Annotated in this window: 54 protein-coding genes, 1 pseudogene and 1 riboswitch (1 of these 56 cut by a window edge); of the genes and pseudogenes, 34 read left to right on the top strand and 21 right to left on the bottom strand. The window is 74.5% G+C overall.

The features are described from left to right. The 3 genes from IE225_RS28880 to IE225_RS28870 form a co-directional block, all read left to right on the top strand. Positions 1-309, top strand: partial view of a S8 family serine peptidase gene (locus tag IE225_RS28880; protein WP_190060587.1) — the end only. 1230 nt of this gene lie to the left of the window's left edge; 309 of the gene's 1539 nt are visible here — the last part of the coding sequence; its start codon lies off the left edge, out of view; its stop codon occupies positions 307-309. Positions 310-441: 132 nt separating this feature from the next. Beyond that, positions 442-1815: a CoA transferase gene (locus IE225_RS28875; RefSeq protein WP_190060610.1), complete on the top strand. Its 1374-nt coding sequence runs from the start codon at positions 442-444 to the stop codon at positions 1813-1815. A 133-nt stretch (positions 1816-1948) separates the two neighbouring features. After that, positions 1949-2962: a CopD family protein gene (locus tag IE225_RS28870; RefSeq protein WP_229880150.1), complete on the top strand. Its 1014-nt coding sequence runs from the start codon at positions 1949-1951 to the stop codon at positions 2960-2962. Here the strand turns inward: IE225_RS28870 and IE225_RS28865 are convergent. The 3 genes from IE225_RS28865 to IE225_RS28855 form a co-directional block, all read right to left on the bottom strand. Next, complete coding sequence (locus IE225_RS28865; RefSeq protein ID WP_190060585.1) at positions 2862-3707, bottom strand: lysoplasmalogenase; 846 nt, start codon at positions 3705-3707, stop codon at positions 2862-2864. The genes IE225_RS28870 and IE225_RS28865 overlap by 101 nt on opposite strands. Continuing rightward, complete coding sequence (locus tag IE225_RS28860; protein ID WP_190060584.1) at positions 3704-4573, bottom strand: sterol desaturase family protein; 870 nt, start codon at positions 4571-4573, stop codon at positions 3704-3706. Before IE225_RS28860 ends, IE225_RS28865 begins: the two co-directional genes overlap by 4 nt. Positions 4574-4764: 191 nt before the next feature. Beyond that, on the bottom strand, positions 4765-5487 hold the full coding sequence (locus IE225_RS28855) for a VIT1/CCC1 transporter family protein (RefSeq protein ID WP_190060583.1): 723 nt from the start codon (positions 5485-5487) through the stop codon (positions 4765-4767). Positions 5488-5771: 284 nt separating this feature from the next. On the opposite strand from IE225_RS28855, the gene IE225_RS28850 reads away from it, so the two are divergent. From IE225_RS28850 to IE225_RS28830, 5 genes are all read left to right on the top strand, one after another. Beyond that, positions 5772-6758, top strand: coding sequence for a DEDDh family exonuclease (locus IE225_RS28850; protein WP_190060582.1), 987 nt, complete (start codon positions 5772-5774; stop codon positions 6756-6758). Positions 6759-6974: 216 nt separating this feature from the next. Beyond that, entirely contained in the window at positions 6975-7208 is a 234-nt protein-coding gene (locus tag IE225_RS28845) for a metallothionein (protein ID WP_190060581.1), read from the top strand. A 147-nt stretch (positions 7209-7355) separates the two neighbouring features. After that, positions 7356-8183 carry an SURF1 family cytochrome oxidase biogenesis protein gene (locus tag IE225_RS28840; protein ID WP_190060580.1) on the top strand — a complete coding sequence of 276 codons (828 nt, stop codon included), beginning with the start codon at positions 7356-7358 and terminating at the stop codon, positions 8181-8183. 196 nt (positions 8184-8379) lie between these two features. Then, the gene (locus IE225_RS28835) at positions 8380-10164 is read left to right on the top strand and encodes a glycoside hydrolase family 15 protein (protein WP_190060579.1); all 1785 of its coding nucleotides are present in this window, start codon (positions 8380-8382) and stop codon (positions 10162-10164) included. A gap of 4 nt (positions 10165-10168) precedes the next feature. After that, positions 10169-10924 carry an SDR family oxidoreductase gene (locus IE225_RS28830; protein WP_190060578.1) on the top strand — a complete coding sequence of 252 codons (756 nt, stop codon included), beginning with the start codon at positions 10169-10171 and terminating at the stop codon, positions 10922-10924. 175 nt (positions 10925-11099) lie between these two features. Here IE225_RS28830 and amaP read toward each other — a convergent pair whose 3' ends face one another. The 5 genes from amaP to IE225_RS28805 are packed head-to-tail and all read right to left on the bottom strand — an operon-like array spanning position 11100 to position 13507. Then, on the bottom strand, positions 11100-11675 hold the full coding sequence (gene amaP / locus IE225_RS28825; RefSeq protein WP_190060577.1) for an alkaline shock response membrane anchor protein AmaP: 576 nt from the start codon (positions 11673-11675) through the stop codon (positions 11100-11102). 4 nt (positions 11676-11679) lie between these two features. Continuing rightward, positions 11680-12360 carry a DUF6286 domain-containing protein gene (locus tag IE225_RS28820; protein WP_190060576.1) on the bottom strand — a complete coding sequence of 227 codons (681 nt, stop codon included), beginning with the start codon at positions 12358-12360 and terminating at the stop codon, positions 11680-11682. Continuing rightward, positions 12357-12731 (bottom strand): Asp23/Gls24 family envelope stress response protein, encoded by a 375-nt coding sequence (locus IE225_RS28815; RefSeq protein ID WP_190060575.1) that lies wholly within the window; start codon positions 12729-12731, stop codon positions 12357-12359. The genes IE225_RS28820 and IE225_RS28815 overlap by 4 nt, the downstream gene beginning before the upstream one ends. Before the next feature lie 38 nt (positions 12732-12769). Further along, a complete protein-coding gene (locus IE225_RS28810; RefSeq protein WP_190060574.1) occupies positions 12770-12955 on the bottom strand; it encodes a hypothetical protein in 186 nt (61 codons plus the stop codon). 54 nt (positions 12956-13009) lie between these two features. Continuing rightward, complete coding sequence (locus tag IE225_RS28805; protein ID WP_190060573.1) at positions 13010-13507, bottom strand: Asp23/Gls24 family envelope stress response protein; 498 nt, start codon at positions 13505-13507, stop codon at positions 13010-13012. A gap of 87 nt (positions 13508-13594) precedes the next feature. Between IE225_RS28805 and IE225_RS28800 the strand changes: the two genes are divergently transcribed. After that, positions 13595-14506 (top strand): nucleopolyhedrovirus P10 family protein, encoded by a 912-nt coding sequence (locus IE225_RS28800; RefSeq protein ID WP_190060572.1) that lies wholly within the window; start codon positions 13595-13597, stop codon positions 14504-14506. Between the two features lie 217 nt (positions 14507-14723). Here the strand turns inward: IE225_RS28800 and IE225_RS28795 are convergent, their stop codons facing one another. The 3 genes from IE225_RS28795 to IE225_RS28785 all read right to left on the bottom strand — a co-directional run bounded on the left by IE225_RS28795 (position 14724) and on the right by IE225_RS28785 (position 17947). Next, the gene (locus IE225_RS28795) at positions 14724-15542 is read right to left on the bottom strand and encodes an enoyl-CoA hydratase/isomerase family protein (protein ID WP_190060571.1); all 819 of its coding nucleotides are present in this window, start codon (positions 15540-15542) and stop codon (positions 14724-14726) included. A 118-nt stretch (positions 15543-15660) separates the two neighbouring features. Next, positions 15661-15906 (bottom strand): helix-turn-helix domain-containing protein, encoded by a 246-nt coding sequence (locus IE225_RS28790; RefSeq protein WP_190060570.1) that lies wholly within the window; start codon positions 15904-15906, stop codon positions 15661-15663. A 442-nt stretch (positions 15907-16348) separates the two neighbouring features. Further along, positions 16349-17947, bottom strand: a complete 1599-nt coding sequence (locus tag IE225_RS28785; protein ID WP_190060569.1) for an ABC-F family ATP-binding cassette domain-containing protein — start codon at positions 17945-17947, stop codon at positions 16349-16351. A 334-nt stretch (positions 17948-18281) separates the two neighbouring features. Between IE225_RS28785 and IE225_RS28780 the strand changes: the two genes are divergently transcribed. Further along, on the top strand, positions 18282-18695 hold the full coding sequence (locus tag IE225_RS28780; RefSeq protein WP_190060568.1) for a VOC family protein: 414 nt from the start codon (positions 18282-18284) through the stop codon (positions 18693-18695). Between the two features lie 311 nt (positions 18696-19006). Here the strand turns inward: IE225_RS28780 and IE225_RS28775 are convergent, their stop codons facing one another. The 3 genes from IE225_RS28775 to IE225_RS28765 all read right to left on the bottom strand — a co-directional run bounded on the left by IE225_RS28775 (position 19007) and on the right by IE225_RS28765 (position 22666). Next, complete coding sequence (locus IE225_RS28775) at positions 19007-20404, bottom strand: hypothetical protein (RefSeq protein WP_190060567.1); 1398 nt, start codon at positions 20402-20404, stop codon at positions 19007-19009. Positions 20405-20613: 209 nt separating this feature from the next. After that, positions 20614-21738: an alpha/beta hydrolase gene (locus IE225_RS28770; protein ID WP_190060566.1), complete on the bottom strand. Its 1125-nt coding sequence runs from the start codon at positions 21736-21738 to the stop codon at positions 20614-20616. 154 nt (positions 21739-21892) lie between these two features. Continuing rightward, on the bottom strand, positions 21893-22666 hold the full coding sequence (locus IE225_RS28765) for a class II aldolase/adducin family protein (protein WP_190060565.1): 774 nt from the start codon (positions 22664-22666) through the stop codon (positions 21893-21895). 338 nt (positions 22667-23004) lie between these two features. Between IE225_RS28765 and IE225_RS28760 the strand changes: the two genes are divergently transcribed. From IE225_RS28760 to IE225_RS28740, 5 genes are all read left to right on the top strand, one after another. Beyond that, a complete protein-coding gene (locus tag IE225_RS28760) occupies positions 23005-23910 on the top strand; it encodes a lysozyme (protein ID WP_190060564.1) in 906 nt (301 codons plus the stop codon). Between the two features lie 22 nt (positions 23911-23932). Next, positions 23933-25219 (top strand): inorganic phosphate transporter, encoded by a 1287-nt coding sequence (locus IE225_RS28755; RefSeq protein ID WP_190060563.1) that lies wholly within the window; start codon positions 23933-23935, stop codon positions 25217-25219. 110 nt (positions 25220-25329) lie between these two features. Next, entirely contained in the window at positions 25330-25557 is a 228-nt protein-coding gene (locus IE225_RS28750; protein ID WP_190060562.1) for a hypothetical protein, read from the top strand. A 436-nt stretch (positions 25558-25993) separates the two neighbouring features. Beyond that, complete coding sequence (locus IE225_RS28745) at positions 25994-26851, top strand: helix-turn-helix domain-containing protein (RefSeq protein ID WP_190060561.1); 858 nt, start codon at positions 25994-25996, stop codon at positions 26849-26851. 166 nt (positions 26852-27017) lie between these two features. Continuing rightward, entirely contained in the window at positions 27018-27425 is a 408-nt protein-coding gene (locus IE225_RS28740) for a hypothetical protein (protein WP_229880149.1), read from the top strand. 257 nt (positions 27426-27682) lie between these two features. Here IE225_RS28740 and IE225_RS28735 read toward each other — a convergent pair whose 3' ends face one another. Then, positions 27683-27880 (bottom strand): DUF397 domain-containing protein, encoded by a 198-nt coding sequence (locus tag IE225_RS28735; RefSeq protein WP_190060559.1) that lies wholly within the window; start codon positions 27878-27880, stop codon positions 27683-27685. A gap of 220 nt (positions 27881-28100) precedes the next feature. Then, positions 28101-28173: riboswitch (cobalamin riboswitch) on the top strand. 126 nt (positions 28174-28299) lie between these two features. Here IE225_RS28735 and IE225_RS28730 point away from each other — a divergent pair. The 7 genes from IE225_RS28730 to cobI are packed head-to-tail and all read left to right on the top strand — an operon-like array spanning position 28300 to position 39210. Continuing rightward, positions 28300-29328 carry a cobalamin biosynthesis protein gene (locus IE225_RS28730; RefSeq protein ID WP_190060558.1) on the top strand — a complete coding sequence of 343 codons (1029 nt, stop codon included), beginning with the start codon at positions 28300-28302 and terminating at the stop codon, positions 29326-29328. Continuing rightward, entirely contained in the window at positions 29325-30833 is a 1509-nt protein-coding gene (locus IE225_RS28725; protein WP_190060557.1) for a cobyric acid synthase, read from the top strand. The genes IE225_RS28730 and IE225_RS28725 overlap by 4 nt, the downstream gene beginning before the upstream one ends. Then, positions 30830-34483: a cobaltochelatase subunit CobN gene (gene cobN / locus IE225_RS28720; protein WP_190060556.1), complete on the top strand. Its 3654-nt coding sequence runs from the start codon at positions 30830-30832 to the stop codon at positions 34481-34483. The genes IE225_RS28725 and cobN overlap by 4 nt, the downstream gene beginning before the upstream one ends. Continuing rightward, positions 34480-36534 carry a putative cobaltochelatase gene (locus tag IE225_RS28715; RefSeq protein ID WP_190060555.1) on the top strand — a complete coding sequence of 685 codons (2055 nt, stop codon included), beginning with the start codon at positions 34480-34482 and terminating at the stop codon, positions 36532-36534. The genes cobN and IE225_RS28715 overlap by 4 nt, the downstream gene beginning before the upstream one ends. Continuing rightward, positions 36534-37133 carry a cob(I)yrinic acid a,c-diamide adenosyltransferase gene (gene cobO, locus IE225_RS28710; protein ID WP_190060554.1) on the top strand — a complete coding sequence of 200 codons (600 nt, stop codon included), beginning with the start codon at positions 36534-36536 and terminating at the stop codon, positions 37131-37133. The genes IE225_RS28715 and cobO overlap by 1 nt, the downstream gene beginning before the upstream one ends. Further along, positions 37127-38482: a cobyrinic acid a,c-diamide synthase CobB gene (locus tag IE225_RS28705; protein ID WP_190060553.1), complete on the top strand. Its 1356-nt coding sequence runs from the start codon at positions 37127-37129 to the stop codon at positions 38480-38482. The genes cobO and IE225_RS28705 overlap by 7 nt, the downstream gene beginning before the upstream one ends. Further along, positions 38479-39210, top strand: coding sequence for a precorrin-2 C(20)-methyltransferase (gene cobI, locus IE225_RS28700; RefSeq protein WP_190060552.1), 732 nt, complete (start codon positions 38479-38481; stop codon positions 39208-39210). Before IE225_RS28705 ends, cobI begins: the two co-directional genes overlap by 4 nt. Before the next feature lie 17 nt (positions 39211-39227). Here the strand turns inward: cobI and IE225_RS28695 are convergent, their stop codons facing one another. Beyond that, complete coding sequence (locus IE225_RS28695; protein WP_190060551.1) at positions 39228-39956, bottom strand: ZIP family metal transporter; 729 nt, start codon at positions 39954-39956, stop codon at positions 39228-39230. A 364-nt stretch (positions 39957-40320) separates the two neighbouring features. Here IE225_RS28695 and cobM point away from each other — a divergent pair, with 364 nt between their 5' ends. The 6 genes from cobM to cobC are packed head-to-tail and all read left to right on the top strand — an operon-like array spanning position 40321 to position 46848. Then, positions 40321-41142 (top strand): precorrin-4 C(11)-methyltransferase, encoded by an 822-nt coding sequence (gene cobM / locus IE225_RS28690; protein ID WP_190060550.1) that lies wholly within the window; start codon positions 40321-40323, stop codon positions 41140-41142. Beyond that, positions 41139-42539, top strand: a complete 1401-nt coding sequence (gene cbiE, locus IE225_RS28685) for a precorrin-6y C5,15-methyltransferase (decarboxylating) subunit CbiE (RefSeq protein ID WP_190060549.1) — start codon at positions 41139-41141, stop codon at positions 42537-42539. Before cobM ends, cbiE begins: the two co-directional genes overlap by 4 nt. Then, a complete protein-coding gene (gene cobJ, locus IE225_RS28680) occupies positions 42536-44206 on the top strand; it encodes a precorrin-3B C(17)-methyltransferase (protein ID WP_190060548.1) in 1671 nt (556 codons plus the stop codon). The genes cbiE and cobJ overlap by 4 nt, the downstream gene beginning before the upstream one ends. Beyond that, positions 44203-44793: a precorrin-8X methylmutase gene (locus IE225_RS28675; protein WP_190060547.1), complete on the top strand. Its 591-nt coding sequence runs from the start codon at positions 44203-44205 to the stop codon at positions 44791-44793. Before cobJ ends, IE225_RS28675 begins: the two co-directional genes overlap by 4 nt. Next, positions 44790-45743, top strand: a complete 954-nt coding sequence (locus IE225_RS28670; RefSeq protein ID WP_190060546.1) for a sirohydrochlorin chelatase — start codon at positions 44790-44792, stop codon at positions 45741-45743. The genes IE225_RS28675 and IE225_RS28670 overlap by 4 nt, the downstream gene beginning before the upstream one ends. Beyond that, positions 45733-46848, top strand: a complete 1116-nt coding sequence (gene cobC / locus IE225_RS28665; protein WP_190060545.1) for an Rv2231c family histidinol phosphate aminotransferase CobC — start codon at positions 45733-45735, stop codon at positions 46846-46848. Before IE225_RS28670 ends, cobC begins: the two co-directional genes overlap by 11 nt. A gap of 216 nt (positions 46849-47064) precedes the next feature. Here cobC and IE225_RS28660 read toward each other — a convergent pair whose 3' ends face one another. The 5 genes and pseudogenes from IE225_RS28660 to IE225_RS28640 form a co-directional block, all read right to left on the bottom strand. Then, positions 47065-48156, bottom strand: coding sequence for an amidohydrolase family protein (locus tag IE225_RS28660; protein ID WP_190060544.1), 1092 nt, complete (start codon positions 48154-48156; stop codon positions 47065-47067). 135 nt (positions 48157-48291) lie between these two features. Then, positions 48292-48384 (bottom strand): annotated as a pseudogene (locus IE225_RS28655) (LysE family translocator); the annotation flags it as partial. Positions 48385-48624: 240 nt separating this feature from the next. Continuing rightward, complete coding sequence (locus IE225_RS28650) at positions 48625-49443, bottom strand: amino acid ABC transporter ATP-binding protein (protein ID WP_190060543.1); 819 nt, start codon at positions 49441-49443, stop codon at positions 48625-48627. After that, a complete protein-coding gene (locus IE225_RS28645) occupies positions 49440-50294 on the bottom strand; it encodes an amino acid ABC transporter permease (protein ID WP_190060542.1) in 855 nt (284 codons plus the stop codon). The genes IE225_RS28650 and IE225_RS28645 overlap by 4 nt, the downstream gene beginning before the upstream one ends. Next, positions 50291-51145: an ABC transporter substrate-binding protein gene (locus IE225_RS28640; protein ID WP_190060541.1), complete on the bottom strand. Its 855-nt coding sequence runs from the start codon at positions 51143-51145 to the stop codon at positions 50291-50293. The genes IE225_RS28645 and IE225_RS28640 overlap by 4 nt, the downstream gene beginning before the upstream one ends. A gap of 271 nt (positions 51146-51416) precedes the next feature. Between IE225_RS28640 and IE225_RS28635 the strand changes: the two genes are divergently transcribed. From IE225_RS28635 to thpD, 6 genes are all read left to right on the top strand, one after another. Next, positions 51417-52523: a pyridoxal-phosphate-dependent aminotransferase family protein gene (locus IE225_RS28635; protein WP_190060609.1), complete on the top strand. Its 1107-nt coding sequence runs from the start codon at positions 51417-51419 to the stop codon at positions 52521-52523. An 81-nt stretch (positions 52524-52604) separates the two neighbouring features. Next, entirely contained in the window at positions 52605-53135 is a 531-nt protein-coding gene (locus IE225_RS28630) for a DinB family protein (RefSeq protein WP_190060540.1), read from the top strand. A gap of 373 nt (positions 53136-53508) precedes the next feature. Beyond that, entirely contained in the window at positions 53509-54048 is a 540-nt protein-coding gene (ectA, locus tag IE225_RS28625) for a diaminobutyrate acetyltransferase (RefSeq protein ID WP_190060539.1), read from the top strand. 294 nt (positions 54049-54342) lie between these two features. Further along, on the top strand, positions 54343-55614 hold the full coding sequence (gene ectB, locus IE225_RS28620; protein WP_190060538.1) for a diaminobutyrate--2-oxoglutarate transaminase: 1272 nt from the start codon (positions 54343-54345) through the stop codon (positions 55612-55614). A gap of 32 nt (positions 55615-55646) precedes the next feature. After that, positions 55647-56051 (top strand): ectoine synthase, encoded by a 405-nt coding sequence (locus IE225_RS28615; RefSeq protein WP_190060537.1) that lies wholly within the window; start codon positions 55647-55649, stop codon positions 56049-56051. Positions 56052-56058: 7 nt separating this feature from the next. Then, complete coding sequence (gene thpD, locus IE225_RS28610; RefSeq protein ID WP_190060536.1) at positions 56059-57000, top strand: ectoine hydroxylase; 942 nt, start codon at positions 56059-56061, stop codon at positions 56998-57000. The last annotated feature ends 43 nt before the right edge of the window (positions 57001-57043 follow it).

Here is a 57043-nt window from a genome sequence, read left to right as displayed (position 1 = left end):
CAGGCCCCGGCGACCAGCGGCCTGATCCTGGGCCCGCTGCCCGGCGGCAGATGGGGCTACATGGCCGGCACGTCGATGGCCACGCCGCACGTGGCCGGCGTCGCGGCCCTGATCAAGTCGGCCCACCCGCACGCCTCCGCCGCCCTGGTCAAGGCCCTGCTGTACGCGGAGGCCGACCGCACGCCCTGCACCGACCCGTACGACATCGACCACGACGGCAAGGTCGACGCGGTGTGCGAGGGCACGAAGAACCGCAACGGCTTCTACGGCCGGGGCGTCGCGGACGCGCTGGACGCGGTGACCAGGTAGCGGGCGGCGCGTCACGGCGCGCGCACCGGGCCGGGCCGGACAGGAGGTGGGGCAGCACCTGTCCGGCCCGGCTTGTATGACCCGGCTTTCATATTGATTGAATCAATACCGCATAGTGCAGTCATGACAGGCATGACGGGAATCAAGTTCGCCTGGTCGGAACTGGGCGGCGACCCCGCCCTTGTGGAGCGGGTCCTCACCGTCCCCCGCGAGGGCGCTCTCGCGGCGCGGCTCCCGGTGCGGGAGCTGGCCCGGGCCTGCGTGGCGGTGTGCGCGCTGGCCGCGGCGGAGCGGGGAGCGCGGCGGGCCGGGCTCGCCGCGGTGCCGCGGGTGCGGGTGGACGACGGCGCGGTGGCGGCCGCGTTCACCAGTGAGCGGCACCTGCGGGTGGACGGGCGGGCGCCGGCCGTGTTCGCGCCGCTGTCGCGGTTCTGGCGGACGGCCGACGGCTGGGTGCGCACGCACGCCAACTACCCGCACCACCGCGCCCGGCTGCTGTCCGCGCTGGGCGTGCCGGACGATCCGGCCCGGGTCGGGGCGGTACTGGCCGGGCGCCGCGCCCACGAGGTGGAGGAGACCGTCCACGCGGCCGGCGGCCTCGCGGCGGCGCTGCGCACCCCCGAGGAGTGGGCGGCGCACCCGCAGCACGCCGCCCTGGCGGCGCGCCCGCTGGTCGAACGGGACCGGACGGACACCGCGCCCGCGCGCCCGCCGGCGCCCCTGGACGGCTCCCCCCTGCTGCCCGCCGCCGGGCTGCGCGTCCTGGACCTGACCCGGGTCCTCGCCGGGCCGGTCGCCACCCGCACCCTCGCCCTGCTCGGCGCGGACGTGCTGCGGGTGGACGCGCCGCACCTGCCCGAACTGGCCGACCAGCACGCGGACACCGGCTTCGGGAAGCGCTCCACGGTGCTGGACCTGACCCGCGCGGCCGACCGACGCACCTTCGAGGAACTGCTCGCCGCGGCGGACGTCGTGGTCACCGGATACCGGCCCGGCGCCCTGGACCGGTTCGGCCTCGCGGCGCCGGAGCTGGCCGCCCGGCGGCCCGGCCTGGTGGTGGGGCAGCTGTCGGCGTGGGGCGCGTACGGGCCGTGGGGCGGGCGGCGCGGCTTCGACAGCCTGGTGCAGGCGGCCACCGGCATCGCCGTGCTCGAGGGCTCGGCCGGGCAGCCGGGCACGCTGCCCGCGCAGGCCCTGGACCACGGCACCGGCTACCTGCTGGCGGCCGCGGTGCTGCGGGCGCTGACGGAGCAGGCCGAGGAGGGCGGCGGCAGGATCGTACGGCTCGCGCTGGCGCGTACGGCGGGCTGGCTGACCGGCGGCCTCACCCGGACGGAGGAGAAGGCGGCACAGGCCTGCGAGGGGCCCCGGCCGTGGCTCGCGGAGCGGGACAGCCGGCTCGGGCGGCTGCGGTACGCGCTGCCGCCGGTCGCCTTCACGGGCGGCCCCGCCGACTGGGCGCGCCCTCCGGTGCCGTGGGGCACGGACGCCGCCCGCTGGACGTGAGCGGGCCGGGCGAACCGGCAGGGCCCTCCCCGGCGTGCACGGAAGGGGAAGGCCCACGTCTATGCACACGGACAGTGCACGATCCGTTCCGCTGCGTTTGCCTCACCGCGCCCCGCCTGGTGACGATCGGGAGGTGACGCTGATACGACCGACCTCCGAGGCGGCCCGCCCTCGCGGACTCGTCCGCGGCACCGGCGCCGGCCGCGCCGCCGCAGTCCTCGTCCTGACCCTGCTGGCCGCCCTGATCCCGCTCCTGGGCCCGTCCGCCGCGCTGCACGGCACCGGTGAGGCCGCGGCGCCCGGCACGGCGGGTATCGGGCTGCTGCGCACGGTGCTGTTCGCCGCGCTCGCCGTCCTGGCGGGCGAGTTACTGGTGCACCGGCTGGCCCGCCGGCTGCCCGGCGCGCCCGCGCCCGCGCCGATGCCGCGCGGCTGGTCCGCGTACGCCGCCGTCGCCGGCCTGGCCGCGGCGCTCGGGCTCGCCCTGGTGGTGGCGACCGGCAACCTCGTGCCCCACCACCTCTCCCAGATCGACCTGGGCGGCCTGTACCGGACCCGGGACGGCGCGCTGGCCCTGCTGGAGGTCAACGCCTTCCTCGTGGCCGCCCTGTGCGCCGCCTCCCGCCGCCCCGCGACGCAGGCGTGGCCGCTGGCCGCGGTGGTCGCCGCCGAGGCGCTGCGCGCGCACCCCACCACCGAGCACAGCCCGCTGGTCGGCTCGGCCTTGACGGTGGTGCACCTGACCTGCGCGTCCCTGTGGACGGGCGCGCTGCTGCACACGCTGCGCACCTGCGCACGGTGGCGCGGCGGCCCGGCCGCGGCCGCTCTGCTCGGCCGCTACGCGCGCGTGGCCGCCGTCCTGCTCGCCGGGGTGACCGCGACCGGGGTGTGCAGCTCGCTGCGCCGCATGCCCCCGCACTCCGTCCTCGAGCAGCTCACCGGCACCGCCTACGGCCGCGTCCTGCTGGCCAAGGTGGTCCTGGTGGCCGGTGTCGCCCTGCTCGCCCTGTGGGCGCGCACCCGGCTGCACCGGGCCGCCGACCCGCTCACCGCGTGCCTTCCCGCGCGCGTGGAGGTCGTCGCGCTGGGCGCGGTGGTCGCGGTGTCCGGGCTGCTGACGGCGCTGCCGCTGCCCCTCCCCTGGTGAACCCGTCACGTCCGGCGGCCTCCGCCACCTCAGGGACCTCACGGGCCTCATGGACCTCATGGACCTCACGGGCCTCGCCCACCTCCTCGTGGCGGGCCGCCGGCGGCGCCGTACCGCCCCTCAGCGCGCCCGTCACCAGCAGGAACTGCGCGGCGACGTAGGTGAGCATGATCCAGAAGTCGGGGCGGGGCGGCCGGGGCCAGTCCGCGAGGCCCGCCGCGATGAGCGTGTCGGAGAGCACGAACAGCGCCCCGCCGGCGCCCGCCACCGCGCCGAGGCGGACGGCGGCACCGTAGGCCATGGTGGTGAGCAGGACGCCGTACGCGGCGACCGGGACGCGCAGGCCGACGGGCAGGTCCGGCCACAGCAGGGTGACGGCCGCGGCGAGCGCGGCGGCGTAGGCGGGCGCGAGCAGCCGGCGGCCGCGCGGATGCGGGGCGCCGGCCGCGGTCCCGTGGGCCCGGAACAGCAGCAGGTAGCAGACGTGCCCGGCGGCGAAGCAGGCCATGCCGGCGAGGAAGCCGGGCGTGCCGTCGGTCAGCAGGAGCACGTCGCCGCCCCAGCCGCACAGCAGCGCGGCCAGCAGCGGGCGCGGCGCCCGGAAGCCGGCCGCGGCGGCGGCCAGCAGGGGCATCAGCAGCGGTTTGACCACCGCGTGCCCGGTGCCGGCGCCGGCCGCGAGGCAGGCCAGGTCGGCGGCGCCGGCGAGGCCGTAGGCGGTCAGGAGCAGACGGGGCGTCCTCACGCGGTCGCGGTCTCCCGGGCCGTCTCCTCATCCGCGGGGGCCGGCTGCCACCCCGGCCCGCGCAGGAGGTGCCCCACGCGCTGGCGCCAGCCGGCCGCCGCCCTCAGGTCGCGGGCGAGGGCGACGTACTCGTGCGTGGCGACCCGCAGCGGGTTGTAGGTGGCGATGTTCTTCGTCAGCCCGTACACGGGCCGCTCGGTCTCCGGGACGAACGTGCCGAACAGCCGGTCCCACACGATGAGGATGCCACCGAAGTTGCGGTCCAGGTAGCCGCCCTGGGAGGCGTGGTGGACGCGGTGGTGGGACGGCGTGTTGAAGACGAACTCGAACCAGCGGGGCATCCGGTCGATGCGCTCGGTGTGGATCCAGAACTGGTACACGAGGTTCGCCGAGGAGCAGAAGGCGAGCGCGGCCGGGTGCACGCCGGCGGCGACCAGCGGCAGGTAGAACGGCCACACGGTCAGCGACGTCCACGGCTGGCGCAGCGCCGTCGTGAGGTTGAACCTCCTGCTGGAGTGGTGCACCACGTGACAGGCCCACAGGATGCGGACCACGTGGTGCCCGCGGTGCGACCAGTAGTAGCAGAAGTCCTGCGCGAGCAGCATCAGCGGCACCGTCCAGCCCAGGACGGGCACGCGCAGCGGCGTCAGCTCGTACACCGCCGAGTAGATCGCGACGATCGGGATCTTCCACAGGAAGTCGAAGACGAGGCTGCCGAGCCCCATCGTCACGCTGGTCGCCGTGTCCTTCGCCTCGTACCCGGCGGCGTCCTCGTCGGGGTGCAGGCGGTAGCTCACCATCTCCACGACGGTGAGCAACACGAAGGCGGGGATCGACCACAGCACGACATCGGGCAGGTTCGGCATGCACCGCACGGTAGAGCCGCCCGTCCGGTCGCCGCCAGAGGTTGTTACTCACAAGTATTTCCGACGGTGAGCGCTTGCTTCTTGGCAATCTCCACCAAAGCGCCCGCGGAACGGACGTTCCTTGCCCGGACCGGGTCCGAGCCGTGCCCGGACCCCGCCCGGGCCCCGCTTGGGCCCCGCCTGGGCCTCGGCTAGACTCCGGCCGCGCCCAGCAGGGTCCCCGCCGCGTACGTCACCCCCATCGCCAGCGCCCCGCCCAGCACGTTGCGCACGACCGCCGGCCGCGCCCTCGCCGCCCCCAGGCGGGCGCTGCTCCAGCCGGTGAGGCAGAGCGCGGCGAGGACGGAGACGACGGTGACGCCCAGCCGCCAGCGGGCCGGGGGCAGGACGATGGCGAGCAGGGGCAGCAGGGCGCCGACCGTGAAGGACAGGAAGCTGGCCCAGGCGGCGTGCCAGGCGTTGGTGAGCTCGTCGGGGTCGATGCCGAGTTCCACGCGCGCGTGCGCCCGCAGCGCGTCGCGCTCGGTGAGCTGCTCGGCGGCCTCCCGGGCCACCTCCTCCGACATGCCCCGCTCCCGCAGCATCCGCGTCAGCTCGGCCAGCTCCTCCTCCGGCTGCTCGCGCAACTCCCGCTTCTCCTGGGCGAGGGCGGCCTTCTCCGCGTCGCGCTGCGTGGACACCGACACGTACTCGCCGGCCGCCATCGACATGGAGCCGGCGAGCAGCCCGGCCAGACCGGCGGTGAGCAGGGTCGCGCGGTCCTGGGTGGCGCCGGCCACGCCGACGACGAGTCCCGCGGTGGAGACGATGCCGTCGTTGGCGCCCAGCACCGCCGCCCGCAGCCAGTTGAGCCGTTGACCGAGCGCGCCGCCGTGCGCCTCGTCGTGCGTGGGTTGTGTCGTGGGTTCCGTCACACGGGCAGGATCCCACCCCCGGCGTCCCCGGGCGCACCGGTCCCGCGGCGGGTCCGCGTCCGCGGCCCTCCCGCGTCAACAGGGCCGTCCGGCGGCGTCGTTGAGGGCGGTCCCGCACCCTTGCCCTGCCGAGGACCGTCCGGCGGTGCCGCCGAGGACCGTCCCGCGGACTCCGGGCACGCGGGACGGCACGGCCGGCGGGCCTTGCCGGGGAGCACCGGAAAGGACGGCGGCCGGCGCCTTCGGGGCCGAAGTGTCAGTCCCGGCCCGTATCCTCATGGACCATGCTCGAAGACCGAACGACCGCAGCGTCCACGCCTCCCGCGTGGCCGGCCGCGTACCCGGAGGGGTACGCGGTCGTCGACGTCGAGACGACGGGCCTGTCCCGGAGCGACCGCATCGTCTCGGCGGCCGTCTACCGGCTGGACGCCCGCGGCGAGGTCGAGGACCACTGGTACACGCTGGTCAACCCGGAGTGCGACCCGGGCCCCGTGTGGATCCACGGTCTGACGAGCGACGTACTGCGCGAGGCGCCCCTGTTCCGGGACGTGGCCGAGGAGTTCGCGGCCCGTCTCGACGGCCGGGTGCTCGTCGCGCACAACGCCGTCTTCGACTGGCAGATGATCGCCCGGGAGTACGCGCGCGTGGAGCGCGAGGCCCCGGTGCGGCAGCGGCTGTGCACCATCGCCCTCGCCAAGGAGCTGAGGCTGCCGCTGCCCAACCACAAACTGGAGACGCTGGCCGCGCACTTCGGCGTCGTGCAGCGGCGGGCGCACCACGCGCTGGACGACGCGCGGGTGCTGGCGGAGGCGTTCCGGCCGAGCCTGTGGGCCGCGGCCGCGAGCGGCGTCCGGCTGCCGCTGCACGAGTGCCGGCCGCTGACGGAGTGGGTCGACCGCTCCGCCCCGCGCGCCGGCCGGCAGGCGGGTTACGGCGGCTACCGCGCAGGCGGCTGGCGCCCCTCCCGCAAGCGGCCCGCGTGCCCCTACCCCAATCCCGGCCGCTACGAGGAGGGCAAGCGGCTCAAGCAGGGCATGCGGGTGGCGTTCTCCGGTGACACGTCGGTCGAGCGCGAGCTGCTCGAGGACCGTGCCGTGGAGGCCGGGCTGCACGTCGCGACCAGCGTCTCCCGGCTGACCAGCCTGCTGGTGACGAACGATCCGGACTCCGGCACGTCCAAGACGGTCCGCGCCCGGCAGTACGGCACGCCGATCGTCGACGAGGCGGCGTTCGGGCAGCTGCTGCAGGACGTGGAACCGGCGGACGGCTGACGGGCCCCGGCGACGGGAACGGCCGGGCGGGCCCCGGCGGCGAGAACGGCGGCGCGCGGGCCCGGCGACGGGAGCGACCGAGTGGACCCTGACGGCGGGAACGGCCGGGCGGTCGAGGGCCGGACGTGCCGGGACACCGCGTCAGACGGGTGATTGCGCCGCGACTCGCCCGGAGGCCGCTCGCCCCGGCGGCGGGGACGGCTCACCCTGTGGCGCATGGCGAGATGCGAAGTTTGCGGCAATGACTACGGAATGACCTTCGAGGTCCACGCCCAGGGCGCGGTGCACGTCTTCGACTGCTTCGCGTGCGCGATCCACCGCATGGCCCCCATCTGCGAGCACTGCCGTGTCCAGATCATCGGCCAGGGCGTCGAGGTCGAGGGCCACTGGTACTGCGGTGCCCACTGCGCGCGGGCGGAGGGGGAGGTGGGGATCGTCGACCGGGTGTGACGTGACGGGGCGACCGGTCCGCCGTCGCCCCCGTACCGCGGCACCGCGCGCCGTCGGCCCCCGCCACCGCGGGGCTGGCAGCTCCCTGACGGCCCGGCGGAAGGACCCTCCCGCCGGGGAGGCGCGGGCGCGCGGTACGGTCGAGTCGTGTACCGCTTCCTGTTGACCCGCCAGTGGGTGATCCTCACCCTCGTGGCCCTCCTGCTCGTCCCGACGATGATCAGGCTGGGTTTCTGGCAGCTGCACCGGCACGACCACCGGCAGGCGCTGAACCGGGTGATCAACGCCTCGCTGGCGGCCAAGCCCGTGCCCGCCGAGTCGCTCACCTCGGTCGGCGGAACGGTGGCGCACGACGACATCTACCGCCGGGTGACGGCGAAGGGGCACTTCGACACGGCGCACGAACTGGTGGTGCGCCGGCGCACGAACGCCGACGGCCAGGTCGGCTACCACGTCCTGACCCCGTTCGTGCTGGACGACGGCAAGACCCTCCTGGTCAACCGGGGCTGGGTCCCCTCCCCCGCCTCGCAGACCGCCTTCCCGAAGATCCCGGCCCCCGCGCGCGGCGAGGTCACGATCACCGGGCGGCTGATGCAGGACCAGACCACCGCCGCGAGCGGCATCAAGAACGTCAAGGGCCTGCCGGACCGGCAGATCATGCTGATCAACAGCAGGCAGGTCGGCGCGCTCCTGCGGGCCGAGGGCGCGCCCCACGCCAAACAGGTCCTCGGCGGCTACGTCGAACTGGTCTCCCCCGCTCCCCGGGGCGGCAGCCCGGAGCCGATCCCGTCGCCCAAGGAGGACAGGAGCTGGATCGGGGTCGGCGACATCAACCTGCCGTACGCGATCCAGTGGTGGGTGTTCGCGGCGGCCGTTCCGCTCGGCTGGTGGCTGCTGGTCCGCCGGGAGGCCCGCGAGCGGGCGCAGGCGGCGGCGAGGAAGACGACCGACGAGGCGGAACCGGCCTCGGTCTAGGCGACCCCACGGACCCCACGGACCCCGCGGACCCCATGGACCCCGCGGATGCCACGGACGCCGCGGAGTTCCCGGCACCCGGCCCGATCGCCCGCCCGATCCCCCGGCCTCCGGTCCCCGGGAACGGCCCGATCACCCCTCGATCCCCCCGGGAACGGCCCGATTGCCTCCTCCTTCCCCGGGAATCCGGTCATCCGTGCACCCGCGGATCGAGGACTACGCGCTCATCGGCGACGAACAGACCGCCGCCCTGGTCGGCCGGGACGGCTCCGTCGACTGGCTCTGCCTGCCCCGCTTCGACTCCGGCGCCTGCTTCGCGCGGCTGCTGGGCACCGAGGAACACGGCCACTGGCGCATCGCCCCGGTGGGCGCCGGCCCGTGCACCCGGCGCGCGTACCGGCCGGACACCCTCGTCCTCGACACCGAGTGGGACACCCCCGAGGGGTCCGTCCGCGTCACCGACCTGATGCCGCAGCGCGACCGCGCCCCGGACCTGGTCCGCGTCGTCGAGGGCCTCGCCGGGCGGGTGACGGTGCGCAGCACGCTGCGGCTGCGTTTCGACTACGGCTCGATCGTGCCGTGGGTGCGCCGGGTCGACGGCCACCGGGTCGCCGTGGCGGGCCCGGACTCGGCGTGGCTGCGCAGCGAGCCGGAGGTGCCCACCTGGGGCGAGGACCGCGCCACCTGCTCGGAGTTCACGGTGGCCGCGGGCGAGAAGGTGGCGTTCGTCCTGACCTGGCACCCCTCGCACGAACCGCGCCCGCCGCTGATCGACCCGTACGAGGCGCTGGAGAACAGCGTGGCGGACTGGCGGGCCTGGGCCGCGCGCTGCACGTACGACGGCCCGTACCGGGACGCCGTCGTGCGCTCCCTGATCACGCTGAAGGCGCTGACGTACAAGCCGACCGGCGGCATCGTCGCCGCCGCCACGACCTCGCTGCCGGAGGAGACGGGCGGGGTGCGCAACTGGGACTACCGCTACTGCTGGCTGCGCGACTCCACCCTCACCCTCGGCGCGCTGCTGTCGGCGGGCTACCACGACGAGGCCGAGGCGTGGCGCGACTGGCTGCTGCGCGCGGTCGCCGGCGACCCGGCGAAGCTGCAGATCATGTACGGCGTGGCGGGTGAGCGGCGGCTGCCGGAGCTGGAGCTGCCCTGGCTGCCCGGCTTCGCCGGCTCGGCGCCGGTACGCATCGGCAACGGCGCCGTCGAGCAGCTCCAGCTCGACGTGTACGGCGAGGTCATGGACACCCTGGCGCTGGCCCGCCGCTCGGGGCTGGCGCCCCGGCCGGACGTCTGGGCGCTGCAGCGCGCGCTGATGGAGTTCCTGCGCACCGCGTGGCGGCGGCCGGACGAGGGGCTGTGGGAGGTACGCGGCGGGGCGCGCCACTTCGTGCACTCCAAGGTGATGGTGTGGGTGGCCGCGGACCGGGCGGTGCGCACCCTGGAGGAGCACCCGGAGCTGGACGGGGACCTGGAGGGCTGGCGGGCGCTGCGCGACGCGGTGCACCGGGAGGTGTGCGAGAAGGGCTACGACCCCGAGCGCAACACCTTCACCCAGTTCTACGGCTCGCGGGAGCTGGACGCCGCGCTGCTGCTGATCCCGCGCGTCGGCTTCCTGCCGCCGGACGACCCGCGGGTCGTCGGCACCATCGACGCGGTGCGCGGCGAACTCGGCGAGGACGGCTTCCTGCGCCGCTACAGCACCGACGGCACGGTGGTCGACGGGCTGCCGGGCAGCGAGGGCGCGTTCGTCGTGTGCTCGTTCTGGCTCGCGGACGCGCTGCACCTGACCGGCCGGACCAAGGAGGCGCGGGAGCTGTTCGAACGGCTGGTGGGCCTGGCCAACGACGTGGGGCTGCTGTCGGAGGAGTACGACCCGGTGACCGGGCGGCAGCTCGGCAACTTTCCGCAGGCGTTCAGCCACATCGGGCTGGTGAGCACCGCCCTCGCTCTCTTCGGTGACGAGCGGGCAGGATAGGGCCATGGATCTTGCACTGAGGGACCGGGTGTACGTCGTCACCGGGGCCACGCGCGGCCTGGGCAACGCGGTCGCGCGCGAGCTCGTCGCCGAGGGCGCGAAGGTGGTGCTGAGCGGGCGGGACGAGAAGACCGTCGCCGAGGCCGCCGCCGCGCTGGGCCCGAACGCCACCGGGGTGGCCGTGGACAACGCCGAGGCCGACGCCCCCGAGCGGCTGATCGCCACCGCGCGGGAGCGGTTCGGCGGCTTCCACGGCGTCCTCGTCAGCGTGGGCGGGCCGCCGCCCGGCTTCGTCGCCGACAACACCGACGAGCAGTGGCGGGCGGCCTTCGAGACGGTGTTCCTGGGCGCCGTACGGCTGGCCCGGGCGGCCGCCGCGGCGCTGGAGGAGGGCGGCGTCATCGGCTTCGTCCTGTCCGGCTCGGTGTACGAGCCCATCCCCGGCCTGACCGTCTCCAACGGCCTGCGGCCCGGGCTCGCCGGCTTCGCCAAGTCCCTCGCCGACGAACTCGGCCCGCGCGGCATCCGCGTCCTCGGGCTGCTGCCCGGCCGCATCGACACCGACCGGGTGCGCGAGCTCGACGCCCTGTCCGCCGACCCGGAGGCCACCCGCGCGGCCGCCGAGTCCCGCATCCCGCTGCGCCGCTACGGCACCCCGGAGGAGTTCGGCCGCGTCGCCGCGTTCGCCCTGTCCCCGGCGGCGTCGTACCTGACGGGTGTGATGCTGCCGGTGGACGGCGGGGCACGCCGGGGGTTCTAGGACACACCGGTTTTAGGGGGCACGCCGGTTTTTGGGCGCCGGGGTTCCGGGGGCGCCAGAGTTTCGGGGGCGCCGGGGTTCCGGGGGCGCGCCGGGGATTCTGCGCCCCCGGCCGTGACGTCCGGACCCCGCCCTCTCCGCCTTCTCCGTCCTCTCCGTTCGGTCCGTCCGGGCGTCAGCTCACCCGCTCCGCGCGGTGTCCGGCGGCCCTCATCCGCACCTCCGTCGGCAGGGCGGCGAGGCGTGCCGAGTCGCGGGCGTGGGCGAGGGGGCCGGTGGTCAGGTCGTGCAGGACGGTGGCGGGGTCGGCGTCGTCCGCGAGGAGGAGCCGTACGCGGGCGGCGGGGGCGGTGCGGCGGCCGGTGAGCAGGACGTGGGCGCGGGCGATACCGGGCACGCCGGCGGCCTCGCCGGCGAGGGCGTCCTCCAGGGCCCGGCCGTGCAGCAGCGCGCCCTCGCCGTCGCCGGTGTCGACGAGCACCGTGGCGAGCCGGCGCCGCCGCAGGGCGGCCACCAGCCACCACAGGGCGAGCAGCAGCAGGACGGCCAGTGCGGCCAGGACGGTGGGCCACCACCAGCCGGCGTCGCGCCACCGGGTCCGTTCGGAGTCGCTGAGCAGGACGTCGTGCGGCCCGTCGTGGATCCACCAGGCGGGCGGCCGTACGCCGAGTCCGATAGCGAGCACGCCGCCGCCGAGGGCGACGAGCACCAGTCCGGCCAGGCCCACCAGCACGCGGTTGACGACTCGCATGGTCTCACCCCTCCCGCCGGGGCCGCCCGACGTGCACGGACAGCACGACAGGCCGTGCCAGGCCCAGTCCCCGGACCGCGTCCGCGAGGACCTCGTCCAGGTCGGCGCGCACGTCGTCGAGGGCGCGGAAGTGGGACACGGCCCGCACATCGGCGCGGGCCCGCCGCATCCGCACCCGCACCGACCGCACTCCGGAGACCTCCATGGCCCGGTCCCGCAGGACCAGCGCGGCGGCGTCCCGGTGCAGCCAGGCGCGCACGTCGGGGCGGGTGCCGGCCATGGGCAGCAGGCGCCGCATGCCGGGCGTGGCGGCCAGGACGACCAGCCACAGGCCGAGGGCCGCGGCGACGCCGGCGCCGGTCAGGACCCAGGGGTCGTCGAGGGGTCGGGTGGCGAGTTGCCGGGCCAGTTCGCGCCGCCAGCGCAGGCCGGGCCGGTGGGCGCGCACGGCGGCGATGTCGTAGAGGAAGGCGCCCGCGCCCGCGAGGAGCAGCAGGGCGACGAGGGCGGCGGGGATCCGCCGCGCGGACCACAGGCGCCCGGCGGGGCGTGCCGTGCGGCCGTCGGCGGGCGGGTGCCCGCCGACCGCGTCGGCCGTCTCGTCGGCCGTCTCGTCGGCCGTCTCGTCGAGCGGGGGCAGGGGGCGGGTGGTGCCCGGGGCCTCCACGTCCCGGGGCTCGTTCATCGGGTCCTCCCGTGTGCCGCGCCGGGCACCGCCGTCGGATGCAGCCGTTCGACCTGGACGGCGACCTCCGGCACCTCCATCGCGGCCAGTGCGCGCACCCGCTCGGCGACCCGGCGGCGCACGGCCGCGCCGGCGGCGCCGATGTCGCACGGGTAGGCCAGTTCGACGTGGACGCGGACGCGGGCGGTGCCGTGGTGGACGACGACGGTGGCGTGCGGGGGCGCGGCGTCCGGCCGCAGCGGTCCGAGCGCCTCGTGCGCCGCCTGGGCCGCGATCTTGGCGACGACCCGGTCGGTGATCCGGGTGGCGCCGCGCTCGCCGGGCGGGACGGCGGTCACGGGTCTGCGGAGCTCACCGGCCCCCGTGGTCACGGGTCTGCGGAGCTCACCGGCCCCCGTGGTCACGGCCGTCACCGCCGCCGTTCGTCACGGGAGCGGAAGAAGTCGCCCGGTTCCAGGTCCCCCTCCAGGAACCGGCCCACGACGAACCCGATGGCGCCCAGCGCCGCCACCAGGAGGAAAGCCCCGAAACCGCCGAAATACCCGGCGAACCCCAACGCCATGCCGGCGATCATGCCGACCACGGCCATGTTCATGCTGCGCACTCCTAGGTTGTCGGTCGCCGCGCCGTCCCGTCCTCCCCGGCCGGGTCACTGGATCCGGGGTTCCGGCTCCTCTTCCTCCTCCTCGGGCAGCTTGACGTCGGTCACGGAGATGTTGACCTCGACCACCTCCAGGCCGGTCATCCGCTCGACGGCCGCGATCACGTTCTCCCGCACGGCGCGGGCCACGTCGGCGATCGCCACGCCGTAGTCGACGACGATCTCCAGGTCGAGGGCGGTCTGCACCTCCCCGACCTCGGCCTTCACGCCGCGCGTCACCGACTTGGTGCTGCCGGGCACCCGGTCGCGCACGGCGCCGAAGGTGCGCGACAGCCCGCTGCCCATGGCGTGCACGCCCAGTACGTCCCGCGCGGCGAGCCCCGCGATCTTCTCCACGACTCCGTCGGCGATGGTGGTGCGGCCCCGGGTCGCGGGGTCCCCTCCGCCGCGCCGGGTCGCCTGCGTCTTGCGGGTCGTCGGGGTCTCCCCGACCTCCTGACCGCCGCCCGGGGCCTTCGCCAGGGTGGGGTCCGTCATGTCGGTCATCGCCGTACGTCCCTTTCGGTCGTTCTCCTAGGACCACCGTATGCGGGGTTGCGCGATTGTGCGCCGAAGATGCGGCAGGCTGGAGTAATGACGTGGGACGGGTGGGCGGGAGCGGTGCGGCGCCAGGTGGCGCTCGGCAGGCTGCTGCCGCTGGGCGGGCCGCGGGACGGCGCCTGGATCACGGAGCGGGCGGCGGGGGCGGTGCTGCGGCAGGCGGTGTCGGAGGTGCCGGGGGTGCGTCTCGGGCCGCTGCGGATCGAGCCGGCCGACCCCGGGGCGGCGTGCGAGCCGGTCGTGCCGCCTCCGCCGAGCGCGCTGCCGCCGGGCCCGCTGCGGATCTCGGCGGACTGCGCGGCCGGCGCGCGGGAGCCGCTGCCGACGGCCGCCGCCCGCCTGCGTACGGCCCTCGCGACCGCGGCCGTGGAACGGCTGGGCCTGGCGGTGACGGCCGTGGACCTGCGGGTGACGGAACTGCTGGAGACCGCGGAACCGGCGCCTGGGACGGCAGAGGCCGGGGGTGAGGGCAGGGGCGGAGGATCGAAGGGCGGCCGCGAGGTCCCCGCCGCCGAGGGCGGAGGCCCGGCACCGGGGACGGCAGAGGCCGGGGGTGAGGGCAGGGGCGGGGGACCGACGGGCGTCCGCGCGGTCCCCGCCGCTGAGGGCGGAGGCCCGGCGGGCGGCCGTGAGGCCCGCGTGGCCGGGGGCCGGGACCTCGCCGGCGGTGACGACGAGGCCCGCGTCGCCGAGGCGGCGGGTGCCGTCGCGGGCGTGGACGGGCTGACCGGGGTTCTGGGCGGGCTGGGCCGGGCGGTGCACATCGAGGCGCGGCAGGGCGGGACGGCGACCGTGCCGCGCCGCCATGTGCGGGTCGAGGTGGCGGTGCGCGCGGACCACCGGGCCGTGGACGTGGCCCGCGCGGTCCGCGCGGCGGTGACCGAGGCCCTGGCGGACCGGCCGACGGTGGCGGTGCTGGTCACGGCGGTCACCGCGACCGCGTGACCCTGCGTCCCGGTCGGCGGCCGATGATCGCCGGCCGGGACGCGGCGGTCCGTCACGGATGACGGGCCGTCGGCGCCCGCTCCGCCGGAGCGGCTCCGGCCGACCGGGCGCGGGGCGGCGGCACCGGCCGTCGACGGCTCCCCGCAGGGACACCCAGGCGGACCGGGCGTACGGCCGCACGCCCGTGCGCGTCGCTTTCGTGCGCCTTCGCCCGCCTTTATTCGCCGATGCCGGCCAGGTCCCGCAGTCGGCGTGCCTGTGCCTGCCGTTCGGCGGCCCGCTGCTCCTCGTAGGAGCGCTGCTGGGCGCCGCGCAGCAGCGCCTTGGTCTCGACGACGGCGTCGCGCGGCGCGGCGAGGACGGCGGAGGCGAGGTCGCGTGCGGCGGCGTCGAGCTGGTCCAGGGGCACGGCGATGTTGGCCAGGCCCGTGGCGACGGCCTCCTCGGCGCCGACGAAACGCCCGGTGAGGCAGATCTCCAGGGCGCGGGCATAGCCGACCAGCCCGACCAGCGGGTGGGTGCCGGTGAGGTCGGGCACCAGACCGAGGCTGGTCTCGCGCATGGCGAACTGCACGTCGTCCGCGACGACCCGCAGGTCGCAGGCGAGGGCGAGCTGGAAGCCCGCTCCGATGGCGTGTCCCTGGACGGCGGCGATGGACACCAGGTCGTTGCGCCGCCACCAGGTGAACGCCTCCTGGTACTCGGCGATGGTCGCGTCCAGTTCCGCGTCGCTGCCGCGCGCCAGGTCGAGGAAGGACGGCTCGCCGTCGAAGCCCTCGGGGGTGAACGCCTGCCGGTCGAGTCCGGCCGAGAAGGACTTGCCCTCGGCGCGCAGCACGACCACCCGGACGCTGCCCGGCAGCAGCCGCCCGGCTTCGGCGAGCGCCCGCCACAGGGCGGGACTCTGGGCGTTGCGCTTGGCCGGGTTGGTCAGCGTCACCGTGGCGATGGCGTCGTCCACGGCGAGCCGTACGCCGTTCTGGTCGAGGAGCGGTGCGCGGTCCCGTTTCCCGGATGATGCGTCGGGCGAAGCCATGGGGTGCCTCCGATGGGTGCGGTCGGACAAGTGACTGCACAGTAACCACCCGGCCGATCATCGGACCGACCGGGTGGCCACCATCGGAGAGCCGAGGTGCCGCCCGTGGTCAGGAAGGTCAGGAAGACGTCGTCGACGGGGACGACGGAGACGCTGCCTTCTTGCCGCGGGTCGCGCCACCACGTCCGCGGAGCGTGACACCCGACTCGCTGAGCATGCGGTGCACGAAGCCATACGAGCGGCCGGTTTCCTCGGCCAACGCCCGAATGCTCGCACCGGCGTCGTACTTCTTCTTCAGGTCTGCCGCGAGCTTGTCGCGCGCGGCGCCGGTCACCCGGCTGCCCTTCTTCAGAGTCTCGGCCACCCGTGCCTCCTCATGGGAAGTGCGCTCTGGTCTCCTCATGATCACCCCTCCGGGGCTTCATGGCCACCCATTCGGCAAGGTCCGTGAGACACGGTTTTGACGACGGGAGTGCATCCCCACATCCGGAATCGGGGATTCCGACCGTCGGCGTCCGGGCCGGCGAGCGGATTCCTCCGCGAAGTGCCAGGTCACAGCGGCGTGACGGCCGGGCTCCCGGAGACGGGGGTCCGGCCGCGAAATCGGTGTAGGACACACCGTGGTACGAGGAGATCTCACACAGATGAGGGATCACGGATCGGCCGAATGATCCATCACCGGGCGATCACCGTCCGGCCGGACGCGCGTCGCGCGGTGCGTGGCGCGCCGCGCGACGGACCGGACGGCGGCACACCGGGCGGCGCACCGGGTGGTGGGCCGCGCGCGGCGCGTCAGGCGCCGTGTGTCAGGCGAGCGCGACGAGGTCGGCGTAGTCGGCGCCCCACAGGTCCTCGACGCCGTCGGGCAGCAGGATGATCCGCTCCGGCTGCAGCGCCTCCACCGCGCCCTCGTCGTGGGTGACCAGGACGACGGCGCCCTTGTAGGTGCGCAGTGCGCCGAGGATCTCCTCGCGGCTGGCGGGGTCGAGGTTGTTGGTCGGCTCGTCCAGCAGCAGCACGTTGGCGGAGGACACGACGAGCGTGGCGAGCGCGAGGCGGGTCTTCTCGCCGCCGGAGAGGACCCCGGCCGGTTTGTCGACGTCGTCGCCGGAGAACAGGAACGAGCCGAGCACCTTGCGCACCTCGACCAGGTCCAGGTCGGGGGCGGCGGAGCGCATGTTCTCCAGGACCGTGCGGTCCGGGTCGAGGGTCTCGTGCTCCTGCGCGTAGTAGCCGAGCTTGAGGCCGTGGCCGGGGACGACCGCGCCGGTGTCCGGCTGCTCCACCCCCGCCAGCAGCCGCAGCAGGGTGGTCTTGCCGGCGCCGTTGAGGCCGAGGACGACGACCCGCGAGCCCCGGTCGACGGCCAGGCTGACGTCGGTGAAGATCTCCAGCGAGCCGTACGACTTCGACAGGCCCTCGGCCATCAGCGGCGTCTTGCCGCACGGCGCGGGCTCGGGGAAGCGGAGCCTGGCCACCTTGTCCTGCCGGCGCTCCTCCTCCAGGCCGGCCAGCAGCTTCTCGGCGCGGCGGGCCATGTTCTGCGCGGCGACCGTCTTGGTGGCCTTGGCGCGCATCTTGTCCGCCTGCGCGTTGAGGGCGGCGGCCTTCTTCTCGGCGTTGGCCCGCTCCCGCTTGCGGCGCTTCTCGTCGGCCTCGCGCTGCTGCTGGTAGAGCTTCCAGCCCATGTTGTAGATGTCGATGACGGAGCGGTTGGCGTCCAGGTAGAACACCTTGTTGACGACCGTCTCCACCAGGTCGACGTCGTGCGAGATGACGATGAAGCCGCCGCGGTAGGTCTTGAGGTAGTCGCGCAGCCAGACGATCGAGTCCGCGTCGAGGTGGTTGGTCGGCTCGTCCAGCAGCAGCGTGTCGGCCTCGGAGAACAGGATCCGGGCCAGCTCGACGCGGCGGCGCTGACCGCCGGAGAGGGTGCGCAGCGGCTGGGTGAGGACGCGGTCGGGCAGGTTGAGCGCGGCGGCGATGGTGGCGGCCTCGGCCTCGGCGGCGTAGCCGCCCTTGGTGAGGAACTCCGTCTCCTGCCGCTCGTACTGCTTCAGCGCCTTCTCGCGGGTGGCGCCCTTGCCGTGGGCGATGCGCTCCTCGTTCTCGCGCATCTTGCGCAGCAGGACGTCCAGGCCGCGCGCGGAGAGGATCCGGTCGCGGGCGAGCACGTCCAGGTCGCCGGTGCGCGGGTCCTGGGGCAGGTAGCCCACCTCGCCGGAGCGGGTGACGGTGCCGGCGGCGGGCAGCGCCTCGCCGGCCAGGACCTTGGTGAGGGTGGTCTTGCCGGCGCCGTTGCGGCCGACCAGGCCGATACGGTCGCCCTTGGCGACACGGAAGGTGGCGTTTTCGAGCAGGACGCGGGCACCGGCGCGCAGTTCGATGCCGGAGGCGGAGATCACTGGTCAGACTCCTGGGCGGTCGGGGTGGCGGGAGGGGTGACTGGGGAGGGGTCCCGCCGTCTAATGCGCTAGGAGAATGGCCATGCGGCCAGTCTACCGGGGGGCGCAAGCGGTTTTTCCGGGCGCGGGAGGGCCGGCGGAGACCCGTCCGGGGGAGGGCCGACGTCCGTTTTTCCTGGCGGGGCGTCAGTCAGTGGCAGAGCCACGGCCGGCGGAACCCGCGTATCGGCATCGATGTCAGTGGCCGGTGCAACACTGGGCTGCGAGCCGGACCGTGGTGCTTTCCGGCACCTTCCGGCGCTTTCGGGCACCGACTCACGAAGGAGTGATCGGCATGGCAGGCACGGACGGCGGACGCCCCGGCATCTGCCCGACGCTGCTGTACGCGGACGCCAAGGCCGCGATCCGGCAGCTCACGGAGGCCTTCGGTTTCAGGGAGCACGCGGTGTACGAGGGCGAGGACGGCTCGGTGGTGCACGCCGAACTGGTCCAGGGCAACGGCATGGTGATGCTCGGTTCCAAGGGCCGCGGGGGCGTCTTCGACACGGCGATGAAGGGCGCCGGTCCGAGCGGGGTGTACGTCGTGGTGGACGACGTCGACGCCCACCACCGGCGGGCCGTCGAGCACGGCGCCGAGATCCTCATGCCCCCGACGGACCAGGACTACGGCTCCCGCGACTACATGGCCCGCGATCTGGAGGGCAACGTCTGGAGCTTCGGCACCTACGCGCCCGGGACGGGCGGCTGACCCCGCGCGACCGCCCGCAGGGCGGCGGGGGCGCAGGGCCCGTCCCGGGACGGGCCGCGACGGGCGGTCCGGCTCGGGGACGGACTGCACCGGGCGGTCCGGCCCGGGACGGGAGGGGACGCGCCGCGGGTGTCGCCGTCCCCTCTCCCCCGCTCCTCGGCGGCGCGCCCGGCGGCGCCGGCGTCCGTCCGCTCCGCGCGGGGCGCGCCGTCCGTCCGCCTCGCGCGGGCGCGCGCGGGCGGCACGCCGGTGACGCCGTAGCCGACCCGCATCCGTCCCCGTCTCACGCGAGCGCGCGCGGGCGGTCGCGGTCAGTGCCCGCCCGTGTGGACCTGGAAGGCGGCGCGGCGGACGGCCTTGGCGAGGGCGGGGTCGGGGTGCGCGGCGGCGAGGGCGACGAGGACCTGGACGGTGCGGGGGTGGCCGACGGCGCGCACCTCCTCCAGCAGCTCGGGCACGGTGGGCTGGACCGCGGACTCCAGGTGCCGGACGAGCATGGAGGCCTCGCCGTGGTCGGCGACGGCGGCGGCGGTGTCGACCCACAGCCAGGTGGCCTCCTCGCGGGTGAGCACCTCGTGGGCGTCCTCGGGGTCGACGCCGTCGTGTTCGGCGAGCCACAGCAGGGCGTACGGCCGCAGGGCGGGCTCGTCGACGACGGCGCGCACGTCGGGCTCGGCGGGGGCGCCGACGACCCGCAGCGCCTCGAAGGCGAGACCGCGCAGCAGGGCGTCGTCGCCGCGGGCGGCCCGCAGGAGTTCGGAGACGGCGCCGGCGACGGGCCGGGCGGCGAGCCAGGCGCGGTACTCGGCGCGGGCGGCGTGGGGACGCAGCTGGGCGCAGCCGCGCAGCATCTCCTCGGCGGAGGCCTCGATGTTGCCGGCGGGGCTCTGGGCGGCGACGCAGATCTGCTCCAGCTTCACCCAGACCGCCCAGTTGCCCAGCGGGGTGAGCGTGGCCTGGCCGTCGCCGTAGGTGAGGGCGCCGACGGCGGCGAGGGCGCGCAGGGCCCAGTCGAGGAGGGGGGCGAGCGGGGCGTCGGGCGCCTCGGGCTGCTTCGGCTCCGGCCGGGGCGCGTACGTGATCTCGCAGCGTTCGGTGCGCAGCTCGGTGACCCGCTGCTCCAGCAGGTCCAGGAGCTGCTCGACCGGGACGGGACCGGCGGAGAGCTGGAGGAAGGAGAGGACCTGGGGCATGGCCGAGACGACCTCGGCGACGGCCGCGGGCTCCTGGCCGGTGGGCTCGGGGTGGGCGAGCGACCAGGCGTCGAACAGGGCGACCCAGCCGCGCAGGACGGCGCTGTCGTCGCGGTCCCAGGCGCGCAGCCGCCAGCCGGGCCGGGCGCGGCCGCCGTGCACCTCGACGAGTCCGGCGAGGCGCGCGGTGTCCCAGTCGGCGCGGACCTGAGCGGGGCTCAGGCCCAGTTCCCGGGCCGCCCGTTCGACGGCCGCGTCGGACAGGACGGCCTTGCCGTCGGCGGTGGCGTCGGCCCGGCCGGGGCCGAGGGCGGTGTCGGCCCAGCGGGCGACGCGGACCGCGCCGGCCAGTTCGGAGCGTGCCATTCCGGCCAGCTCCGCGGGGGCCGGGGTGCCCTCCGGCGGGCGGGGTGCCGGGCGACGGGTGCGTCGCTGGTTCACCGCTCTGGGGGCGGCGGCCAGCGGGCGCGGACGGACGAGTCGAAGTCTGGAGTCGCGCGGAGTACGGGACGTCACGGGTGCAGTCTTCCGGTTGACCGTCCGAAAACCCAAACGGAACGTCACGGCGGGCTGCGGAGGGGGTCGACGCGGCGGACGAGCAGGGGACGAGAGGGGGGAATCGGTCAACGGCGCGACGTCAAACGGAATGGGGGCGACCGGTCCTGCCGGGACCGCCGCCGCCCCCGCCGGGCCCGCACACCGCCCCCTACCCCGTGTGGCGGGCGTCACATGAACGGGGTCAGGAAGCGGCGCAGCGCCTCCTCGTACGCCTCGGGGTCGGCGTTCCACATCGCGGCGTGCGGGGCCCGGCGGACGGTGTGCAGGGCGACCAGATTGGGGCTGAGCTCGGCGAGGCGGCGGGAGAGGTGCCAGGGGGCCACCGTGTCGTCGGGTCCGTGGAAGACGAGGGTCGGCACGGTGAGCCGGGGCAGGTCGTCGGCGGCGGCGCGGTCGCCGTAGAGCCCGGTGCGGCCGCGGGCGGCGCGGACCGCGAGCGGCAGCAGCGCGCCCGGGGTGCGGCGGGCCGCGGCCAGCGCGCGCAGCGTCGTCTCCCAGCTGAGCACCGGCGAGTCCAGCACCAGCCCGGAGACGTACTCCCCCACGTCCGACCGGGTGACGGTGCGCAGGGCCATGGTGGCGCCGGTGGACCAGCCGTAGAGGACGACCCGCTGGGCGCCGGAGCGCAGGGCGTGGCGGACGGCCTCCTCCAGGTCGCGCCACTCGGTCTCGCCGAGGTGGTTCAGGCCGTCGGACGGGCGGGGCGCGCCGGGGTCGCCGCGGTAGGCGAGGTCGAGCACCGGGAAGCCGCGCCCGTGCAGGAACCCCAGGAGGTTGAGGGGGTGTTCGCGGGTGGCGCCGAGGCCGTGCACCGTGATGATCCAGGTGTGGCGCGGGCCGGGCACGAACCACGCGGGCAGCGGGCCGAGTTCGGTGCGGATCTCGACGTCGGTGTGGTCCAGGCCGAGGGCGGTGCGCGGATCGCCGACGTGCAGGGCGGGGGTGAGCCAGACCTTGTCGCCGGCCGTGAGGGTGCCGTGGTCGACGCGTTCGAGACGGCGGACGACGGTGTCGGCCGGGTGCGGGGCGGTGGTGAGGACGGGTCCGACCACGGCGTGGGCGCCGGCGCCGGTCAGGCCGTAGGTGCCGGGGCGCAGGGAGGCCAGGTCGCGGGTGAGGGTGATCCGGCCGGCGGCGGTGCCGTGCACGGTGAGCCGGGGCTCGGTGGGCAGGGGCCGGCCCGGGGGCGCCTTGAGCGCGGCGTCGCTGGCCAGACGGCCGGCGGCCACGCCGGCCGCCCCCGCGGCCAGCGCCACGGTGACGGCCGCGGCCGCCGCTCTGACGGTGCGCATGGGTCCAGTCTCGTGGCGGGCCCGGTCACCGGCCAGCGGGGCAAGAGCTCGGGATGACATGCCGGACATGCCAGAGCGGGTTCCAGCGGGAGGGATCCTCAATCCCGGCGTTTGCGGCGGGGGCGCCGCCGGGCGGCCCCGCGGACCGCGTCCGTCAGCCCCGCGGCGGCTGCCCGTACCCCCGCAGCCGCTCCGCCACCTCCGCCAGCTGCTCGCCGGTCAGCAGGGTCGGAGTCAGGCCGGGGACCGACGAGGCGGTCAGCCACAGGCGGCACATCCACTCGAGCTGGGCCGTGCGGTCGTAGGCCTGGTCCAGGGTGGCTCCGTAGGTGACGGTGCCGTGGTTCCGCAGCAGGCAGCCGGAGCGGCCGGCGAGGGCGCGGAGCATGTTCTCGGCCAGCTCCTGCGTGCCGTACGTCGCGTAGGGGGCGACTCGGACGGGCCCGCCGAGGGCGGCGGTCATGTAGTGGATCGTGGGGAGCTCGTCGACGAGCGTGGAGACGGCGGTGGCGTGCACGGCGTGGGTGTGCACGACGGCGCGGGCGTCGGTGTGGCGGTGGACGGCGAGGTGCATCGGGAGCTCGCTCGTCGGGACCAGGGTGCCGAGCACCTGCCGGCCGTCGAGTGTGACGCCGGTGATGTCGTCGGCCGTCAGCCGGTCGTAGGGGACGCCGGACGGTGTGACCAGCACGAGGTCGCCGACGCGTACGGAGACGTTGCCGGAGGTGCCGACGACCAGCCCGTCGGACACCGTCCGGCGGGCCGTGGCGACGAGGTCGGCCCAGGCGCGCGCCTCCTCCTCGCGCACGGCTCCGCCCCGCGCCTGTCCGGCGTCCTGCGCGCCTTGTGCGCCCTGTGCGCCTGGTACGCCTTGTACGCCTTGCCGGAGGTCCTGTCCGTTCCGCTGGTCCCGCAACTGGTCGGCCATGCGGCGATCCTGCCAGGGACGCGTCCGACTCGCTGCCGGGCGGCGGCACTTCGCGCCAGGAGTACCCCACCCGGAAGGCGATTCGCAGGTGTATGCCCTCTTCACGGCATACAGCCGGATATCACCTGAATCCCGATGATCCTCAAGTAGCCTCGGGGCGTCCTTCGGGCTCCGCCCGGACTCCGGGCTCCGCCGCGCCCGCCCTCATCCCGCCCGCCGCCCACTACGTCCGTCATGCACCGCGTCCGTCACACCCGTCACATGCGTCACTGTTCACCACACCCGCCACCGCTCACCGCACCCATCGCCCACCGCACCCGTCGCTCATCGGGGGAAGCATGGCCCGTGCCACCGGGGAAACCGAGGGAACCGGTACCCCGTCGCCGTCCCGCCGCCGGCGCACCCGCGCTCTCGCGGCGTCCACCGCCCTGACCGCCCTGACCGCCTTGGCCGCCCTGGCCGTCCAGGCGACCGCGCTCACCGCGGCGCCGGCGTCCGCCGGGACGCTGCCGCAGGGACACGACGTCTCCTCGCACCAGCGCGCCGTCGACTGGGCGGCGGCCCGGGCGCGGGGCGCGTCGTTCGTGTACGTCAAGGCGACGGAGGCCACCGGCTACCGCAACCCGTACTTCGCCCGGCAGTACGGCGGCGCGCTCCGGGCGGGCCTGCTCCGCGGGGCGTACCACTTCGCGCGGCCGGACCTGTCCTCGGGCGCCGCGCAGGCGGCGTTCTTCGTGCGGCACGGCGGCGCCTGGCGGCCGGACGGCCGGACGCTGCCGCCCGCGCTCGACCTCGAGGACAACCCGTACGACAGGAGGCAGGGGCCGTACGACAGGAGGCAGGGGTGCTACGGCCTGAGCGGGGCGCGCACGGTCGCCTGGATCCGCGCGTTCAGCGACGAGGTGCTGCGGCTGACCGGCCGCCGTCCCGTCCTGTACACGACCGCCCACTGGTGGGACACGTGCACCGGCGGCAGCCGGGCGTTCGGCGCGGACCACGCGCTGTGGATCGCCCGGCACGGATCCGGTCCGGGGACGCTGCCGGCCGGCTGGTCGACGTGGACGTTCTGGCAGTACGGCACCGGCGGCGGCCTGCCGGGCGACCGGAACCTCTTCAACGGCTCCCCGGCCCGCCTGCGGGCCTTCGCGCGCGGCCCTGGAGAATCCAGAGTCCACGGACACCATGACGACCGCCTGAGTTCATCTTCCGTTCACCCGGGTTACCTACCGTCGACGCGCCAATGACCTCGAACGATTGCCTGGGTAAATGGAAAGCTTCTCGCTGATCCTCGCGATAGTGGTGGTCACCGCTCTCGCGTTCGATTTCACGAACGGTTTCCACGACACCGCGAACGCGATGGCCACCACCATTTCGACCGGGGCACTCAGGCCCAAGGTCGCGGTGGCCCTGTCCGCCGCCCTGAACCTGGTGGGCGCCTTCCTGTCCGTGGAGGTCGCCAACACGATCTCCAAGGGTCTCGTCGACGAAAGCGGCATCCGTCCCGAGGTCATCTTCGCCGCGCTTGTCGGCGCGATCCTCTGGAACCTGCTGACCTGGCTGGTCGGACTGCCGTCCAGTTCCTCGCACGCCCTCATGGGCGGTCTGATCGGCGCGACCGTCGCCTCGGCCGGCTTCGGCGCGGTGCATGGCGACGCGCTCGTCACCAAGGTGCTGCTGCCGGCGGTGGCCGCCCCGGTGGTGGCGGGCGTGGCCGCACTGGCCGGCACCCGCCTGTCCTACGTCCTCGGCCGCAGGGCCGACGGCAAGGCCGCCGAGAAGGGCTACCGGGTCGGGCAGATCGCCTCCGCCGGCCTGGTCTCCCTGGCCCACGGCACGAACGACGCGCAGAAGACGATGGGCGTGATCACCCTCGCCCTGGTCGCCGGAGGCGCCGTCGCGCCCGACTCCGACCCTCCCACCTGGGTGATCCTCTCCGCGGGCCTGGCGATCGCGCTCGGCACCTACCTGGGCGGCTGGCGCATCATCCGCACCATGGGCAAGGGCCTGACCGACCTCGCCCCGCAGCAGGGCTTCGCCGCCCAGACCAGCGCGGCCACCGCCATCCTGGCCTCCTCGCACCTGGGCTTCTCCCTCTCCACCACCCACGTCGTCTCCGGCTCCGTCATGGGCGCGGGCCTGGGCCGCAAGGGCGGCGTGGTCCGCTGGTCGACGGCGACCCGGATGCTGGTCGCCTGGGCGCTGACGCTGCCGGCCGCCGCCCTGGTGGGTGCGGGCGCCGAGTGGCTGACGGGCCTCGGCGACTGGGGCACCGCGCTCGTCGCCGTCTTCCTGGTCGCCTCCAGCGCCGGCATCTGGCTGGTCTCCCGCCGCCAGGTCGTCGACCACACCAACGTCAACGAGGTCGAGCAGCCGGCCGGCGTGGTGACCACGGCGATCGCCGCCGTGACCCCGCCCCCGACCGTCTCGGCCGCCTCGGCCGCCCCGGCCGACGCCGAGGCCGGTGACCCCCCGGTGACGTTCCCCGCCCAGGCCACCGCTCCCCCGGCGGCCGCCACGACCGAGCCGACCGCTCCCCCGGCCGCCGCCGTCTGACCCGGCCGGCCGGCAGGAAGCCCGGAACAGCCTGAAAGCCCGGCGCAGTCCGAGAAGGCCCGAGAGGGCCCGAGAAGGCCCGAGAACCCGAGAAAGAGAAGAGAAGCACCATGACCATCGACTGGGCGGCCCTCGGCTCCGTCTTCGGCGTCAGCCTCGCGGTCACCGTGGGCCTCGTGGTCCTGTTCACCCTGGGCATCGCGGGCCTGTCCCGCCGCGAGCGGGCCGCCGCCCAGGGCGGCTCCGCGGCCCTCGCGGCCGCCGGCGCCTACGTCTGCTTCGCCGCGTGCGCGGCGGCGGTGGCGTACGGCATCCACCTGATCGTGGCCAAGGGCTGAGGCCCGGCCACCACACTTCGCGCGGCGTTCCCCGTCGAGTCACCTCGGCGGGGAACGCCGCTTTGTTCGTCTTCCCGGCTCGATCCGGCCAGATTCGTTCTTCCGCCCCGTACACGCCTGCGGACGGGCCGGCTCGCGCACCGGGCGGGTTTCGCCCTCTCCTTCACCCCAGTGGCCCCACGGCCACCCATCAGCCCCGCACGACCGCTCGCCGAGCATGCTTCCGCAGCGCTGGGCGAGCGCCTGTCACGCCCGCGCAAGCCGCAGAGTGGCCACACCCTCACACCTCGTATGGCGTGATATAAGTCCGTCAGCAGCCTCGCGAAATGCCATATGGCAGAATGAAGGCGACGTTCAGACGTATGGCACGAGGCGCCGTCCACGGGACATGCCTCGCCGCATGTGTCGACGCTGAACAGTCACCAGGGGAGCCACCATGCCCAGAGAAGTCGACCCGAGCTTGAACCGCCGCAGACTGCGGCTGGAGTTGCGCAGGGCCCGCGAGGCAGCCGGCCAGACGCAGACGGAGGCCGCCCAGGCACTGGAGTGGTCGCTGTCGAAGATCATGCGCATTGAGGCCGGCACGGTCAGCGTCTCCGTCACCGACGTCAGGGCGCTGATCCAGCAGTACGGAGTGACCGATCCGAAGCTGGTGGCCGAACTGGAAGAGGCTGCGCGGGGCAGCAAGGGGCCCAGTTGGTGGGCGCCTTGGAGCGACATCATGACGCCGGGCTTCAAGTCGTACATCGGATACGAGAGCGCCGCCGCGTCCATCCGCACCTACCACCCCGTCATCATGCCGGGTCTGCTGCAGACCGAGGACTACGCGGCCGCCGTGCTGAAACCGCTGACGGACGACGCGCGAGCCCGCCGCATCATCGAACTCCGCACCGCGCGGCAGGAGCGCACCCTGGAAGGCGACGCTCCGCCCCCTTGGCTCTTTTTCGTCGTGGACGAGGCCGCGCTGTACCGACAGGTCGGCGGACCGCAGGTACAGCGCAACCAGCTCCAGCACCTGGTCAACATGGCGCAACGCCCGAGAGTCTCTCTTCAGGTGCTGCCGCTCACGGCGGGCGCACACTACGCGACGCAGACCAGCTTCGTCCTGCTCGGCTTCCACGACGACGAGGACCTCCTCTACATGGAGCACCGCGGGGACGCCACGGTCCGCGACGACTTCGAATTGATCGTGCGGTACCAGGAGTGCTTCGAGTGGCTCCGGGAGACCGCCTACGACACCGAGCACAGCATCGACCTGATCACCCGGGTCAGGGAAGGAATCGACACCACCTGATCGCCGGGCCGGGTGCCCGGGGACACCGAGGGGAGGTCGCGACATGCCAGGCGCGCGGGAGTGGTGGCAAAGAGTTCGCACCGTCGTGCGCATCCCCGGGCCGACCGCCGAGGCGGAAGTGGAGCAAGGAGAGGGCGAGGATCCGGATCCTCCGTCCTCTTCAGGGATGCATTCGTACGACCGACTCGTCCGAGCGGCCATCGAGCGTCAGGAATGGGCCGACCGGATGAACGGCCTCGACAAACAGCGCACGGACGACTGGATCCGGCTGCTCCAGGCCCAGGCCCGGGAGAGCCGGCTGTCTTTACGACACGCGCTCATGTGCTGCACGGGCTGTGTTGTCGCCGTGCTCGCCTGCGTGGGCGGGCTCCTCCTGGTGGCAGGGATGCTCGGCATCACGTCACCGCTGGTGACCGGTTCCTTGGTCGCCACTGCCATGTCCTTCGTCACAGGTCTGAGCATGCGCATGGGCAGGCTGGTGAGTGAGTGCACCTCTGTCCCCGTGCAGCCGCCGACCCTCAGCGCGGACCGCCGGGCGGTGGTCCCGGAACAGGCCTCCGGCGACCACCGATGAGCCGTCCGCGACGGCCTCGCCAGAATCCGAGGGACAGCGCCACCGCTGTGGCCACCACGGTCCACACCAGCGTGCGTGTCCACCCCTCGGGCAGCAGGAGACCCGCTACCGCGCCCACGCACGCGGCAACGACACCGCCGAGTACACAGAGGGCCACAAGGCCCGGGGCCGACAACTGCCCGGAAGCGGGGGCCCGGGCAGCCTCCCTTTCCTCGGGCCGCAATCCGGCCGACTGGTGTCCCGTCATTTCCTCCCCCTCACCCCGCACCGGAAGAGCCCAGCGCGTCCACAAACGCCTGCCACGCATCCCGGGACACCGCGATGTGTCCCGCGATCCGGTTCCAGAAGTGACGGACGAACACCGCCTCCGCTGCCACCGCCACTTCGACGCATGTACCGCTGTCACTGTGGCTGCTGACGCACCAGCGCAGCGTGGCCGAGTCCGGACGCTCCACACCGACCTCCCCTGGCGAGACCCGGCGTCCCCCCGCGTTGGACCGCCCGGAGTTTGCAATGTCCCAGTTTAGGCGAGTCCGTTGGGGCCGCCTAGGTCGAAAACCGGCATGGTTCCCCTCCGCTGTGGGCCTCAGCACAATCTCCCTTCCCAGGTCAGCGGCAAGTTGACGGCCGTCGAACAGGCGTGGTGGACTGCCTGAGCCATGTACGGCGGAGCGAGAGGAAGCCGGTGCGAGTCCGGCGCGGTCCCGCCACTGTGACCGGGGAGGCGTTCCCCGGGAGCCAGGAACTCTCACCGCCGGTCTCGTCGAACCAGGGCGTGGACACCCTGAGTGAGGACATACCGCGATGCGCGCCTGCCGTTTGAGCCCACCGGACCGAGCCCTGCCCCTTGCGCACGTCCCGGTCGGCTGAGCCGATGGGTGCCGATCGCGTCCACGCGTACGGCGCCGCCGCCGGCCTCCTCGGTGACCTGCTCCTCGGCGATCCGCGCCGCGGGCATCCGGTCGCCCTGTTCGGACGTGCCGCCGGCGCCGTGGAGCAGGTCCTGTGGCGGGACCACCGCGGCTGGGGCGCCCTGCACACCGCGGTGTGCGCCGGCGGCGCCGTGGCGCTCGCGGCCGTGGCCGCCCGCTCCGTACGCGCCTCCCGTACTGCCTCCGTCGCGCTGACCGCGGCCGCCACCTGGGCGGTCGTCGGCGGCACCTCGCTGGCCCGCGAGGCGCGCACCGTCGGCCGCGCCCTGGAGGCGGGCGACGTCGAGGCCGCGCGCGCCCGGCTGCCGCACCTGTGCGGCCGCGACCCGCACGCCCTGGACGCCGACGGGATCGCCCGCGCCGTCGTCGAGTCCGTCGCCGAGAACACCTCCGACGCGGTGGTCGGCGCCCTGGTGTGGGGGGCCGTGGCCGGAGTGCCGGGGCTGGTCGGCTTCCGGGCCGTGAACACGCTGGACGCCATGGTCGGCCACCGCTCGCCCCGCTACGCGCGCTTCGGCTGGGCCTCCGCCCGCCTGGACGACCTCGCCGGCTGGCCGGGCGCCCGGCTGACCGCCGCGCTCGCGGCCCTGGCCGGGCCGGACCCGCGCGGTGCCGTCCGCGCCTGGCGCGCGGACGCCGCCCGGCACCCGAGCCCCAACGCCGGGCCCGTGGAGGCCTCGTTCGCGGGCGCGCTCGGCGTGCGGCTCGGCGGCACGCTGTCCTACGGCGGCCGCGTCGAGCACCGGCCGGTGCTCAACCCCGGCGGGCGCGCCGTGCGGGTGGACGACATCGAACGGGCCGTACGGCTCTCCCGGCGCGTCGGCTGGCTGGCATTCGGCGCGTGCGTCACCGGACGCGCGCTGACCCGACGGCTGGTGACGCGACAGCCGGTGACACGACGGCTGATGACGCGGCGGCCGGTGACACGACGGCTGGTGACACGGTTGGCGACGAAGGGACGTGAGGCATGAGCGGGGGTCTGCTGGTCGCCGGTACCACCTCCGACGCCGGCAAGAGCGTGGTCACCGCCGGGATCTGCCGGTGGCTGGTGCGGCAGGGCGTGAAGGTGGCGCCGTTCAAGGCGCAGAACATGTCCCTCAACTCCTTCGTCACGCGCGAAGGCGCCGAGATCGGCCGGGCCCAGGCCATGCAGGCCCAGGCGTGCCGCATCGAGCCGACCGCGCTGATGAACCCGGTGCTGCTCAAGCCCGGCGGCGAGCACAGCAGCCAGGTCGTGCTGCTGGGCAGGCCGGTGGGCGAGCTGAGCGCGCGCGGCTACCACGGCGGGCGGCAGCAACAGCTCCTCGGCACCGTGCTGGACTGCCTGGCCGAGTTGCGGGCCACGTACGACGCGGTGATCTGCGAGGGGGCGGGCAGCCCGGCCGAGATCAACCTGCGCCGCACCGACATCGTCAACATGGGCATCGCCCGCAACGCCCGGCTGCCCGTGCTCGTCGTCGGCGACATCGACCGCGGCGGCGTCTTCGCCTCCTTCTTCGGCACCCTCGCCCTGCTCTCGCGCGAGGACCAGGAGCTGGTCGCCGGGTTCCTCGTCAACAAGTTCCGCGGCGACGTGTCGCTGCTGGAACCCGGCCTGGACATGCTGCGCGACCTCACCGGACGGCCCGCCTACGGCGTGCTGCCCTTCCGGCACGGCCTCGGCATCGACGAGGAGGACGGGATGGCGGTGTCGCTGCGCGGCGCCGTGCGCGAGTCGGTGGTCGCCCCACCCGTCGGCGCGGACGTGCTGCGGGTCGCCGTCTGCGCGATCCCGCTGATGTCCAACTTCACGGACGTCGACGCGCTGGCCGCCGAACCGGGCGTGGTGGTGCGGTTCGTGGACCGGCCGGAGGAACTGGCCGACGCCGACCTGGTGGTGATCCCGGGCACCCGCGGCACCGTGCGGGCACTGCAGTGGCTGCGCGAGCGCGGCCTGGCGGAGACGATCCGGCGCCGGGCGGCCGAGGGACGCCCCGTCCTCGGCATCTGCGGCGGGTTTCAGATCCTCGGCGAGCACATCGAGGACGAGGTGGAGAGCCGCCAAGGCCACGTCGACGGCCTCGGACTGCTGCCCGTACGCGTCCGCTTCGCCCGCGAGAAGACCCTCGCCCGGCCGGCCGGCGAGGCGCTCGGCGAGCACGTGGAGGGCTACGAGATCCACCACGGCGTCGCCGACGTCACCGGCGGCGAACCCTTCCTGGACGGCTGCCGGGTCGGCGCCGTCTGGGGCACCCACTGGCACGGCTCGCTGGAGTCGGACGGCTTCCGGCGCGCCTTCCTGCGCGAGGTCGCCGCCGCCGCGGGCCGCCGCTTCACCCCGGCCCCCGACACGTCGTTCGCCGCGCTGCGCGAGGAACAGCTCGACCGGCTCGGCGACCTGATCGAACAGCACGCGGACACGGACGCGCTGTGGCGGCTCATCGAGTCGGGCGCGCCGCAAGGACTGCCTTTCATTCCCCCGGGAGCGCCCGCATGAGCACAGTGTTGTTGTTGTCGACCGCCGACACCGATCTGCTGGCGGCCCGCGCCTCCGGCGCGTCCTACCGGATCGGCAACCCCACCCGCGTCGACGTCGCCCGCGACCTGCCGGCGCTGCTCGACGGCGCGGACGTCGCCGTCGTACGGCTGCTGGGCGGCAAGCGCGCCTGGGAGGACGGGCTGGCCGCGCTGAAGGCGTCCGGCGTGCCGGCCGTACTGCTGGGCGGCGAGAGCGTGCCGGACGCCGAGCTGATGGCCGAGTCGACCGTGCCCGCCGGCGTCGTCGCCGAAGCGCTGAAGTACCTGGTCGAGGGCGGACCCGCCAACCTGCGGGAACTCGCCCGGTTCCTGTCCGACACCGTGCTGCTCACCGGCGAGGGCTTCGAACCGCCGCAGCCCATGCCGGAGTTCGGCGTGCACGGCGAACGCCCGCAGGTGGCGGGCCGCCCGACGGTCGGCGTGCTGTTCTACCGGGCGCACGAACTGAGCGGCAACACCGCCTTCGTGGACGTGCTGTGCGACGCGATCGAGGCGCACGGCGCCAACGCCCTGCCGGTGTACTGCGGTTCGCTGCGCGGCGCCGACCCCGCGCTGTACGAGCTGCTGGGCCGGGCCGACGCCCTGGTCGCCACCGTCCTCGCCGCCGGCGGCACGCACGCCTCGCAGGCCTCGGCCGGCGGGGACGAGGAGGCCTGGGACATCGGAGCCCTGGCCGAACTGAACGTGCCGATCCTGCAGGGGCTGTGCCTGACCACCCCGCGCGCCGCGTGGGAGGAGTCGGACGCCGCCCTGTCCCCCATGGACGCCGCGATGCAGGTCGCCATCCCCGAGTTCGACGGCCGTCTGATCACCGTCCCGTTCTCCTTCAAGGAGCAGGGCGAGGACGAGGTGCCCGTCTACGTCGCCGACCCCGAGCGGGCCGCCCGCGTCGCCGGACTCGCCGTCAAGCACGCCCGGCTGCGGCACAAGCCGAACGCCGAGAAGAAGATCGCGCTGGTCTTCACCGCCTACCCCACCAAGCACTCCCGCGTCGGCAACGCGGTCGGCCTGGACACGCCCGCCTCGGCGGTACGGGTCCTCGACGCGCTGCGGGACGCCGGCTACACCGTCGACGGCCACCCGGACAACGGTGACGAGCTGATCCACCGGCTCATCGAGGCCGGCGGCCACGACGTGGAATGGCTCACCGAGGAGCAGCTGGCCGCCGCGCCCGCACGGGTGCCGCTCGCCGACTACCGGGCCTGGTTCGACAAGCTCGACCCGGAGCTGCGCGCGGCCATGGTCGAGGCGTGGGGCGAACCGCCGGGCGGCCTCTACGTCGACGGCGACGACATCGTGCTCGCCTCCCTGCAGTTCGGGAACGTCGTCGTGATGATCCAGCCGCCGCGCGGCTTCGGCGAGAACCCCATCGCCATCTACCACGACCCCGACATGCCGCCCTCCCACCACTACCTGGCGGCCTACCGCTGGCTGGAGAACAGCTTCGGCGCCGACGCGATCGTGCACATGGGCAAGCACGGCACCATGGAGTGGCTGCCCGGCAAGGGCCTGGGCCTGAGCGCCGGCTGCGCACCCGACGCGGTGCTGGGCGACCTGCCGCTGGTCTACCCGTTCATCGTCAACGACCCCGGCGAGGGCACCCAGGCCAAGCGGCGCGGCCACGCCACCGTCGTCGACCACCTGGTGCCGCCGATGGCCCGCGCGGACACCTACGGCGACCTCGCGAAGCTGGAGCAGCTCCTCGACGAGTACGCGCTGGTCAGCGACCTGGACCCGGCCAAGGCGCCGGCGGTGCGCAGCCAGATCTGGACGCTCGTGCGGGCCGCCGAGCTGCACCACGACCTGCACGTCGACGAACAGCCGGACGACGACGAGTTCGACGAGTTCGTCATGCACATCGACGGCTACCTGTGCGAGATCAAGGACGTGCAGATCCGCGACGGCCTGCACATCCTGGGCGGCGGCCCGGTCGGCGAACCGCGCGTCAACCTCGTGCTGGCCGTGCTGCGCGCCGCGCAGGTCTGGGGCGGGCAGGCCGGCGCCCTGCCGGGGCTGCGGGCGTCGCTGGCCGCGCACTTCGGGCTGGTGGAGAAGGAACTGCTGGCCGAGCCCGGCGCGCCCGTGAAGGTGCCGGTGGAACTGACCGACCTGGTGGACGGCCCGGCCCGGACCGCCTCCGACGCGATCGACCTGCTGGAGCAGCTGTGCCGGCGCATCGCCGAGGCGCTGGAGGAGCGCGGCTGGGAGGCGGCGGCCGCGCCCGGCGTGCTGCGGGACGTGCTCGGCACCGAACTCCCCGACGCGGCCGCGGTGCTGGAGTTCGCCTGCACCGAGGTCGTGCCGCGGCTCGCCCGCACCACGGACGAGATCGGGCACATCCTGCGGGCCCTGGAGGGCGGCTACGTCCCCGCCGGGCCGTCGGGTTCGCCGACGCGCGGGCTGGTCAACGTGCTGCCCACCGGCCGGAACTTCTACTCCGTCGACCCCAAGGCCATCCCGTCCCGGCTGAGCTGGGAGGTCGGCCAGTCGCTCGCGGACTCCCTGGTGGCGCGGTACCTGCAGGACACCGGGGAGTACCCGAAGTCCGTCGGCCTGACGGTGTGGGGCACCTCCGCGATGCGCACCCAGGGCGACGACATCGCCGAGATCCTCGCCCTGCTGGGCTGCCGCCCGGTGTGGGACGACGCCTCGCGCCGCGTGACCGGCTTCGAGATCGTCCCGCTGGAGGAGCTGGGCCGGCCCCGCATCGACGTCACGGTGCGCATCTCCGGCTTCTTCCGGGACGCCTTCCCGCACGTGGTGGGGCTGATCGACGACGCGGTGCGGGCGGTGGCGGAGCTGGACGAGCCCGGCGACATGAACTACGTGCGCGCGCACGTCGAGCAGGACACCGCCGAGCACGGCGACCGGCGCCGGGCCACCGCCCGCATCTTCGGCTCCAAGCCGGGGGCGTACGGCGCCGGCCTGCTGCCGCTGATCGACGCCCGCAACTGGCGCTCGGACGCGGACCTCGCCGAGGTGTACGCCGTGTGGGGCGGCTACGCCTACGGGCGCGGCCTCGACGGGCGGGCGGCGCGCGGGGACATGGAGCGGGCGTTCACACGGATCGCCGTCGCCGCCAAGAACGTGGACACGAGAGAACACGACATCGCGGACGCGGACGACTACTTCCAGTACCACGGCGGCATGGTCGCCATGGTGCGGCACCTGACCGGCGCGAACCCCGAGGCGTACGTGGGCGACAGCGCCGTACCGGACCAGGTGAAGACCCGCACGCTGGGCGAGGAGACCCACCGCGTCTTCCGCGCCCGGGTGGTCAACCCGCGCTGGATGGCGGCGATGCGGCGGCACGGCTACAAGGGCGCCTTCGAGATGGCGGCCACGGTGGACTACCTGTTCGGGTACGACGCGACGGCCGGCGTGGTCGACGACTGGATGTACGAGAAGCTGGCGTCGGAATACGTGTTCTCACCGGAGAACCAGGACTTCATGCGGAAGTCCAACCCTTGGGCTCTGAGAGGCATCACCGAACGCTTGCTGGAGGCGGCGGACCGCGGTCTGTGGGCGGAGCCGGACGCGGACACGCTGGAGCGGCTGCGCGCCACTTACCTGGAACTGGAAGGCGACTTGGAAGGCGACGAGAAGTGACCACCCCGTTCCCGTTCACGGCCGTCGTCGGCCAGGACGACCTCCGCCTGGCGCTGCTCCTCAACGCGGTGAGTCCGGCCGTCGGCGGAGTCCTCGTGCGCGGCGAGAAGGGCACCGCCAAGTCGACGGCCGTGCGCGCCCTGTCGGCGCTGCTGCCCGAGGTGGACGTCGTCCCCGGCTGCCGCTTCTCCTGCGACCCGGCCTCCCCCGACCCGGCGTGCCCGGACGGGCCGCACGAGCCGGGTCCGGGCACCCGGCGCCCCGCGCGGATGGTCGAGTTGCCGGTCGGTGCCTCCGAGGACCGGCTGGTCGGCGCCCTGGACATCGAGCGCGCCCTCGCGGAGGGCGTGAAGGCGTTCGAGCCGGGCCTGCTGGCCGAGGCGCACCGCGGCATCCTCTACGTCGACGAGGTCAACCTCCTCCACGACCACCTCGTCGACCTGCTGCTGGACGCGGCCGCGATGGGCGCCTCCTACGTCGAGCGCGAGGGCGTCTCCGTGCGGCACGCGGCCCGGTTCCTGCTCGTCGGGACCATGAACCCCGAGGAGGGCGAGCTGCGGCCGCAGTTGCTGGACCGGTTCGGGCTGACCGTCGAGGTGAAGGCTTCCCGGGAACCCGAGCAGCGCGTCGAGGTCGTCAGGCGGCGCCTCGCCTACGACGCCGACCCGGCCGCCTTCGCCGCGCGGTGGGCGGACGAGGAGGCCGCCGTACGGCGGCGGATCGCGGCGGCGCGGGAGCTGCTGCCGCAGGTGCGCCTCGGCGACGGGGCGCTCAAGCAGATCGCGGCGACTTGTGCCGCCTTCGAGGTGGACGGCATGCGCGCCGACATCGTGATGGCCCGCACCGCGACCGCGCTGGCCGCGTGGGCCGGGCGGACCGACGTGCTCGCCGAGGACGTGCGGCAGGCGGCGCTGCTGGCGCTGCCGCACCGGCGGCGCCGCAATCCGTTCGATGCGCCGGGCCTGGACGAGGACAAGCTCGACGAGACGCTGGAGCAGTTCGCCGACTCCGAGGGCGACGGTGACGACGACCCCGACCCGGACGGTCCGGGCGGCGGGGGCGGTGGCCGGCCGCCGCAGGACGGGCCCGCGGGCGACGGTGACGCCTCCGCGCGCCCCGAGGCCGGCGAGGGCGGCGAACCGCAGGTTTCCGGTGGCGGTGAGCAGGCGCCCGTCCGGGCCGCCGAGCCCTTTCGTACCAGGGTGCTGAGCGTGCCCGGCGTCGGTGAGGGCGTCGCGGGCCGGCGCTCACGGGCCCGGACCGAGCACGGGCGCACCACCGGGGCTCGCCGCCCCCGGGGTGTCCTCACCAAGCTTCACCTGGCCGCGACCGTGCAGGCGGCCGCCCCGCATCAGAGGGCGCGGGGCCGCTCCGGCCCTGGTCTGGTGGTGCGCCGGGACGACCTGCGGCAGGCGGTGCGGGAGGGTCGTGAGGGCAATCTCGTGCTGTTCGTCGTGGACGCCTCCGGGTCGATGGCGGCGCGGCAGCGGATGAGTGCCGTCAAGGGCGCCGTGCTGTCGCTGCTGCTGGACGCCTACCAGCGGCGCGACAAGGTGGGGTTGGTGACCTTCCGCGGGAAGGACGCGCAGGTCGCGCTGCCGCCGACCTCCTCCGTGGACGCGGCGGCGGCCCGTCTGGAGTCGCTGCCCACCGGTGGCCGGACCCCGCTGGCCGCCGGGCTGCTGCGCGCCCACGAGGTGCTGCGGGTCGAGCGGCTGCGGGACCCGGCGCGGCGGGCGCTGCTGGTGGTGGTGACCGACGGGCGGGCGACAGACGGAGGGGCGGCGCGCAGCGCCTCCGGCCGGGGTGGTGGCCGGGCGACGGGTGGGCCCGAGCCGGTGGCGCCGGCCTCGCGGGCCGCGCGGCTGTTCGCCGCCGAGGGCGTCGCCTCCGTGGTCGTGGACTGCGAGTCGGGGCCGGTGCGGCTGGGGCTGGCCGGGCGGCTCGCGGGTGAACTCGGCGGTACGGCGGTGACGTTGGACGAGTTGCGGGCCGACTCGATCGCCGGGCTGGTCAGGGATGTGCAGGGGACGTCGAGGAGGGCCGCGTAATGCCGAAGGGACAGCCGAGCGTCGTACCGGACGACGGTCTGACGACCCGTCAGCGGCGCAACCGGCCGCTGGTGATCGTGCACACCGGGGTCGGCAAGGGCAAGTCGACGGCGGCCTTCGGGCTGGCGCTGCGCGCCTGGAACCAGGGGTGGCCGATCGGGGTGTTCCAGTTCGTCAAGTCGGCGAAGTGGCGGGTCGGCGAGGAGCGGGCGCTGCGGGTGCTGGGCGACTCCGGCGAGGGCGGGAGCGTCGTGTGGCACAAGATGGGCGAGGGCTGGTCCTGGGTGCAGCGCGACGCGCAGCTCGACAACGAGCAGAAGGCCCGTGAGGGGTGGGAGCAGGTCAAGCGCGACCTGGCCGCCGAGACGTACCGGCTGTACGTGCTGGACGAGTTCGCCTACCCGCTGCACTGGGGGTGGGTGGACGTCGACGAGGTCGTGGAGGTGCTGCGGGACCGGCCGGGCACCCAGCATGTGGTGATCACCGGGCGCAACGCGCCGGAGAAGCTGGTCGAGGCGGCCGATCTGGTCACCGACATGTCCAAGGTGAAGCACCCGATGGACGTCGGGCAGAAGGGTCAGAAGGGCATCGAGTGGTGACGACGGCGTCGGTGCCCCGGCTGGTCGTCGCCGCGCCCTGTTCGGGCAGCGGCAAGACCACCGTGGCCACGGGGCTGATGGCCGCGTTCGCCGCGCGGGGGCTGGCCGTGTCCCCGCACAAGGTCGGGCCGGACTACATCGACCCCGGCTACCACGCGCTGGCCACCGGCCGTCCCGGGCGCAACCTCGACGCCTACCTGTGCGGTCCGGAGCTGATCGGCCCGCTGTTCCTGCACGGGGCGCGAGGCTGCGACCTCGCCGTCGTGGAGGGCGTGATGGGGTTGTACGACGGGGCCGCGGGCGCGGGTGAGCTGGCGTCGACCGCGCAGGTCGCCAAGCTGCTGCGGGCGCCGGTGGTGCTGGTCGTCGACGCGTCGGCGCAGTCGCGGTCGGTGGCGGCGCTGGTGCACGGGTTCGCGTCGTGGGACCCGCAGGTGCGGATCGGGGGCGTGATCCTGAACAAGGTCGGCTCCGACCGGCACGAGGCGCTGCTGCGGGAGGCGCTGGACTCCTCGGGGGTGCCGGTGCTGGGGGTGCTGCGGCGGGCGCCGCAGGTGGATATGCCGTCGAGGCACCTGGGGCTGGTGCCGGTGGCCGAGCGGCGGGCGCAGGCCGTGGAGGCGGTGGCGGCGATGGCCGCGCAGGTGGCCGCCGGGTGCGACCTTCAGGCGCTGCTGGCGCTGGCGCGCGGTGCGGGCGCGGTGCCGGGCGCGGCGTGGGAGCCGCCCGCGGTCACCGTGCGGGAGCGTACGGTCGTGGCGGTGGCCGGCGGGGAGGCGTTCACCTTCTCCTACGCCGAGCACGCGGAGCTGCTGCGCGCGGCCGGCGCGGAGGTCGCCGTCTTCGACCCGCTGCGTGACGAGCACCTGCCGGAGGGGACGCGCGGGCTGGTGATCGGCGGCGGGTTCCCGGAGGTGTACGCCGCGGAGCTGTCCGCCAACGAGCCGCTGCGCAAGGCCGTGGCGGAGCTGGCGTGGAGCGGGGCCCCGGTGGCCGCCGAGTGCGCCGGGCTGCTGTACCTGTGCCGGGAGCTGGACGGGCGGCCGATGTGCGGGGTGCTGGACGCCACCGCCCGGATGACGGAGCGGCTGACGCTCGGCTACCGGGAGGCGGTGGCCGTCGGGGACAGTGTGCTGGCCCCGGCGGGGACGCGGATGCGGGGGCACGAGTTCCACCGGACCGTCGTGGAGCCCGGCGCCGGTGGGGCCCCCGCGTGGGGGCTGCGGGGCCCGCGGCCGCGGGTCGAGGGCTTCGTGGAGCGCGGTGTGCACGCGAGTTACCTGCACACGCACTGGGCCTCCGAGCCCGGTGTGGCCCGTCGGTTCGTGGAGAGGTGCCGGACGTCATGAGCAGCAGGCTGATCGGGGTCGGGGTGGGTCCCGGCGATCCGGAGCTGGTGACCGTGAAGGGTGTGAACGCCCTGCGGGCCGCCGACGTGGTGGTCGTGCCGGTGATGGACACGGGCGAGCGGGGGCGGGCCGAGGCGACCGTGCTGCACTACGTGCCGCGGGAGAAGGTGGTCCGGGTGGTGTTCGCGCTGAACGAGCGGTCCGACCGGGCCCGGCGCGAGGCCGCCTGGGACGCGGCCGGCGAGCGGGTGGCGGCGCTGCTGCGGGAGCACGGCACGGTGGCGTTCGCGACGATCGGCGACCCGAACGTGTACTCGACCTTCACTTATTTGGCGCAGACGGTCGCCGGGCTGGTCGCGGACGTGACCGTGGAGACCGTGCCGGGCATCACCGCGATGCAGGACCTCGCGGCGCGGTCGGGGGCGGTGCTCACCGAGGGGACCGAGCCGCTGACGCTGGTGCCGGTGACCGCGGGGTCGGCCGTGCTCAAGGACGCCCTGGCCGGGCCGGGGACCGTGGTGGCGTACAAGTTCGGGCGGCAGGCCCGCGAGGTCGCCGAGGCGCTCGCCGAGACCGGGCGGCTGCGGGACGCGGTGTGGGGGTCGGCGCTGGGGCTGCCGGAGGAGTCGATCCGGCCGGCCGCCGACCTCGACGGCGCTCCCCTGCCGTACCTGTCGACCCTGATCGCGCCCGCGCGGCGCGACGGCGGCCGGGGCGGCAAGCTGTGAGGGCCGCGCGGGGGCGGTCAGGCCGCCAGTCCGACCACCAGCCAGATGAACGCGGCGCCCGCGACCGTGCACAGCAGGGTGGAGCGGGCGGGGTGCTCGTGGTGGGCCTCGGGCAGGATCTCGGCGGCGGCGAGGTAGAGCAGCGCGCCGCCGAAGAGGCCGAGGTAGCCGCCGAGCAGCGGTTCGGGGATGGTGAGGAACGAGGTGCAGGCCGCGCCCACCACGGGGGCCAGCGCGTCCGCGACCAGCATGGTCACGGCGCGGCGGCGGGCGTTTCCGTACAGGCTGGTGAGGGTGTAGGTGTTGAAGCCGTCGGCGAAGTCGTGCGCGATCACGGCGAGCGCGACGGCCAGGCCCATGCCGCCGCCGACCTGGAAGGCGGCGCCGATCGCCAGGCCGTCCATGGCGCTGTGCCCGACCATCGCGGCGGCCGCGGTCAGGCCCACCTCGGGCGCCCGGTGGTCGTGCTCCCCGGCGCCGTGCGCCGCGCGGCGGGCGGCCAGCAGCCGCTCCACCAGGTGGGCCAGCAGGAAGCCGGTGACGAACAGCAGCAGCGCGGCGGGTACGCCGAACACCTCGGTGCCGGCCGCCTCCAGGGCCTCGGGCAGCAGGTCGAGGCCGACCACGCCGAGCATCAGGCCGCCGGCCAGGCCCAGCACCAGGTGGCGGCGGTCGGTCACGCGTTGTGCCGTCCAGCCGCCGGCCAGCGTCATGAGGAACGCGCCGAGCGCGACGAAGACCGCCATACGCCCTTGCTATCCGATCTTCCCCGCTTCCCGCACCTCCGGTTTTTCCGGTTCGTGCCGGTCGGGGCGGCCTGGTCCGTGAATGTTCCGCGGTTCCGTCGCGCACACCGGCTGCCCGTACGTCGGCTGCCCGTACGTCGGCTGTCCGTACGTCGGCTGTCCGTACGTCGGCTGCCGGCGCACCAACTGCCCGCACACCGACTGCCGGCACATCGGCTGTCCGCACACCGGCTGCCGTAGATGCTCCGGACCCCGGATTCCCGGATGCCTGGACGCCCCGCCCCGGGGCCCCGGTCCGCCAGACGCCCCGATGCCCAGACGCCAGACGCCCAGACGCCAGATGCCCAGAGAGGACCGATCCCCCATGGCCGACGCCCCCACCACCGGCAAGGTGACCTTCGTCGGTGCCGGCCCCGGCGCCGCCGACCTGCTGACCTTCCGTGCCGCCCGCGCCATCGCCGAGGCGGACGTGGTGATCTGGGCGGCGAGCCTGGTGCAGGCGGAGGTGCTGCAGCACGCGCGGAAGGACGCGGAGATCCTGGACTCGGCGACGATGTCGCTGGAGGACGTGGTCGCCGTGTACGAGCGGGCGCACGCCGAGGGGCTGCGGGTGGCCCGTATCCACTCCGGTGACCCGGCGCTGTGGGGCGGCACGCAGGAGCAGCTCGACCGGTGCGCCGAGATCGGCATCGCCACCGAGGTGGTGCCGGGCGTGTCGTCGTTCTCCGCCGTGGCCGCGCTCGCGCAGCGGGAGCTGACCATCCCCGAGGTCGCGCAGTCGGTGATCCTCACGCGGCTGGGCGGCGGCAAGACGCCGATGCCGCCCGGCGAGGAGGTGCGCGAGTTCGCCCGGCACGGCACCACGATGGCGGTGTTCCTGTCGGCGGCCCGCAGCGGGCAGCTGGTGCGGGAACTGCTGGAGGGCGGCTACCCCGAGGACACGCCGGTCGTGGTGGCGTACCAGGCGACCTGGCCGGAGGAGCTGGTGGTGCGCTGCACGGTCGGCACGCTGGAGGAGACCGTCAAGCGGCACAAGCTGTGGAAGCACACCCTGTTCCTGGTCGGTCCGGCGCTCGCCGCGCACGGCACCCGCTCGCACCTGTACCACCCCGGCCACTTCCACGGCTACCGCAAGGCCGACCCGCAGGCCCGCAAGGCACTGCGCGCCCGGGGGGCGGGCACGTGATCACGGTCGTCGGTACGGGGACGGGGGCGGGGGCCCCGGTTCCCGAGGAGGTCCTGGCCGGTGCCGGGCTCGTCGTGGGCGCACGGCGCCACCTGGAGGCCGTGGAGCTGCCGGAGGGTGCCGAGCGGGTCGTGCTCGGTCCGCTGGCGCCCGCCCTGGAGGTCATCGGGCGGTACGTGGAGAGGGACCGGCCGGTGGTCGTGCTGGCCTCCGGCGACCCGGGGTTCTTCGGGATCGTGCGGGCGCTGGCCGAGCGGTTCGGGCCCGGGCTGCTGGACGTGCGGCCGGGTGTGTCGTCCGTGGCCGCCGCGTTCGCCCGGGCGGGGCTGCCGTGGGACGACGCGGTGGTCGTCAGCGCGCACGGGCGGGAGCTGCGGACGGCCGTCCACGCCTGCCGGGCGCATGCGAAGACCGCCGTGCTGACCGGGCCGGGCGCGGGGCCCGCCGAGCTGGGCGCCGCGCTGGCGCGGGCGGACGCCGACCGCGTCCTCGTCGTCGCCCGCGCGCTGGGCGATCCGGCGCGCGAGCGCGTGGAGCGGGTGACGCCGGCCGAGGCCGCCGCCCGGGACTGGGGCGCGTCGGTGAACGTCGTGCTGTGCCTGGACCCCTCCCGTGCCCTGGCCGGGGTGCGCACGGTGGCCGGGCCGCCGCTGCCGCCCGCCGGATGGGCGCTGGAGGAGTCCGCGTTCACGCACCGCGACTCGATGATCACCAAGTTCGAGGTGCGGGCGCTGGCCCTGGCCCGGCTCGGGCCGCGCCCTGGCGACCTGGTGTGGGACGTCGGCGCGGGCTCCGGCTCGGTGGCCGTGGAGTGCGCGCGGTTCGGTGCCGCCGTCACCGCCGTGGAGAAGACCGCCGACGGGGTGGAGCGCGTCCGCGCCAACGCCGCCGCGCACGGCGTCGACGTGCACGTGGTGCACGGCACCGCCCCGGACGCGCTGGCCGGGCTGGACGACCCGGACGCGGTGTTCGTCGGGGGCGGCGGGCGGGACCTGCCCGCCGTCGTCGCCGCGTGCGCGCGCCGCGCCCGGCGGACGGTCGTCGTCGCGGTGGCCGCGCTCGACCGGGTCCCGGCGGCCCGGGCGGCGCTCGCCGGCGCCGGGCTGGTCTGCGACGGGGTGCTGCTGCAGGCGTCGCGGCTGGCGCCGCTGCCGGGGGACGTGACCCGGCTCGCGGCGGCCAACCCGGTGTTCCTGCTGTGGGGCACGCGTCCCCCGGCCCGGACGGAAACCGGCGCGGAAGCCCGCGCCGAGACCCGCACGGAAACCCGCGCGGAAGCCCGGACGGAAGCGCACGCCGAACCCCCGGCGGAAACCCGCGTCGAACCCCGGACGGAAGCCCGGAGAGCCCAGAGAGAAGCACAGCGAGAAGCCCAGAGAGAAGGAGTTGCTCAGTGATCGGCCTCATCTCCGCCACCGCGGCGGGAGCGGCGGCCCGGGACCGGCTGGCGGCGGTCTGGCCGGACCGCACACGGGTCTACGACGGGCCCGTCGCGGACGCCGTGCGGCGGGCGTTCGCCGAGTGCGACCGGCTGGTGTGCTTCCTGGCGACCGGCGCGGTCGTCCGGCTGCTCGCGCCGCTGCTGGGCGACAAGACGTCCGACCCGGGCGTGGTCTGCGTCGACGAGGGCGGGCGGTACGCCGTGTCGCTGCTCGGCGGGCACGCGGGCGGCGCCAACCGGCTCGCGCACGAGGTCGCCGAGGTGCTCGGCGCCGAGCCGGTGGTGACCACGGCGACGGACTCGGTGGGGCTGGCCGGGCTGGACACGCTGGGGCTGCCGGTGGAGGGCGACGTCGCCGCCGTCTCACGGGCCCTGCTGGACGGCGAGCCGGTCGCCCTGGAGGCGGAGGTGCGCTGGCCGCTGCCGCCGCTGCCCGTCGCGCCGCAGGGGGCGTACACGATCCGGGTCACCGACCGGGCCGTGGCGCCCGCCGAGCGGCAGGTGCTGCTGCGGCCGCCGTCCCTCGTCGTCGGCGTGGGCGCGTCCCGGGGCGTGTCCGAGGACGAGGTGCTGGCGCTGGTGGAGGGCGCGCTGCGGGAGGCGGGGCTGTCGGCGCGGTCCGTCGCCGAGCTGGCCACCGTCGACGCCAAGGCCGGCGAGCCCGGCATCGTCGCCGCCGCCGAACGGCTCGGGGTGCCGCTGGTGACGTACGCCGCCGAGGAGCTGGCGCGGGTGGCGGTGCCCAACCCCTCCGACGCGCCGCTCGCCGCCGTCGGCACCCCGTCCGTGGCGGAGGCGGCGGCGCTGCGGCGCGGGGGTGAACTCCTCGTACCCAAGCGGAAGTCGGCGATGGCGACGTGCGCGGTGGTACGGCGGCCGGGGCGCGGACGGCTGGCGGTGGTCGGCCTCGGGCCGGGCGCCCGGGACCTGCTCACGCCGCGCGCCCGGGCCGAGCTGCGGCGGGCGTCGGTGCTGGTCGGCCTCGACCAGTACGTCGATCAGATCCGCGACCTGCTGCGGCCCGGCACCCGCGTCCTGGAGTCGGGCCTGGGCGCCGAGGAGGAGCGGGCCCGCACCGCCGTCGCCGAGGCCCGCAAGGGGCACGCGGTGGCGCTGATCGGCAGCGGCGACGCGGGCGTGTACGCGATGGCCTCGCCGGCGCTCGCGGAAGCCGGCGACGACATCGACGTGGTCGGGGTGCCCGGAGTGACGGCGGCGCTGGCCGCCGGGGCGATCCTCGGCGCGCCGCTGGGCCACGACCACGTGTCCATCAGCCTGTCCGACCTGCACACGCCGTGGGAGGTCATCGAACGGCGGGTGCGGGCCGCGGCCGAGGCCGACCTGGTGGTGACGTTCTACAACCCGCGCAGCCGCGGCCGGCACTGGCAGTTGCCCAAGGCGCTCGGCATCCTCGCCGAACACCGGGCGCCGACGACGCCCGTCGGCGTGGTGCGCAACGCCTCCCGGCCCGACGAGTCCAGCCGCCTGACCACGCTGGCCGAACTGGACCCGGCGACGGTCGACATGATGACGGTGGTGACCGTCGGCAACACCGCGACCCGCGCGATCGCCGGCCGCATGGTGACGCCGCGCGGCTACCGCTGGCAGGAGGAGCCGAAGTGAACCGCGTGATCCACCCCATCGAGGAGGAGTCCTACCGGCGGCTGCGCGCCCGCCTGGACACCTCGCACCTGCCGCCGCTGACCCGGGCGGTGGTGGAGCGGGTGATCCACTCCTCCGCCGACCTCGCCTACGCCGACGACCTCGTGATGGACGAGGCCGACCTGGCGAAGGCGCACGCCGCGCTGCACGCCGGGGCGCCCGTCGTGGTGGACGTGGAGATGGTCGCGGCCGGCATCACCCGGCGCGAGACCGTCTGCCGGCTCAAGGACGCCAGGTCCGGGCCCGGGCTGACGCGTTCGGCGCACGCGATGCGGCTCGCATACGAGCAGGTCGGGCCGGGCGCGCTGTGGGTGATCGGCTGTGCGCCGACCGCCCTGGAGGAGCTGCTGCGGCTGGACGCCTCGCCCGCGCTCGTCATCGGCCTGCCCGTCGGGTTCGTCGGCGCCGCCGAGTCCAAGGCGGCGCTGCGGGAGAGCGGACTGCCCGCCGTGAGCAACGTGTCCGAGAAGGGCGGCTCCGCGGTCGCCGCGGCCGCGCTCAACGCCCTGCTGTACCACCCTGTTTCGTCTGTAGAGGAGACTTCGTGACCACCCCGCCGCCCGCCCTGCTCATCGCCGGACACGGCACCCGGGACGACGCCGGGGCCGAGGCGTTCCGCGCCTTCGTCCGGGAGGTGGGGCGCCGCCGCCCGGACCTGCCCGTCGCGGGCGGCTTCATCGAACTGTCCCCGCCGCCGCTGGGCGAGGCCGTCGCCGAGCTGGTGGGGCAGGGCGTGCGGCGCTTCGCCGCCGTGCCGCTGATGCTGGTGTCCGCCGGGCACGCCAAGGGCGACATCCCCGCCGCGCTGGCCCGGGAGAAGGAGCGCCACCCCGGCATCTCCTACTCCTACGGCCGCCCGCTCGGCCCGCACCCGGCGCTGCTGAGCGTCCTGGAACGGCGCCTGGACGAGGCGCTCGGCGGCCGCGGCGACCACTCCGACGTGACCGTGCTGCTGGTCGGGCGCGGCTCCACCGACCCGGACGCCAACGCCGAGGTGTTCAAGGCGGCGCGGCTGCTGTGGGAGGGGCGCGGCTACGCGGGCGTGGAGACGGCGTTCGTGTCGCTGGCGGCGCCGGACGTGCCGGCCGGGCTGGACAGGTGCGCGCGGCTGGGGGCGCGCCGGATCGTCGTCCTGCCGTACTTCCTGTTCACCGGGATCCTGCCGGACCGGGTGCGGCAGCAGGCCGAGGAGTGGGCCGCGGCGCACTCCGGTACCGAGGTGCGCTGCGCGGACGTCATCGGGCCCGAGCCGGAGCTGCTGGACCTGGTGCTGGAGCGGTACGAGGAGGCCGTGAAGGGCGATCTGCGGATGAACTGCGACTCGTGCGTGTACCGCATCGCCCTGCCGGGCTTCGAGGACAAAGTGGGGATGCCGCAGCAGCCGCACTTCCACCCGGACGAGGACGGGCACGGGCACGGGCACGGCCACGGGCATGGGCATGGACACGGCCACGGGCACCACCACCACGGGGGGCACACGCACAGCCATGCGCACTGAGGAGGCTGCGGAGGCCGAGGAGGCTGCGGAGGCCGAGGGCACCGGGCACGACCTGCGGCACCACGGGGACGCCGAGGTCCGCGACGACGGGGCCGCGCTGGTCGACCTGGCCGTCAACGTCCGCGCCGGCACCCCGCCGGACTGGCTGCGACAGCGCGTCGCCGCCTCGCTCGCCGACCTGGCCGCCTACCCGGACGGCCGGGCCGCGCGGGCGGCGGTGGCGGCGCGGCACGGGCTGCCGGCTCGGCGGGTGCTGCTGACGGCGGGGGCGGCGGAGGCGTTCGTGCTGCTGGCCCGCGCCCTGAAGGTGCGGCGGCCGGTCGTGGTGCACCCGCAGTTCACCGAGCCGGAGGCGGCGCTGCGGGACGCCGGGCACAGCGTGGACCGGGTGGTGCTGCGGGAGGCGGACGGCTTCCGGCTGGATCCCGGGCTGGTGCCCGAGGACGCCGATCTGGTCGTCGTCGGCAACCCCACCAACCCGACGTCCGTGCTGTATCCGGCAGACGTCCTCGCCCAACTCGCCCGGCCCGGGCGGGTGCTGGTGGTGGACGAGGCGTTCATGGACGCGGTGCCCGGCGAGCGGGAGGCGCTGGCCGGGCGGACGGACGTGCCCGGGCTGGTGGTGCTGCGCAGCCTGACCAAGACGTGGGGGCTGGCCGGGCTGCGCATCGGGTACGTCCTGGCCGCGCCGGAGGTGATCGACGCGCTGGAGCGAGCCCAGCCGCTGTGGCCCGTCTCCACGCCGGCGCTCACGGCGGCGCGGGCGTGCGTGGAGCCGCGGGCCCTGGCGGAGGCGGAGGCGTGGGCCCGGCGCGTCGCGGACGACCGGGCGTACCTGGTGGCGGGCCTGAAGCGGTTCGCCGACCGGGGCCTGTCCGTGGTGGAGCCCGCCGAGGGCCCGTTCGTCCTGGTGCGGCTGCCCGGGGCCGCCGCCGTGCGCCGGCGGCTGCGCGGCCTCGGATACGCGGTGCGGCGCGGGGACACCTTCCCCGGGCTGGGCGAGGAGTGGCTGCGGCTGGCGGTGCGCGACCGGGGCACGACGGACGGGTTCCTGCGGGCGCTGGCCGATGCGCTGGCCGTCGACCCGCCCGGCCCGGCGGACTGACACCGGCCGGTTCGCCTCGGCCGGGGCCGGCACCGGCCGAGGCGAACCGGCCCCGGCCGGAACGGGCCGACGGGCCGACGGCCCAACGAACCGACGAACCAACAGACCAACGAACCGACACCAACCAAGGCGAACCGGCGGACCGGCGGACCGGCGGACCGGCGGACCGGCGGACCGACACCAGCCAAAGCGAACTACTCCCGGCTGGAACGGAGTTCAGCCGACGACCCGGCCGTTGAGCACGATCCGCCGCGGCGCGGCCAGTACCCGCACGTCCGCCCGCGGGTCCGTCTCGTAGACCACGAGGTCCGCCGGGGCGCCCTCCTCCAGTCCCGGCCGGCCCAGCCACTTCCGGGCCGCCCACGTGGTCGCCGCCAGGGCCTCGACCGGCGGGATGCCGGCGGTGACCAGTTCGGCCACCTCGGCCGCCGCCAGGCCGTGGGCGAGGGAGCCGCCCGCGTCGGTGCCGACGTACACGGGCACGCCGGCGTCGTGGGCGTTGCGGACGGTGTCGTAGCGGCGCTCGTGCAGGCGGCGCATGTGGGCCGCCCAGCGCGGGTACTTGGCCTCGCCGCCGGCGGCGAGCGCGGGGAAGGTGGCGATGTTGACGAGGGTGGGGACGATGGCGACGCCGCGCTCGGCGAAGAGGGGGATCAGGTCCTCGGTGAGGCCGGTGGCGTGCTCGATGCAGTCGATGCCGGCCTCGACCAGGTCCTTGAGGGAGTCCTCGGCGAAGCAGTGGGCGGTGACCCGGGCGCCCAGGCGGTGGGCCTCGGCTATCGCGGCCTGTGCCGCCTCGCGCGGCCAGCAGGGCGCCAGGTCGCCCAGGTCGCGGTCGATCCAGTCGCCGACCAGTTTGACCCAGCCGTCGCCGCGCCGGGCCTCCTGGGCGACGTACGCGGTCAGGTCGCCGGGCTCGATCTCCCAGGCGTAGTTGCGGATGTAGCGGCGGGTGCGGGCGATGTGCCGGCCGGCGCGGATGATCTTCGGCAGGTCGTCGCGGTCGTCGACCCAGCGGGTGTCGGAGGGTGAGCCGGCGTCGCGGATCAGCAGGGTGCCCGCGTCGCGGTCGGTCAGCGCCTGCTTCTCCGCGATCTCCCGCGGGACCGCGCCGTGTTCGTCGAGGCCGACGTGGCAGTGGGCGTCGACCAGGCCGGGCAGCGCCCAGCCCTCGACGGTGCGAATGTCCCGGGCCCCGGCGGGGCGGTCGTAGGAGATGCGGCCGTCGATGACCCACAGTTCGTCGCGGACGTCCTCGGGTCCGACGAGGACGCGTCCCGTCACGTGCAGCACCGCGCGTTCGTTCATGCCCTGCACCTTAGACCGTCCGCCGGTGGGGGCGGCCGCCCGGAGGACGGCCGCGGGATCGCCGCTCCTGCGGCCGCCCTTCGGACTCCGTACGGAGGGGCCGTGACCTCCGGGCTCCGCGCGGAGGGGTCGCGATCAGCTCTCGACGGCCATCCGGACGCCGAGAAGGAGCAGCACGCCGCCGGAGACCTGCTCGAGGCGCCTGCGTACTCCGGCCCGGGAGACGACCTTCCGCATGCACCCCGTCGTGGAGGCCGCCCGCCGATCGTGTCCCTACGGCTCCGCCCGCCTGTGGGGGATCGCCGGATGCGGGGCTGCGGGGTCGTACGTCCCGGCGGTGGCGGGTCCGGCCGCGCCGCAGGACGGCGGGCGGCACGACGGCACGGGCCCGGGCTGGGCCGGATGGGGCCGGACCGGCGCGGAGGCCGGTGACGGTCCTCCCCGCCGGCGGAGGGCATCCCTGGCGGACTACGGCGTCTTCCCGCCCACCTGGTCGGACGTCTCCTCCTCCACCTCGGCCATCGCCGGGTCGAGGAGGCGGGAGAGGAAGTGGCGGGTGCGTTCGTGCCGGGGTGCGCCGATGACCTGCGCGGGCTCGCCGTCCTCGACGACCACGCCGCCGTCCATGAAGACGACCCGGTCGGCGACTTCGCGCGCGAAGCTCATCTCGTGGGTGACGACCATCATCGTCATGCCCTCGTCGGCGAGCGAGCGCATGACGGCCAGGACGTCGCCCACCAGTTCGGGGTCGAGTGCCGAGGTGGGCTCGTCGAACAGCATCACCTCGGGGCCCATGGCCAGGGCGCGGGCGATGGCGACGCGCTGCTGCTGGCCGCCGGAGAGGGAGGACGGGTAGGCGTCGGCCTTCTCCGCGAGCCCGACCCGCTTCAGGTTCTGCGCGGCGATGCGCGCGGCCGTCGCCCGGTCCCGCCGGAGCACGCGGCGCTGCGGCAGGGTGAGGTTCTCGGTGACGGTGAGGTGCGGGAAGAGGTTGAACTGCTGGAAGACCATGCCGATGCGGCGGCGCACGGCGTCGATGTCGACGTCCGGGTCGGTGACCTCGGTGCCGCCGACGTACACCTGGCCCTTGGTGGGCTCCTCCAGGAGGTTGACGCAGCGCAGCAGGGTGGACTTGCCGGAGCCGGAGGGGCCGATGACGCAGACGACCTCGCCGTGGGCGACGTCCAGGTCGATGCCGCGCAGCACCTCGTTGTCCCCGAAGGACTTGTGCAGGCCCCGGATGCTGATCTCGGGCCCGGTGCCCGCCTGCGGGGGCTGGGTGCTCATGTGACGGCCTCCCTGGCCTTGTTCTCCATGTGGCGGACGACGAAGCCGAGCGGGATCGTGATCAGCAGGTAGCACAGGCCGGCGACGAGGATCGGGGTGGAGTTGGCGGTCGTACTGGCCAGGTCGCGGCCGAACTTGGACAGCTCCCGCTCCTCCAGGGTGACGCCGAGGAACAGCACCAGCGAGGAGTCCTTGAAGAGCAGGACGAGTTCGTTGGTCAGCGGCGGCAGGATGATGCGGAAGGCCTGCGGGACGATGATCGAGACCATGGCCCGCGCGGGCGAGAAGCCCAGCGAGCGCGCCGCCTCCATCTGGCCCTTGGGCACGGCCTGGATGCCGGCGCGGATCGTCTCGGCCATGTACGCGGCGGAGACCAGGCCGAGGGCGAGGGCGACCTTGCCGTAGGTGCCGCCGACGATCTCCGTGCCGGGGAAGGCGAGCGGGACGGCCACGCCGACGAAGATGAAGATCAGCAGGGCGGGCAGGCCGCGGAAGATCTCGATGTAGACGCCGGCGACCCAGCGGTAGGGGCCCACGGAGGACAGGCGCATGAGCGCGAGCACCATGCCGAGGACCAGGCCGACGAGGAAGCCGGTGAGGGTGTAGAGCACGGTGTTGCGCAGCGCCTGGGTGATGATGTCCGGGAACATCTGGCGGGCGATGTCCGTCTGCGCGAACTGGTTCGCCAGGCGCGCCCAGTCCGCCGTGACCGCCAGCACGGTCACGGCGGCGACGAACACGGCGTACTGGGCGCCGCGGGACAGCCGCCGCTTCTGACGCCTGGTCAGCCCGGTGCGCTGGGGCCGGACTTCGGCCGGGGCGGGGGTGGTGCCGGTCGTCGGGTCGGTCATGAGGCGGAGGGGGAGGGGGAGGCCGCGGCCGCGTCGTAGGGGCCGATCCACTGCTCGTACAGCTTCTTGTACGTGCCGTCGGCCTTGGCCTTGGCGATCGCCTTGTTGATGGCGGCGAGGAGCTTGGTGTTGCCCTTCTTCACCGTGAAGCCGTACTGCTCGCCGGTGCTGAGGTTGTCGACCATCTTGAAGGCGGCGGCGTTGGCCTTGTCCTTCAGCCAGCCCTGGACGACCGGGTAGTCGATGATGACGGCCTGGACCTGGCCGGTGCGCAGGCCGTTGAGGAGCGCGTCGGAGGACTCGAAGGAGATCGAGTCGAAGCCCTTCTGGTGCGCGTAGTCCTCGCCGGTGGTCTGCGCCTGGGTGCCCAGCTTCTTCTTGGCCTTGACGTCGGCGAGGGAGGTGAGGCCGCTCTTCTTGTCGACCAGGACGGCCTGGGTGGCGTTGAAGTACGGGTCGGAGAAGTCGACGTACTTCTTGCGCTCGGGCGTGATGGTCATGCCGGCGGCGGCCAGGTCGCAGCGGCCGGAGTTGAGGAAGGCGCCGGTCTTGAAGTTCTCGAACGGCGTGTCCACGAAGGTCTGCTTCACGCCGAGGTCCTTGGCGACCAGGTCGATGAGGGAGACGTCGAAGCCCTGGACCTTGCCGTCGATCTCGGACTGGAACGGCGGGTACGGCAGGTGCGTGCACGTGGTGAGCTGCCCGGCCTGGACGAGGTGGACCCCGCCGGCCGCCGTCGTGCCGCCGCTGCCGCCGTCGCCGCTGGAGGTGCAGCCGGCCACGAGCGCCAGCGCGGCCGCGGCGGCTCCGGCGGCCAGGGCGCGGGCCCGGCGTCCGAGGTGCGTGTTCACGGGTCGGCCTCTCTGTGGGGAATCTCTGTGGGGAAGTGGTGTCTGCGGGTGATGCCTGTGGGGTGCGTGGCGCTGTCCTTCTGTCGCGCTGCCGCGCTGTCGCGCCGGGCTGTCACGCCACGGGAGAACCGCGGGTCCCGATTATAAGGAGATGTTTGGGTCACTCAAACCAAAATGATGATCCACTGACCGCTCGACCTAAGAAGTTGCCGGTCGCCGGGGTGGGACGGGCGCCGGTTACCCTCGCTCCGTGAGCGATGAGACCACCTCCGTGACCCGTCTTCCGCTCGACCTGCCTCCGCTCGACGCCGCCCGCTTCGCCGCCATCGAGGACCGGGTGGCGCGGCTGCTGGGTACCCGGCAGGACGTCCTCGTCACCCAGGGCGAGGCGCTGCTGCCGCTGGAGGGCGCCCTGCGGGGCGTCGCCGGGCCGGACACGACCGCGCTGAACGTCATCACCGGGCCCTACGGGCAGACGTTCGGGAACTGGCTGCGGGACTGCGGCGCCACCGTGATCGACCTGTCCGTCCCCTTCCACACCGCGGTCACGGCCGAGCAGATCCGCCAGGCGTTCGCCGCCCGCCCGGAGATCGGCCTGGTGTCGCTCGTGCACGCCGAGGCGGCCACCGGCAACACCAACCCCGTCGCCGAGATCGCGGAGGTGGTGCGGGAGCACGGCGCGCTGTTCCACCTCGACGCCGTCGCCTCCGTCGGCGCCGAGCCGGTGCTGCCGGACGCGTGGGGCGTCGACCTGTGCGTCATCGGCCCGCAGAAGGCGCTGGGCGGGCCGGCCGGGGTGTCGGCGATCTCGGTGAGCGAGCGGGCCTGGAAGCGGATGCGGGCCAACCCGCGCGCGCCGCGCCGGTCGTACCTGTCGCTGCTGGACTGGAAGGAACGCTGGATCGACGGCGGCCGCAAGGTGCTGCCGCACGCGCCCGCCCAGGTGGAGATGCCGGCGCTGGAGGCGTGTCTGGACTGGATCGAGGCGGAGGGGCTGGAGGCGGTGACGGCCCGGCACCGGGCCGCCGCCGCGGCGACCCGCGCGGGCGCGGTGGCCCTGGGCGGCGGGCTGCGGCCGTACGTCCACGACGCGGCGGAGGCGGCGCCGGTCGCGACGACGCTGCGCACCCCGGCCGGCGTGGACGCCTCCGAGGTCGTACGGCGGGCGCCGGCCGTGGATCCGGCCGCTCCGCCGGCCGCCGGCGGGGGCGCGCCGGCCCAGGAGATGATCCGGGTCAACCACTACGGCCGCGACGCCTCCCGGGCCGCCGTCACGGCGAGTCTCGTGGCGCTGGGCGCCGCTCTGACCGGGCACGGTGTCACCGTGGACACGGCGGGGGCCCTGCGGGCCGTGGAGGAGGCGTGGGCGGCGGTGTGAGCCGTTGTGAGCCATGGTGAATGTGAGCCATGGTGAACCGTTGTGGCCGCCACCGGGGGTCGTGCCTGGCATGCTGCCGGCATGACCCCCGGCTCTTTTCCCGCGACCCTGCCCGACGGACGCCCCGTCCCCCGCGCGACCGGTGACGAGCGGCCCATGCTGGAGGACTGGCTGGACTTCCACCGGGCCACCCTGGAGCTGAAGTGCGCGGGCCTGGACGACGCTCAGGTGCGGCGGACGGCCGCCGAGCCGTCGCAGCTCACCCTGCTGGGCCTGGTGCAGCACCTCGCCGAGGTGGAGCGGAACTGGTTCCAGCGCGTCGTCGGCGGCCTCGACGTCCCGCCGGTCTTCGGCGAGGAGAGCGGGTTTGCCCTGGACCCGGCCCGGGGACTCGCCGCGGCACTGGACGCCTGGCGCCGGGAGATCGAGCACGGGCGCCGGGTGTGCGCGCAGCGGTCGCTGGACGACGTCGGGCGGATCACGGACGGGCCGATGGCCGGGGTGGAGGTGAGCGTGCGGTGGGTGCTGATCCACATGATCGAGGAGTACGCCCGGCACAACGGCCACGCGGACATTCTCCGGGAACGCATCGACGGAACGACCGGAGCCTGACACCTGGCCTGACACCTGGAATCGGCATTCTTTCCGAGGGCTTGCGACGCACCCGCCGCCGCCCTTCACGAATCAATTCCGCAATTCCTTTTCCAGGCAGTTTCCCCTCTTCTTCTGCCCGCTTCCGCCCGAGCCAAACGCAAAGATTCTGCGAACACCGCGCGATGCTTTTCCGGCGGATCCCGTGAGGATTGCGCAGTTGTGACGCGTTCCACAGGGTCACCTTTTCGTCCGGTTGTATCCGGGCAATCCCTGGCATAACGGTCGGGTTCTCGCCCGCACTCACGCGCCCGCGCGATAACACAGACACCGGGCCCGACCCAAGCCCGAACGGCGATGCATTTTTCCATTCGCCTCGGTAAATTGCTTTTGCATGACCGCCGCGCAAGCAGACCTGGAAACCCTCGACACGGAAATACCGGCCGCAGTGCGGATCGGCCGTCCCGAGGTGGCGGACGGGCCCGCGCTCTGGCGCCTGGCCCGCGACTCCCGCACCCTCGACGTGAACTCCTCCTACAGCTACCTGCTGTGGTGCCGTGACTTCGCCGGCACCTCGGCCGTGGCCCGCGACGCGCAGGGCGCACCGGTCGGTTTCGTCACCGGATACGTGCGGCCGGAGCGGCCGCGCACGCTGCTGGTGTGGCAGGTGGCCGTCGACGCGGCGCACCGCGGGCGCGGGCTGGCCGCACGGATGCTCGACGAACTGGCGGCGCGGGCCGTCGCCGAGCACGGGGTGACCGGCGTCGAGACGACCATCACCCCCGGAAACACCGCCTCCGAGCGGCTGTTCACCTCCTTCGCCGCGCGGCACGGCGCCCGCGTCGAGCGCGAGGTGCTGTTCGACGCCGCGCTGTTCCCCGACGGGCCGCACGCCCCCGAGGTGCTGTACCGCATCGGCCCGCTGGCCGCCTGACCGCCCGGCTCCCCTCGTCGCGCCCGCTCTCCCGCCGCGCATCGGTCCCCTTCCACCGAGCCCACCGAGCCCACCGAGCACCGGTCCCCTTCCGCCGCGCTCCCCCACCGCCGCGGTTCCCCTCCGCCCCCGGCGGGCGCCCGACCGTCCCCGCCCCGGTGCGCGCAGTCCCCCACGCACGCATCCCCCTCTCCCCCACGCACGCACTCCCCTCCCCCCAACACACGGGTGCCGCGCGCCCGTGCCGCGCGCGGACACCGCACGCCCCCCACACACACCGAGGAGCGAATCCCCGTGACCATCACCCAGCCCGACCTCAGCGTCTTCGAGACCCTCGAGTCCGAGGTGCGCAGCTACTGCCGCGGCTGGCCCGCCGTCTTCGACCGTGCCCGGGGCAGCCGCCTGTACGACGAGGACGGCCACACCTACCTGGACTTCTTCGCCGGTGCCGGCTCGCTCAACTACGGCCACAACAACCCCGTGCTGAAACGGGCGTTGCTCGACTACCTGGAGCGCGACGGCATCACGCACGGCCTGGACATGTCCACCACCGCCAAACGCACCTTCCTGCAGACCTTCCAGGACCTGGTGCTGCGGCCGCGGGACCTGCCCTACAAGGTGATGTTCCCGGGCCCGACCGGCACCAACGCCGTGGAGTGCGCGCTGAAACTGGCCCGGAAGGTGAAGGGACGCGAGTCGATCGTGTCGTTCACCAACGCCTTCCACGGCATGTCGCTGGGCTCGCTGGCCGTGACCGGCAACGCGTTCAAGCGGGCCGGGGCCGGCGTCCCGCTGGTGCACGGCACGCCGATGCCGTTCGACCACTACCTCGACGGGCAGGTCCCGGACTTCCTGTGGTTCGAGCGGCTGCTGCAGGACCAGGGCTCCGGACTCAACCACCCGGCCGCGGTCATCGTGGAGACCGTGCAGGGCGAGGGCGGCGTCAACGTCGCCCGGAACGCGTGGCTGCGCGGGCTGGCCGAGCTGTGCGCGCGCCGCGACATGCTGCTGATCGTCGACGACATCCAGATGGGCTGCGGCCGCACCGGCGCCTTCTTCTCCTTCGAGGAGGCCGGCATCGTGCCCGACATCGTCACCGTCTCCAAGTCGATCAGCGGCTACGGCCTGCCGATGTCGCTGTGCCTGTTCAAGCCCGAGCTGGACATCTGGGAGCCGGGCGAGCACAACGGCACCTTCCGCGGCAACAACCCCGCCTTCGTCACCGCCACCGCCGCACTGGAGACGTACTGGACGGACGGTTCGGCCATGGAGAAGCAGACCCGCGCCCGCGGCGAGCAGGTCGAGCGGGCGCTGGTCTCCCTCGCCGAGGAGCACCGCGCCGACGTCAAGGAGTACCGCGGCCGCGGGCTGGTGTGGGGCCTGGAGTTCCACGACACCTCCCGCGCCGAGCGGGTCGCGCGCCGCGCCTTCGACCTCGGGCTGCTGGTGGAGACCTCCGGCCCGCAGAGCGAGGTCGTCAAGCTGCTGCCGGCCCTGACCATCACCCCCGACGAACTGGACGAGGGCCTGACCATCCTGGCCCGCGCCGTGCGCGAGACCGCCTGACCACCTCTCCTCACCGATCAGAAAGGCACATCGTGATCGTCCGTTCCTTCAAGGAGATCGAGGGCACCGACCGGCACGTCAGGGCGAAGTCGGGCACCTGGGAGAGCAAACGCATCGTCCTGGCCCGGGAGCGGGTCGGCTTCTCGCTGCACGAGACGATCCTGTACGCCGGCACCGAGACGTCGATGTGGTACGCCCACCACATCGAGGCCGTGGTCTGCGTCGAGGGCGAGGCCGAGCTGACCGACCACGAGACCGGGACGACGTACACGATCACGCCCGGGACGATGTACCTCCTCGACAAGCACGAGCGGCACACGCTGCGCGTCAAGGAGGACCTCCGCTGCATCTGCGTCTTCAACCCGCCCGTGACCGGGCGCGAGGACCACGACGAGAACGGCGTCTACCCCCTGCTCACCGAACCCGAGGAGGTGTGAGATCACCGTGACCGCGACCACCACCCCCACGACCACCACCCCCACGACCACCACCCCCACGACCGCGACCGTCACCGACCTCTACCCCACCCGCGGCAGCTCCGAGGTGCTTCTCCCGCGCCAGGAGCCGGTGGTCTGGGGCGCCCCGGACACCCCGGGCCCGATCTCCGCGGCCGACCTGCAGGCCTACGAGCGCGACGGTTTCCTCACCGTGGACCGGCTGATCACCGAGGAGGAGGTCGCCGTCTGCCGGCGGGAGCTGGAGCGGCTGGTCGGCGACCCGGAGATCCGCGCCGACGAGCGCGCGATCGTGGAGCCGGGGTCCCAGGAGATCCGGTCCGTCTTCGAAGTGCACCGGATCAGCCGGGTGTTCGCCGACCTGGTGCGCGACGAGCGGGTCGTCGGGCGGGCGCGGCAGATCCTCGGCTCGGACGTGTACGTGCACCAGTCGCGGATCAACGTCAAGCCGGGGTTCGGCGCCAACGGCTTCTACTGGCACTCCGACTTCGAGACCTGGCACGCCGAGGACGGACTGCCGCGCATGCGCACGGTGTCCGTCTCGATCGCGCTGACCGAGAACCACGACACCAACGGCGGACTGATGATCATGCCGGGGTCGCACCGGACGTTCCTCGGCTGCGCGGGGGCCACCCCGAAGGACAACTACAAGAAGTCCCTGCAGATGCAGGAGGCCGGCACGCCCTCGAACGAGGCGCTGACCAGGCTGGCGAGCGAGCACGGCATCAAGCTGTTCACCGGCGCGCCGGGCTCGGCGACCTGGTTCGACTGCAACTGCATGCACGGCTCGGGCGACAACATCACGCCGTATCCGCGCAGCAACGTGTTCATCGTCTTCAACAGCGTGGAGAACGCGGCCGTGGAGCCGTTCGCGGCCCCGGTGCGGCGGCCGGCGTTCCTCGGGGCACGGGACTTCACCCCGGTGCGATGAGCGGCGGCTGACGCGAAGGGGCCCCTCGCGGCGAGGGGCCCCT

Source organism: Streptomyces echinoruber, assembly GCF_014651135.1.
Lineage (GTDB): Bacteria > Actinomycetota > Actinomycetes > Streptomycetales > Streptomycetaceae > Streptomyces > Streptomyces echinoruber.
This window is presented reverse-complemented; position numbering and strand designations above follow the sequence as displayed.

Coding starts and splice junctions, on each gene's coding strand:
- IE225_RS28645 (WP_190060542.1), bottom strand. CDS start 50,294: ATGACCGACCCGACGACCGGCACCACCCCCGCCCCGGCCGAAGTCCGG.
- IE225_RS28845 (WP_190060581.1), top strand. CDS start 6,975: ATGGCGAGATGCGAAGTTTGCGGCAATGACTACGGAATGACCTTCGAG.
- IE225_RS28630 (WP_190060540.1), top strand. CDS start 52,605: ATGACCCCCGGCTCTTTTCCCGCGACCCTGCCCGACGGACGCCCCGTC.
- cobI (WP_190060552.1), top strand. CDS start 38,479: ATGAGCAGCAGGCTGATCGGGGTCGGGGTGGGTCCCGGCGATCCGGAG.
- IE225_RS28660 (WP_190060544.1), bottom strand. CDS start 48,156: ATGAACGAACGCGCGGTGCTGCACGTGACGGGACGCGTCCTCGTCGGA.
- IE225_RS28770 (WP_190060566.1), bottom strand. CDS start 21,738: ATGCGCACCGTCAGAGCGGCGGCCGCGGCCGTCACCGTGGCGCTGGCC.
- IE225_RS28725 (WP_190060557.1), top strand. CDS start 29,325: ATGAGCGGGGGTCTGCTGGTCGCCGGTACCACCTCCGACGCCGGCAAG.
- IE225_RS28695 (WP_190060551.1), bottom strand. CDS start 39,956: ATGGCGGTCTTCGTCGCGCTCGGCGCGTTCCTCATGACGCTGGCCGGC.
- cobO (WP_190060554.1), top strand. CDS start 36,534: ATGCCGAAGGGACAGCCGAGCGTCGTACCGGACGACGGTCTGACGACC.
- IE225_RS28820 (WP_190060576.1), bottom strand. CDS start 12,360: ATGAACGAGCCCCGGGACGTGGAGGCCCCGGGCACCACCCGCCCCCTG.
- IE225_RS28745 (WP_190060561.1), top strand. CDS start 25,994: ATGCCCAGAGAAGTCGACCCGAGCTTGAACCGCCGCAGACTGCGGCTG.
- IE225_RS28755 (WP_190060563.1), top strand. CDS start 23,933: ATGGAAAGCTTCTCGCTGATCCTCGCGATAGTGGTGGTCACCGCTCTC.
- IE225_RS28850 (WP_190060582.1), top strand. CDS start 5,772: ATGCTCGAAGACCGAACGACCGCAGCGTCCACGCCTCCCGCGTGGCCG.
- IE225_RS28740 (WP_229880149.1), top strand. CDS start 27,018: ATGCATTCGTACGACCGACTCGTCCGAGCGGCCATCGAGCGTCAGGAA.
- IE225_RS28830 (WP_190060578.1), top strand. CDS start 10,169: ATGGATCTTGCACTGAGGGACCGGGTGTACGTCGTCACCGGGGCCACG.
- IE225_RS28765 (WP_190060565.1), bottom strand. CDS start 22,666: ATGGCCGACCAGTTGCGGGACCAGCGGAACGGACAGGACCTCCGGCAA.
- IE225_RS28750 (WP_190060562.1), top strand. CDS start 25,330: ATGACCATCGACTGGGCGGCCCTCGGCTCCGTCTTCGGCGTCAGCCTC.
- IE225_RS28860 (WP_190060584.1), bottom strand. CDS start 4,573: ATGCCGAACCTGCCCGATGTCGTGCTGTGGTCGATCCCCGCCTTCGTG.
- IE225_RS28795 (WP_190060571.1), bottom strand. CDS start 15,542: ATGGCTTCGCCCGACGCATCATCCGGGAAACGGGACCGCGCACCGCTC.
- IE225_RS28875 (WP_190060610.1), top strand. CDS start 442: ATGACGGGAATCAAGTTCGCCTGGTCGGAACTGGGCGGCGACCCCGCC.
- cobN (WP_190060556.1), top strand. CDS start 30,830: ATGAGCACAGTGTTGTTGTTGTCGACCGCCGACACCGATCTGCTGGCG.
- IE225_RS28805 (WP_190060573.1), bottom strand. CDS start 13,507: ATGACCGACATGACGGACCCCACCCTGGCGAAGGCCCCGGGCGGCGGT.
- cobC (WP_190060545.1), top strand. CDS start 45,733: ATGCGCACTGAGGAGGCTGCGGAGGCCGAGGAGGCTGCGGAGGCCGAG.
- IE225_RS28760 (WP_190060564.1), top strand. CDS start 23,005: ATGGCCCGTGCCACCGGGGAAACCGAGGGAACCGGTACCCCGTCGCCG.
- IE225_RS28730 (WP_190060558.1), top strand. CDS start 28,300: ATGGGTGCCGATCGCGTCCACGCGTACGGCGCCGCCGCCGGCCTCCTC.
- IE225_RS28650 (WP_190060543.1), bottom strand. CDS start 49,443: ATGAGCACCCAGCCCCCGCAGGCGGGCACCGGGCCCGAGATCAGCATC.
- ectA (WP_190060539.1), top strand. CDS start 53,509: ATGACCGCCGCGCAAGCAGACCTGGAAACCCTCGACACGGAAATACCG.
- IE225_RS28800 (WP_190060572.1), top strand. CDS start 13,595: ATGACGTGGGACGGGTGGGCGGGAGCGGTGCGGCGCCAGGTGGCGCTC.
- amaP (WP_190060577.1), bottom strand. CDS start 11,675: ATGCGAGTCGTCAACCGCGTGCTGGTGGGCCTGGCCGGACTGGTGCTC.
- IE225_RS28780 (WP_190060568.1), top strand. CDS start 18,282: ATGGCAGGCACGGACGGCGGACGCCCCGGCATCTGCCCGACGCTGCTG.
- IE225_RS28810 (WP_190060574.1), bottom strand. CDS start 12,955: ATGAACATGGCCGTGGTCGGCATGATCGCCGGCATGGCGTTGGGGTTC.
- cobM (WP_190060550.1), top strand. CDS start 40,321: ATGGCCGACGCCCCCACCACCGGCAAGGTGACCTTCGTCGGTGCCGGC.